A 57,671-nucleotide genomic window follows, 5' to 3' on the forward strand; every position below is an offset into this window, starting at 1 on the left:
CAGCCATTAGCGCGCCCGCATGATGCGCTGCGCTGCATTACCGCCATGCTGTTTCTCGATAGCCAGCGGCTGGTGCTGTGCATTGGATCACGGCGGCTGCCAGCCAGCGAGTGGTCGCGCGATCTACTGCTAAAACACCGGGAAGGCGCGGTGTGGTTGTGGGATCTCACCAGCCAGCAAGCGCGTTGTCTGGCCGACGGGCTGGGCTATCCGCAAGGGGTTACTCATGGTCGTCAAGCGGATACGCTGCTGGTGACGGAAAGTTGGCGTCATCGGGTGATTGAGCTGTCTCTGGCCCTGCCTGGCATCCGCGTGGTACTGGATAGTTTGCCTGCTTATCCGTCACGCATCGTCGCCAACCACGACGGCAATGGCTATTGGCTGAGCTGCTTTGCCCCACGCAACCGGCTGGTGGAGTTTATCTTACAGGAGAAAGCCTACCGGCTGGCGATGCTGGCTGAAGTGCTGCCGGAATTCTGGATTGCACCCGCTTATGCCTCTGGTCACAGTTTTCTCGAGCCGCTACAGTGCGGAGGGGTCAAAACCATGGGGGTGCATAAGCCTTGGTCGCCCAGCCGCTCGTGGGGGCTGGTGGTGCGACTGGATAAACAGGGGCAACCCATTGGCAGCTATCACAGCCGGGCAGATGGGCAACGGCACGGTGTGAACAGCGTATTGGATACCGGTCACGCGCTGTGGGTCGCGTCACGCGGCGGCGATGTACTGATTAATGTGCGCCAGGAGACACAGCATGCATGAGCTGCTGACCTTAGAAAATATCAGTAAACATTATCACGGTGCGCAGGCGCTGGATGAGGTGAGTTTCAGCCTACGTGCCGGTGAAGTCCATGCGCTACTCGGTGAGAACGGCGCGGGGAAATCGACGCTCAGCAAAATTATAGCGGGGGTGGTCACACCGGAGCACGGTGAACTGCGCTGGGAAGGCCGTCCTGTTAGTTTTACGTCCCCCGGCGAGGCGCGCAAACAGGGTATTGCCATGGTTTTTCAGGAAACCAGCCTGATCCCATCAATGACCGTAGCGCAGAATATCTGGCTGGGTGATGAGAAGACCTTTAACCGCCTGCGCGACGTCTATATTGCCGCACAACAGTTTCTGCAAACCCTTAGTTTCCCGGTTGATCCCACCGTGCAAGTCTTGACGCTGGGCGCGGCAAAACGACAAATGGTGGAGATTGCCCGCGCAGTGCGCCTAAAGGCCAAAGTGATCATTTTCGATGAACCGACCGCCACCTTAACACCCGAAGAAAAACGGCACTTTTTCGCCTTGGTGCGCCGCTTACAGAAACAGGGGATCACCCTGGTATTTATTAGTCACGCCATAGAAGAAGCACTGCAACTGGCCGATCGCATCACTATTCTGCGCGACGGCAAACATATTATTACCGACGAGGTGCAGGCTTTTAACCGTGAAAGCATTATTGCCCATATGGTGGGTCGAACAACAGATAGCGTCCCGGCGGCGGCAACGCGCACGCCGCGCCCTGCGGGAGTGAAAATCCTCAGTGTGCAGGATCTCTCGCGCGGCAATGTGGTACGCAATAACGCGTTTTCCCTTTACCGTGGCCAAATTACCGGCATTTTTGGTCTGGTGGGGTCGGGACGCACCGAGACCGCACGTATTATTGCTGGCATCGACAAGCGGGATTTTTCGCGTGGGGGCACTATTGAGCTTAACGGCCAGCCGGTGCGTTATCGTGTGCCGCGTCAGGCAATAAAAGAGGGCATCGTCTATGTGACCGAAGACCGTAAATTAGACGGTTTTTTCGAGATGGCAACCATTGCCGAGAATCTCTATGCCGGGTTGCTTGCCTCCCGCCAGCATCGTTCACCGTTGGTCAGCCGGCGGGCACAAGCGGCACTGGAGGAACAATGGCGGCGGCGGCTCAACATCCGCGCGCTCAATCGGCAAGAGCCAGTTGTGGCGCTGTCGGGCGGCAACCAGCAAAAGGTAGTGATCGGCAAAAGTCTGGTACAGCAGCCGCAACTGATCATCTTTGATGAACCGACACGCGGCGTGGATGTCGGTGCGATCGGCGAAATTCATCAATTGATTAACCAATTGGCGGATGACGGTCTGTCGGTGGTGGTGATCTCCTCCTATCTGCCGGAGATTCTGGCGCTGTCCGATCGTATTCTGGTGTCGCGGCAGGGGCGAATTGTTGAAGAGTTTACCGCCGGTCAGGCCGATGAAAAAAGAATCATGTACGCCGCAGTACATTAAGCGGCCAATTTCAGGAGAGCCAACATGGCCTTAGTGAACTATATCGATGAAGCACAGGCAGAACCGCGCGTTAAAGCGGTGTTTGACGACATTAAACAGACGCGGCAGGTGGAGACGATTAACAATTTCTGGCAGGCGCTGGCTAACGATCCCGCCGCGCTGGAGCGCACATGGTCGAGCCTGAAAGCGATTATGTCGCCTAATGGTGAGTTGGATCCGCTGACCAAAGAGCTGATTTACGTTGCAGTCTCAATCACCAACGGCTGTGATTACTGCACGGTGTCGCATCTGGCGGCGGCACGCAAGGCCGGACTCACTGTGGGTCAGCGCAACGAGCTGCTGGCGATTGTTGGCATGGCCAATGAAACCAACCGACTGGTGAAAGGATATCAGGTGGATATCGATCCGGCACTGCACAGCTACGCTGCAGGATTATAATCTCAAGTGCGGATTTTAGTTACGGCCTACCTGCAAGCCCAAGATCTTTGACGATAGCCTCATTACTATACGAACAGGTTAACTGTTATGACAGGCTGGATATCCATCCAGCCTTTTTTATGCTATAAACAGCCATTATGTTTATATCCTAATGTGGGTAAACGAGGAGAAAGTCAAGGTGATAGGGCGTCTCAGAGGTATCATTCTGGAAAAACAGCCACCGCTGGTGCTGTTGGAAACAAACGGTGTTGGCTATGAAGTCCAACTGCCAATGACCTGTTTTTATGAGCTACCCGACGTGGGGCAGGAAGCCATTATCTTTACCCAGTTTGTGGTGCGCGAAGATGCCCAGCTTTTGTACGGCTTTAATGATAAGCAGGAGCGGGCATTGTTCCGTGAACTGATTAAAGTTAATGGCGTCGGGCCGAAACTGGCGTTGGCCATTCTCTCCGGTATGTCTGCACAGCAATTTGTGGCGGCAGTTGAACGTGAAGAGATCACCACACTGGTAAAATTACCGGGTGTTGGCAAAAAAACGGCTGAGCGGCTGGTAGTCGAAATGAAAGATCGCTTTAAAGGTCTTAATGGTGATCTGTTCAATAATACCGGTGATATCCCGTTACCTACCAATTCGTCGCAACCATCGGATGCCGATACTGAAGCCGAAGCCGCTTCTGCACTGGTGGCCTTAGGTTATAAACCGCAGGAAGCCAGTCGTTTGGTGAGTAAAGTTGCCAAACCGGGCGCTGATTGTGAAACCCTGATCCGCGACGCTCTGCGTTCCGCATTATAGAGTGAGTCATAAAGGATGATTGAAGCAGACCGCCTGATCTCCGCAGGTGTTATCAATGAGGAAGAGAGCATTGATCGGGCTATCCGCCCTAAACTGTTGACTGAATATGTCGGGCAGCCCCATGTCCGTGAGCAAATGGAAATTTTCATTCAGGCGGCCAAACAGCGTGGCGATGCACTAGACCATGTGCTGATATTCGGCCCTCCAGGTTTGGGTAAAACCACATTGGCGAATATTATTGCCAATGAAATGGGGGTGAATCTGCGCACCACCTCCGGCCCGGTGTTAGAGAAAGCGGGTGATTTGGCGGCAATGCTGACCAATCTTGAACCACATGATGTGTTGTTCATTGATGAAATCCACCGCTTATCACCGGTAGTCGAAGAGATCCTTTACCCAGCAATGGAAGACTATCAACTGGATATCATGATTGGCGAAGGCCCTGCAGCACGTTCAATCAAACTTGATTTACCGCCCTTTACCCTCATTGGTGCCACTACTCGTGCGGGTTCGTTGACTTCCCCATTACGTGATAGGTTTGGTATTGTGCAGCGGCTGGAGTTTTATCAGGTAGCCGACTTAGAACACATTGTCGCGCGCAGTGCCAAATGCCTGGGGCTGGAGCTTACGGCTGAAGGGGCACATCAACTGGCGCGTCGTTCAAGAGGGACGCCACGTATCACCAACCGGTTACTGCGCCGTGTGCGGGACTTTGCCGAGGTTAGGGCTGATGGGGCTATTAACGGTGATGTGGCGATGAAAGCACTGGATATGCTTAATGTTGATGCCGAAGGATTTGACTTTATGGATCGTAAACTCTTACTGGCTGTTATCGATAAGTTTATGGGCGGTCCGGTGGGGCTGGATAATCTGGCGGCAGCGATTGGTGAAGAACGGGAAACGATTGAGGATGTTCTGGAGCCTTATCTAATCCAACAAGGCTTTATTCAGCGTACTCCCCGTGGGCGTATCGCCACCAATCATGCCTATAAACATTTTGGTATTACCCGCGAAGAGTAAACTGAGTTAATCAGAGCCGGTGCCAGCGGTGATTTTTATGGGGTTCATCAGGATACACTCCATTTAAAACCATTCGCCGGTTTAAGGCCATCCACTGGTTTAAGCTATCAGCCAGTTTAAAACTATCCACCAGTTTAAAACTATTCACCAGTTTAAAACTATCCGCGTGCTTTTTGTGACAGGCTTAGAATAAACATCGCAGCGGCACAAAGGACCACTGAAGGCCCGGCTGGGGTGTCATAGCAAGCAGAGAACATTAAACCGCCAGTGACGGCAATAATACCTATGCCGATAGCAATTCCGGCCATCTGTTCTGGTGTGCGGGCAAAACGGCGTGCAGCGGCAGCAGGAATTATTAGCAGTGAGGTGATAATCAGTGCACCAACAAACTTCATCGATAGCCCGATAGTCAGGGCAGTCACCAGCATTAACAACATCCGCACCCGCTCCAGATTAACCCCATCCACATGAGCCAATTCCGGGCTGACAGTCATTGACAGCAGCGCTCGCCATTGCCAGCACAACACGCCTAGAACCACAATCACGCCAGCCGCAATCAACCAAATATCACTCAGTGTCACGGAAAGCAGGTCACCAAACAGGTAGGCCATTAAATCGACCCGGACATTATGCATCAGGCTGACCACCACCAAACCCAATGATAATGCGCTATGAGCCATAATCCCCAGCAGGGTATCGACGGCTAACTGTGGGCGGCGTTCCAACCATACCAGAATCAAGGCTAACACCATGGTCATCACAATCACGGCATAAAACGGACTCACATTCAGCAGTAAACCGAATGCCACACCCAGTAAAGAGGCATGGGCAAGGGTATCGCCAAAATAGGACATCCGACGCCAGACGACAAAAGACCCCAGTGGGCCAGCCGCAGTTGCCAGCAATACACCGGCTAACCAGCCTGGCAGCAATAATTCAATCATGCGTCACGACTCCCACTGTTCTTCAAAATAATCTTTCCGTGCAAATCATGACGATGATTATGGTGATGACGATAAACCGCTAACTGCTCGGCTCCGCGAGGACCAAACATAGCAATAAATTCAGGATGAGTTGAAACAACTTCCGGTGCACCTGAGCAGCAGATATGTTGGTTAAGACATAATACTTCATCGGTTTTGGCCATCACTAAATGCAAGTCATGGGAAACCATCAGAACGGCACAGCCTAACTCTTTACGTAATTGCTCAATTAAGTCGTAAAGTGCCAGTTGCCCGTTAACGTCAACACCTTGCGTTGGTTCATCCAGCACTAGCAACTGTGGTTGATTCAGCAATGCTCGGGCCAGTAGCACACGTTGATTTTCACCGCCGGACAGTTTTTGCATGGGCATTTCTAATAAATGAGCGGCATGTACTCGCTTGAGTGCTGGCAGAATATCAGCCTTTTTGACCCCCGGTTTCAGCCGCATGAAACGGCTGACAGTGAGTGGCAAGGTGGCATCCAGATGGAGCTTTTGCGGAACATAACCAATACGCAAACCCGGCTCACGGACAAGCGTGCCTCCGGTGGGAGGGATCAGCCCCAACACCACACGGACCAATGTTGATTTACCTGCGCCATTTGGGCCAAGCAGGGTGAGAATTCTCCCCGGATGCAGAGATAGGGAAATATCATTCAGTACCCGCCGACTACCAAAAGTGACAGATATCTTATTTAAAGTTACCAATGTAGACATTATGATTACGTTTGCAGAACCGATTGAATGTTATAATATTACGCTTTATCCAACAAAACGTCGAGAATTCGTATTATGTTACATAAAAATAAATGGCTGAAGCGCGCAATGTTAGCCAGCGCAATTTTAGTCGCGAACCCATTTAATATTGCCTCTGCGGCGGTCGTTACATCAGTACGCCCGCTAGGTTTTATCGCTTCTGCTATTGCCGATGGTGTGTTGCCAACCGAAGTATTATTGCCCGATGGCGCATCACCACACGATTATGCGCTTCGTCCCTCGGATGTCCAGCGGTTACGCAGTGCTGAGTTGGTTATTTGGGTCGGGCCGGAAATGGAAGCATTCCTGTCAAAACCATTGGCGCAACTTTCTGATAATAAAAAGATTTCTCTGGCACAATTACCTTCAGTCATTCCTTTATTGATGAAGGGCGATGAACATGATGAGCAGGAAGGTGAAGAGGAAGGGCATGGCCATGATCATGCTAAAGATAATCACAGTGATGAGCACCAGCATGGTGAATACAATATGCATATTTGGTTGTCGCCAACCATAGCAAAACAATCAGCAATTGCTATTCACGACAGATTATTGGAACTTATGCCACAAAATAAGGACAAACTAGATGCAAACCTGCGCCGGTTCGAGGATCAACTCGCGCAAAATGAAAAAAATATTGCTACTATGCTACAGCCTGCCCAAGGTAAGGGATACTTCGTTTTTCATGATGCCTATGGCTATTTTGAAAAACACTTTGGCTTGAGCCCGTTAGGGTATTTTACAGTCAATCCCGAAATACAACCTGGTGCGCAGCGTTTACATCAAATTCGAACACAGTTGGTTGAGCACAAAGCGGTATGCGTTTTTGCTGAACCACAATTCAGGCCGGCCATCATTAATGCCGTTGCCAAAGGAACAAACGTGCGTTCAGGCACTTTGGATCCATTGGGTAGCGGCATAGTATTAGGCAAGGACAGCTATGTGAACTTTTTGTCTCAGCTGTCCAACCAATACGTGAGCTGCCTGAAGTAAGATTAAAAGGATACTCATAAGTGCAGCAGATAGTTCGAACTATCACCTTGGCGTATAACAATCTTCCTCGACCTCATCGCATCATGCTGGGGTCGTTGACTGTAATGACACTGGCCGTCGCTGTTTGGCGGCCTTTTGTTTATCACCCAGAGCATGATCCTGTTGCTAAAAGTGTGGTATTAGATACCAGCCAGACGCGTATTTTATTGCCGGAAGCCAGTGAACCCATCGATCAGCCAACCCCTGATGATGAAATTCCCCAAGACGAATTAGATGCCAAAGATGTCAGTGAAGCTGGCGTCCATGAATATGTTGTTTCAACCGGGGATACCCTTAGTACCATTCTGACTCAGTATGGTATCGACATCTCTGATGTTTCCTTGCTGGCGACGCAGAATCGCGACTTGCGTAATTTGAAGATCGGGCAGCAAATTTCCTGGACAGTCAATGAAACCGGTGATTTGCAACGTCTGACTTGGGAAGTTTCTCGTCGTGAAACACGCACTTATGACCGCGTTGGCAATAATTTTAAAGAAACTAAAGAGCTACAGAAGGGCGAGTGGAGCAACAAGGTTCTGACTGGCCGTCTTGATGGTAGCTTTGTTGCCAGCGCCAAGAAGGCCGGTTTGACCAATGCTGAGATTCGTGCGGTAACTAAAGCATTACAATGGCAGTTAGACTTTGGCAAACTGCGCAAAGGTGATCAGTTCTCGGTCTTGATGTCACGTGAAATTCTTGATGGTCGCAGTGAGCAAAGCCAGCTAATCGGGGTTCGTATGCGCTCCGCAGGTAAGGATTATTACGCCATTCGTGCCGATGACGGTAAGTTTTATGATCGTCAAGGTTCGGGTTTGGCCCGTGGTTTTATGCGTTTTCCTACCATGAAACAATTCCGTATATCGTCTAACTTTAACCCTCGCCGTCTTAACCCTGTGACCGGCCGTATTGCGCCGCACAAAGGTGTGGATTTCTCTATGCCAGTTGGGACACCCGTTCTGGCGGTGGGTGATGGTGAAGTGGTTATTGCAAAACGCAGTGGGGCTGCCGGTAACTATGTTGCCATCCGTCATGGTCGCCAATACACCACACGTTATATGCATTTGAAAAAGTTGCTGGTTAAGCCGGGGCAAAAAGTGAAGCGGGGTGATCGTATTGCCTTATCAGGTAACACGGGCCGTTCCACTGGCCCACATTTGCACTATGAATTCTGGATGAACCAGCAAGCTGTTAATCCATTGACCGCTAAGTTACCGCGTTCAGAAGGATTAAGTGGCAAAGATCGCAGTGAATATCTGGCTATTGCCAAGCAGGTTATTCCACAGTTACAACTGGATTAACCGCTATCCAGTTGCCGCTCTCTACTTGAGTGTTTATAGCCAAAGAAATTGAAGAGTTCTTCCATGCATAAAGAGAAAAACGACGCCGCTGGTTTCATTCCGGTATTTAAGACGTCCTTCCTACATCCGCGTTTTTGGGGAGTATGGCTAGGGACTGGGGTAATGGCGGCTATGGCTTATGTTCCACCAAAATTCCGTGATCCATTGCTGGCTGGAATAGGTCGCCTTGCCGGGAAATTTGCCAAAAGTGCCCGTCGTCGCGCCCGTATTAACCTTCTTTATTGCATGCCAGAACTGCCAGAAGCAGAACGTGAACATATTATCGATCAGATGTTCGCCACTGCGGCACAGCCGTTGATGATGATGGCCGAACTGTGCTTTCGTGATCCGAAGAAGGTGTTATCCCGTGTTCATTGGCATGGGTTGGATATCCTGGATGAGCTGCAACAGCAGGAGCGTAATGTCATTCTGTTGGTGCCTCACGCCTGGTCGATCGATATTCCGGCCATGCTGTTAGCCGAACAGGGCAAGCCGGTTGCAGGCATGTTCCATCATCAGCGTAATCCTTTAGTGGATTATTTATGGAATAGTGCACGTTTGCGGTTTGGTGGGCGTATCCATGCGCGTGACAGCGGTATCAAGCCCTTTATCAGTTCAGTTCGTCAGGGGTTCTGGGGCTACTATCTGCCCGATGAGGACTATGGTCCTGAGCAAAGTGAGTTTGTTGATTTCTTTGCTACCTATAAGGCGACATTACCGGCGGTGGGGCGCTTGATGAAGGTGTGCCGTGCGGCGATAGTGCCGATGTTCCCAGTTTATAATTATCGTGAACATCGCCTTGATATCTATATTCGTCCACCGATGGATGATCTGGCTGATGCGGATGACGCTTATATTGCCCGGCGTATGAACGAAGAGGTTGAGCTGTTGGTGAAACCTAATCCGGAACAATACACATGGATCCTTAAACTATTGAAAACCCGTAAAGAAGGTGAGATAGAGCCTTATGTTCGTAAGGATCTTTAATCGTAGCTATTACGATTGAATATAAAAAGCCCGCTATCAGCGGGCTTTTTGCGTTCAGCGACTTAAAAAAGATTATTCAACGCGAAGGATGCGGCTGGTATTGGTGGTGCCAATCGTCCCCATCACGTCGCCCTGAGTGACAATAACCAGATCGCCAGAAACCAGGAAGCCTTTATCTTTCAGTCGGTTGACCGCTTCGGTCGCCGCCAAAACACCATCTGTATGGAGATCGCAATAAACCGGGGTGACACCACGGTAGATAGCCGTCAGGTTTAAAGTATGGTCATGGCGAGACATCGCAAATATAGGTAAACCAGAGCTGATACGGGACATCATCAGTGCGGTGTTGCCTGATTCGGTCATCGCGATAATCGCGGTGATGCCTGTCAGATGGTTCGCCGCATACATGGTCGACATCGCGATAGCTTCTTCGATATTGTCGAATTGTACGTCAAGGCGGTGTTTAGACACATTGATGCTTGGGATCTTTTCCGCACCGAGGCAAACCCGCGCCATAGCGGCGACAGTTTCTGCCGGATACTGACCGGCGGCCGTTTCGGCTGACAGCATTACCGCATCAGTACCATCGAGTACGGCGTTGGCCACGTCCATCACTTCCGCGCGGGTTGGCATCGGATTGGTTATCATCGATTCCATCATCTGAGTCGCGGTGATCACGGCACGGTTAAGCTGACGGGCACGGCGAATCAGTTTTTTCTGAATCCCCACTAGCTCAGGATCACCAATTTCAACGCCCAGGTCACCACGAGCGACCATCACAACATCAGAGGCCAGAATGATATCATCCATGGCTTCATCTGTTGCTACCGCCTCAGCACGCTCAACTTTTGCTACAATTTGTGCATTACAGCCAGCATCACGCGCCAAACGACGGGCATAATTTAAATCTTCGCCAGTCCGCGGGAAAGAAACTGCCAGGAAATCCACACCAATTTTAGCGGCGGTAATAATATCAGCTTTGTCTTTTTCAGTTAGCGCTTCTGCGGAGAGGCCACCACCTAATTTGTTGATACCTTTGTTATTAGAGAGTGGGCCACCGACAGTCACTTCGGTGAAGACTTTCATGCCCTGAACTTCAATAACTTTTAACTGTACTCGACCGTCATCCAGCAACAAGATATCACCGGGAACCACATCAGCGGGCAAGCCTTTATAATCGATACCAACTTTGTCTTTATCGCCTTCGCCTTTTGCCATATTGGCATCCAGCAGGAATTTATCCTGTACGTTAAGGAATACTTTGCCTTCCTTAAAAGTCGATACCCGGATTTTAGGACCTTGTAAATCGCCAAGAATAGCCACATGACGCCCCAGTCTGGCGGCGATTTCACGGACTTTATTGGCCCGTAACTCATGATCTTCGGCGCTACCATGGGAAAAATTCAGGCGGACTACGTTCGCACCAGCAGCAATAATCTTTTCCAGATTATTGTCGCGGTCGGTAGCCGGCCCCAGTGTAGTAACAATCTTGGTCCTTCTGAGCCGTCTGGACATCTCTTACTCCGTTGACTGATGAAGCATGGTGTTGTTAAAACAGCGGATAATGAATCCGATGGTTAAATGTAAAAGCGACAAATTTTACGACGATATATTCACGACAATTCTGTCTTTGACGCTATTTTTCCTTGAGTATCCTTTATCTTGAGCCATCATTCACCGCTGTTGATGCGCGACGAACCTTTTTCAAAGCGGGACTCTTTCAGTGCGTCTTTGACTCGTTTCAGGTTATCCCTAAACTTTGTCCCTCGGCGTAAGGTGAAACCGGTTGCCAATACATCAATCAGTGTCAACTGGGCAATGCGGGATACCATTGGCATATAAACATCGGTATCTTCCGGCACATCCAGCAGCAGTGATAAGGTTGCTTCATTGGCCAGTGGCGTATCACGTGAGGTGATGGCAATCACCGTGGCATCGTTCTCACGCGCCAATTGCGCCAGCTCTACCAGGTTTTTTGTCCGGCCAGTATGGGATATCAATACCACCACATCACCTTCACTGGAATTCATACAACTCATCCGTTGCATCACGATATCATCGAAATAAATTACCGGAATATTGAAACGGAAGAATTTATTCATTGCATCATGGGCCACCGCGGCAGATGCGCCAAGGCCAAAGAACGAAATTTTTTTCGCTTGAGTCAATAAATCTACCGCCCGATTAATGGCAGCAATATCTAAATTGTTTTTCGCCATATCCAAACTGGCCATGGTCGATTCGAATATTTTACCTGTGTAAGCGGCTACACTATCATCTTCTTCTACATTGCGGTTCACATAAGGTGTGCCGTTAGCCAGACTTTGTGCTAAATGCAGTTTAAAATCAGGGAAACCCTTGGTATCCAGTCGCCGGCAAAAACGGTTCACCGTAGGTTCGCTGACGTTCGCCATTTTGGCGAGTGTCGCAATACTTGAATGGATGGCTGTTTGTGGGGAGGCGAGGATAACCTCGGCTACTTTCCTTTCTGATTTGCTCAGGAGTTCCAGATTATTTTGGATATTTTCCAGCGTATTCATATAACGAGAGCACCCATGGGTTTTGCCGATTTCATTTAAAGGAGAAATCTATGTCGGTTTAATGGAAATATACTACGAGCGGTAACCCGTTGGCAGTGGCATCTGGTTGGAAGTCGGCATTTTTCACCAGAATATGACCTGTGTCTAATTTTCATAATGGTAAATGGTTGTCAAAAACGTCATAAAATTACATTTTAAAGCGGCCCGGCCTGATTTGACGTGGTCTGGCACCCTGAAGGATGTTTTTTAACCTTTTTTGACTCGCTTTTATCCGGGTTTACTGGTGATAGTCAAAGAGAGTACATTAGTAATGTAAGAAAATTACAAATATCCTGCAACGAGGAGAATAATATGGCGGTAACTAATACAGCCCAGGTAGCCCAGGCGTGTGATCTGGTGATTTTCGGCGCTAAAGGCGACTTGGCTCGCCGCAAACTGCTGCCTTCACTTTACCAATTAGAGAAAGCGGGTCACATCCACCCAGATACTCGGATTATCGGCGTAGGCCGTGCCGATTGGGATAAAGACGCGTATATAGCCGTGGTAAAGGAAGCCCTCGATACCTTTATGAAAGAAAAACTGGATGATGAATTGTGGCAAAAGCTCAGTTCTCGTCTCGATTTCTGTTATTTGGATGTTAATGACAGCAAACACTTTGCCAAATTGGGCAAAATGCTGGATCAAAAGGCTCGCACCACCATTAACTATTTCGCCATGCCACCCAATACCTTTGGTGCAGTTTGTAAAGGATTGGGCGAAGCGGGGCTAAATAAAGAGCCGGCCCGTGTGGTGATGGAAAAACCATTGGGGACCAATTTAGCCTCTTCACGGGTAATTAATGATCAGGTCGCTGAATACTTTAACGAGTGTCAGGTTTACCGCATTGACCATTATTTAGGTAAAGAGACAGTACTGAATCTGTTAGCGCTGCGCTTTGCTAACTCACTGTTTGCATCCAACTGGGATAATCGCACCATTGACCATGTGCAGATTACCGTTGCTGAAGAAGTCGGCATCGAAGGGCGCTGGGGCTATTTTGATCAGGCCGGTCAGATGCGCGACATGGTTCAAAACCACTTGCTGCAAATCCTGACCATGATCGCCATGTCACCTCCGGCAGACTTGAGTACTGACCGTATCCGTGATGAGAAAGTGAAAGTGCTGCGTTCGCTGCGCCGTATTGATCATACCAATGTGCGCGAAACTACGGTGCGGGGTCAGTATACGGCTGGGTTTGTGCAGGGCAATAAAGTGCCAGGTTACCTGGAAGAGGAAGGGGCGAATAAGAGCAGCAACACTGAGACGTTTGTTTCTATCCGTGTCGATATCGATGACTGGCGCTGGGCCGGTGTGCCGTTTTATTTGAGAACCGGTAAACGCCTGCCAAGTAAATGCTCTGAAGTTGTCGTTTACTTTAAAAACCCTGCGCTGAATCTGTTCCGTGAGTCTTATCAGCAATTGCCACAAAACAAGCTGACTATTCGCCTGCAACCAGATGAAGGTATTGAAATTGAAGTGTTAAATAAGGTGCCGGGTCTGGAGCACAAACACCGCCTGCAAACGACCAAGCTTGATTTAAGCTTCTCTAAAACCTTTAACGAGCAGCATCTGGCTGATGCCTACGAGCGTCTGTTATTGGAAACCATGCGTGGTATTCAGGCTCTGTTTGTTCGCCGGGATGAGGTTGAGGAAGCCTGGAAATGGGTTGACTCCATTATGGACGCATGGGCGGCGGATAATGAAGCACCGAAGCCTTATCAATCAGGGACATGGGGCCCAGTAGCCTCCGTTGCCATGATCACCCGCGACGGTCGTTCATGGAACGAGTTCGAATAAATATCCGTCATACTTCAAGCTGCATGGGTGGTGGCTGCCTTCGCTCACCCCAGTGACTTACTTGTGTAAGCTCCTGGGGATTTGCTTAGTTGCCTCCTTCATGCAACTCGAATTATTTAGGATATAAACTGTTCAATTGCCCGATAACAGCGCCCACCCAGGCGTAATAATAAAGAGCTGTAAGCTAGCTCGCATTCTGATTCTTTATGGTAGGTGCAAAGCAGTGATGAATGTTCTGCATGCCATATTTCAACTGACACCTTCGGGTGAGTACATGCCAATCGGCATAAGTGGAGATAACAACTGATGAAAAGCTGGAAAACGAGCGCAGAGCAGATCATGACCGCAGGCCCGGTTGTCCCGGTGATTGTGATTAACAAGCTTGAGCAGGCAGTCCCGCTGGCAAAAGCTCTGGTGGCAGGCGGCGTTCGGGTGTTGGAAGTGACGTTACGTACCCCTTGTGCTGTCGACGCTATCCGTGCCATTGCAAAAGAAGTCCCTGAGGCGATTGTGGGCGCGGGTACCGTGCTTAATCCGCAGCAGTTGCTCGCCGTGGTTGAGGCGGGTGCTCAGTTTGCTATTAGCCCAGGGCTGACTGATGAGTTGCTCAAGGCCGCGACTGAAGGCTCTATTCCGTTGATCCCAGGGATCAGCACGGTTTCAGAACTTATGTTAGGCATGAGCTATGGCCTGCGTGAGTTTAAATTCTTCCCAGCGGAAGCGAATGGCGGCGTTAAAGCATTGCAAGCCATTGCTGGCCCGTTCTCACAAGTCCGTTTCTGCCCAACCGGCGGTATTACACCTAACAACTACCGCGATTATCTGGCGTTGAAAAGCGTATTGTGTATCGGTGGTTCATGGTTGGTTCCCGCGGATGCACTGGAAAATGGTGACTACGCTCGCATTACAGAATTAGCAAAACAAGCGGTAGCGGGTGCAACGGCATAAGCTGTTCTAACTCCCTGAACTGACGAGAGAATCAAGAATGTTCTCGTTGAATACTGAACCTCTGCCATGCAGGGGTTTTGTTTTTTATAATCACTAACTTATTATTTTTTAATCTCTTTTTTTAAACTATTTATCAAATTGATGGTTTGCTTTATAAAATTGACTGTGGTAAAAATAGGCTAGTTAATTATTCCATTTTGATGAGGGTTTTAGGCGTTTCACACTAGGTTTGGCAAATAAGTCGGTGGCTAAGGCGGGTGTGGCTAAAAAAAGAGAGATATTATGATTAAAATGAATGGAATTACTTTCAAACCTTCTACCTGCCAACTCTTCCTGTCAGCCATTCTGGCCAGTGAGCATCACTGGTGCAGCGAGCTATAGCGTCTTTCTTCTTCCATCTTAAATAAAAGTTTATACGCCAAGTGAGTTTCTATTTCTTACGGCCTACGGACGTCTGTTCTTTGTGAATAGGGCATCGAATTAGGATAACCGTAACAAATAGACCTTAGCGTGCGTTTATGCGTGTTAGGAGAAGAATGATGATTTATTGGATATTTTTAGCTTTAGCCATCGTAGCCGAAATTATAGGCACCTTATCAATGAAATACGCCAGCGTTAGTGGTGAGATGACCGGGCATGTCGTGATGTATTTTATGATAACCGGGTCTTATATCTTACTTGCATTAGCGGTCAAAAAAGTCGCATTGGGCGTGGCGTATGCGTTGTGGGAAGGGATTGGCATCCTGATTATTACCCTGTTTAGCGTAATGTGGTTTGATGAAAGCTTATCACCACTGAAAATAGCGGGTTTAGTAACATTGATCGGCGGTATTTTGTTCGTCAAATCAGGCACCCGTAAGCCGAAAAAACCGAATAGTGGTGATCAAGGCAATTCTACCCATGCATTGAAAAAACTGACAACTGGCCGTGCTGACGTTATGACTAAGTCAGGTGAGCATCATGCAACAGCTTGAGTTTTATCATATTGCGTTTCTAATTTTGGCCGTCATCCTTGAGATTATCGCCAATATACTGCTGAAAATGTCAGACGGTTTTCGTCGGGTATGGCTGGGTCTGCTGTCATTACTGTCAGTATTAGGTGCATTCAGCGCTTTGGCTCAAGCCGTAAAAGGGATTGAGTTATCGGTGGCTTATGCTTTATGGGGCGGTTTTGGTATTGCGGCAACCGTCGCTGCGGGTTGGATCTTATTTAATCAGCGTCTGAACTATAAAGGCTGGATTGGTCTGCTTTTACTGTTAGCCGGAATGGTGATGATTAAGCTGTCTTAATATCGCCTTCGTACTTGAAGTTGCAGGGGTGTTAGCTGCGCGCGCAAACCCGAATCACTTACCCGTGTAAGCTCATCGGGATTACTGAGCCTCATCCTTGAGGCTCACCCTACGGGCTAGCATAAATGCTGTTCAAATCGGTTACCGATCGATTTGTTGTTTGCTGGCTGCCTACCAGCAACGCCAATTACTTTGGCTATAGTTGTTATAGAAGCCTGCTAACAAGGAGCCGAAAACTAGATAGCCGCGATGATTTTGATTTCAACTTTATACTTCGGATTCATCAGCTTGGCTTCTACCGTACAGCGCACTGGCGCATTGCCATCAACCACCCAGGCATCCCAGGCTGCATTCATCGCCGCGAAGTCAGCACTGTCTGCCAAAAAGATGGTAGCGTCCAGAACACGGCTTTTATCTGAACCGAGTTGATGCAGCATTATATCAATCGCCGCCAGGGTATTTGCCGTCTGCGCTGTGGCATCGGCATCCAGATTTTCGGGTACGCTGGTGTAATAAATGGTGTCGTTATACACCACCGCATCTGACCAACGTTTTTCCGGATTAATTCGCTTAATACTCATTTTCACTCCAGTGTGTGAATGCCAATGTCAGTTGTTAGTATCAGGGTAGCATAGCTTGTGGCGAGAATGTGTAGTCGTGGGGCGATAGCCTTGGCATAATCACCGCTGATTTCGCCCGGAAGAGAAAGCGTGACAGACGATTTTGCAACAGACGGCGCTTTAGCGCAGGCCATTACCGGTTTTAACCCCCGTGAGTCTCAGCGCCAGATGGCTGCGGCAATCAGTGAATCTATTGATGCCAAGCAACAACTGGTCGTCGAGGCCGGTACCGGTACCGGTAAAACTTTTGCTTATTTAGCCCCGGCGTTGCGGGCGGATTGCAAAGTGATTATCTCCACCGGCTCCAAAGCCTTGCAGGATCAGCTCTATTCCCGTGATCTGCCCACGGTAGCTACCGCCCTAAAATATAAAGGGAAATTGGCGCTATTAAAAGGGCGTTCAAACTACCTTTGTCTGGAGCGTCTTGAGCAGCAATCACTGGCAGGTGGCGAGCTGGCCGGTGAGACACTGGTCGATTTAGTTCGCTTGCGCGGTTGGTCAACTGAAACAGTTGACGGCGATATCAGCACTTGTGGCCAGGTGGCAGAAGACAGCTTTGTCTGGCCGTTGGTCACCAGTACCAATGATAACTGTTTGGGCAGTGATTGCCCGTTGTATAAAGATTGTTTTGTGGTAAAAGCCCGCCGTAAGGCGATGGATGCCGATATCGTGGTGGTCAACCACCATCTGTTCCTGGCGGATATGGTGGTAAAAGAGAGCGGTTTTGCTGAATTGATCCCCACTGCCGATGTGATGATTTTCGATGAGGCCCATCAGATCCCGGATATTGCCAGCCAATACTTCGGCCAACAGCTAACCAGCAGGCAACTGTTGGATCTGGCAAAAGACATTATTATTGCTTATCGCACTGAAGTGTGTGATTCCGCACAATTGCAAAAAAGTGCCGACCGTCTGACACAAAGTACCCAAGATTTTCGTTTGGTGCTTGGCGACCCAGGCTATCGCGGCAATTTACGTGATGTTATGGAGCAACCGGCGATCCAACGGGCGCTATTATTGCTCGATGATGCGCTGGAGCTGTGCTATGACGTGATGAAACTTTCACTTGGCCGTTCTGCCATGCTGGATGCTGCTTTTGAACGTGCAACGGTGTATCGCAACCGCCTTAAGCGCTTAAAAGAGGTGACTACGCCCGGCTACAGTTATTGGTATGAGTGTAACTCACGTCATTTTGTACTGGCGCTAACGCCGCTTTCTGTTTCCGATCGTTTTCGCGAATTAATAGAAGAAAAGCCGGGGACCTGGATTTTCACCTCAGCTACGCTGTCGGTTAATGATCAATTGTCGCATTTCACTTCACGGCTGGGGCTGACCAACGCCAAAACGTTGCTGTTGCCCAGCCCGTTTGATTATGCCAATCAGGCATTGCTTTGTGTGCCGCGTAATCTACCGGCGGCTAATGAACCGGGTGCGGCACGCAAATTGGCGGTGATGCTAAAACCACTGATTGATGCCAATAAAGGGCGTTGTTTCTTCCTGTGCACTTCACATCAGATGATGCGAGGGCTGGCAGAGGAGTTTCGCGCTAGCATGACATTGCCGGTTTTGGTACAGGGCGAAACCAGTAAAGGGCAGCTTTTATCGCAGTTTGTGGCGGCGGGTAATGCGCTGTTAGTGGCCACCAGCAGTTTCTGGGAAGGGGTGGATGTGCGCGGTGATGCGTTATCTTGTGTCATCATCGACAAACTCCCCTTTACCTCACCGGACGACCCCTTACTGAAAGCGCGTATTGAGGATTGCCGTCTGCGTGGTGGTGACCCGTTTAATGATGTGCAATTACCCGATGCCGTTATCACCTTGAAACAAGGTGTGGGGCGTTTGATTCGTGATATTGATGATCGCGGTGTGCTGATTATCTGTGATAACCGGCTGGTGATGCGCCCCTATGGCGCGATGTTCCTCAATAGCCTGCCACCGGCACCGCGAACCAGAGATTTGGCGAAAGCCATCGCTTTTCTCAAGCAGCGCGATTAAGGGAAAAGCGAGGAGGGGTGTGCTATCATGCGCGCCCTATGTTGAATTCATACTCTTTTCCTGCCGAGGTTGGCATGTCCACGCGAATTTTAGCGATCGATACCGCAACAGAGGCTTGTTCTGTCGCACTCTGGAATAACGGCGAAGTTCAGGCGTTGTTTGAACTTTGCCCAAGGGAACACACCCAACGAATTTTACCGATGGTGCAACAGGTATTGGCTGAGTCAGGGTTATCACTTCAGCAACTCGATGCATTAGCCTTTGGCCGTGGCCCTGGTAGCTTTACCGGTGTCCGTATTGGTATCGGTATTGGTCAGGGGTTGGCATTGGGCGCTGACTTACCAATGATCGGTGTTTCCACTTTACAGACCATGGCTCAAGGGGCTTTTCGTCTCACTGGCGCGGGGCGCGTATTAGCCGCGATTGATGCCCGTATGGGGGAGGTCTATTGGGGGGCGTTTGAGCGTAACGCCGAAGGGCATTGGCTGGGTGAGATGACCGAGGCGGTGATGACACCGGAACAAGCGCTGGCAGGTGCTCAATCGTTGGGTTGTCATTGGGCCACAGTAGGTACCGGCTGGCAGACTTATCCTGATCTGATTAGCGCTAGTAATGTGGCACTGACTGACGGGCAAATAGTATTGCCACACGCAGAAGATATGTTGCCTCTGGCGTTGTCAGCATGGGCGAACGGGCAGGTTGTCTGTGTGGAAAATGCTGAGCCAGTGTATCTGCGCAATGAAGTGACTTGGAAAAAATTGCCGGGACGCTAGAACTTAGCAACTTATTATTGTAATTAGCGTCTAAAATATCAAGACAGCTATCTAATTTATAAGGAGTAGCAAGCGATGGCGATCAAGACGTCAAAAACTCAATCTATAAAATGTAGAAGCCGTAAATGGATGTCGGGTTGGCTGGGTTTAGGGGCTTTGTTACTTTCTGGTTGTGTGACGATCCCCCCCGCGATTCAAGGTACAACGGCGACACCACAGCAAAATCTTAATTTGGTCAGGACCTCACCGCAGGTATTTATCGGTCAGGAGGCGCGTTTCGGCGGCACGGTGATTAATGTGACCAACGAGCCGCATCGCACCCGGTTGGAGATTGCCAGCGTACCTTTGGATTCCGGTGCCCGGCCTATTTTAGGCGAACCCTCACAGGGGCGGCTGATTGCCTATATCAATGGTTTCCTTGAACCGGTTGATTTTCGTGGTCATTTGGTCACTGTTGTCGGGCCAATTGTCGGTGTGGAAGCGGGTAAAATTGGCATGACACCTTATAATTTTGTGGTGATCAACGCCACGGGTTACAAACGTTGGAATCTTGAACAACAAGTCATTATGCCACCTACCATGGGCCCTTGGGGGTATCATAACCCTGCAATGTGGGGGCCGGGATGGGGAGGGTGGTATAACCCAGGGCCAGCGCAGATACAAACTATTGTCACGGAATAGTGAGTTTGTGTCATAGCTTGTAGGCAATAAAGGGGATGGGATTAATCGAAAAGGGCGCTGATTTCAGCGCCTTTTTTTACCGCTATTTTACGCAGAGTTAGATATAAAAAGAATTTATAATCAAATGGTTACATTATTTTTATTGTGAAATTAAAATAAAGCTTTGATTTTATTGGTTTTTATTGGGTGAAGTTGGTCGGCCCGATTATTTTGGCAATCTCAGCACCAGAAAATAGTGACGCATATCTCAACCTCAACATTGTTTAAAAGCAAACTGGTAAGCTGAGTTAAAATTTTGTTAAAGTTCTGGTATGAATTCGCGACTTACTCTGGCGTTCAATAATAATTTAAGGAGTCCTACCTTGGAAAAAGTATGGCTAAAGCGTTATCCGGCGGATGTCCCAGCAGAGATTGACCCGGATCGCTATTCTTCTTTGGTGGAAATGTTTGAGAACGCCGCATTGCGCTATGCGGACCAACCTGCGTTCATCAATATGGGGGAGGTGCTCACCTTCCGTAAGTTGGAAGAGCGTAGCCGCGCGTTTGCCGCCTATTTGCAACAAGGTTTGGGGTTACAAAAAGGTGACCGTGTCGCATTGATGATGCCTAATCTGTTGCAATACCCTATCGCTTTGTTTGGTATTCTGCGCGCCGGTATGGTGGTGGTGAATGTTAACCCACTGTATACCCCGCGAGAGTTGGAGCATCAGCTCAATGATAGCGGCGCTGCGGCTATCATCATAGTTTCAAATTTTGCCCATACATTGGAAAAAATTGTCTTTAAAACCCAAGTCAAACATGTGATTTTAACCCGTATGGGTGATCAACTGTCGCCGGCAAAAGGGACACTGGTTAATTTTGTGGTGAAATACATCAAGCGACTGGTGCCGAAATACTATTTACCTGATGCTATTTCGTTCCGTTCCGTGCTGCAAAAAGGCCGTCGCCTGCAATATGTTAAGCCGGATGTCATCAATACTGACATGGCTTTTTTGCAATATACTGGCGGTACCACCGGTGTGGCGAAAGGAGCGATGTTGACACATCGAAATATGCAGTCGAACCTGGAGCAGGCGAAAGCGGCTTATGCGCCATTGCTGCAACCGGGTCGCGAGTTGGTGGTGACGGCGCTGCCCCTCTATCACATCTTTGCTTTAACCATGAACTGTTTGTTGTTTATCGAGTTGGGCGGGCGCAGTTTGTTGATAACCAATCCTCGTGATATTCCGGGAATGGTAAAAGAGCTAAGCCACTATCCATTTACCGCAATGACAGGCGTGAATACCTTATTTAATGCCCTGTTAAACAATGAAGAATTTACCAAGTTGGATTTTTCTTCCCTACGTCTTTCCGTTGGGGGCGGCATGCCGGTGCAGAAAGCCGTTGCTGAACGATGGGAAAAACTGACGGGTAAGCACTTGCTGGAAGGCTATGGTCTGACTGAGTGCTCACCGTTAGTCACTGGCAATCCTTATGATTTGAAACACTACAGTGGCAGTATTGGCCTGCCAGTGCCTTCTACGGATGTACGGCTGGTTGATGATGAGGGCAAAGATGTAGCATTAGGAGAACCGGGCGAACTATGGGTGCGTGGCCCGCAAGTTATGTTAGGCTATTGGCAGCGGCCAGAAGCTACCGATGAAGTTCTTAAAGATGGCTGGTTGGCAACGGGTGATATCGCGACACTTGATGAACAAGGCTTTCTGCGGATCGTTGATCGTAAAAAAGACATGATTCTGGTTTCTGGTTTTAACGTCTACCCCAATGAGGTTGAAGATGTGGTTGCGTTACACCCTAAAGTCCTGGAGTCTGCTGCGGTTGGGGTGCCTAACGAGGTCTCCGGTGAGACAGTAAAACTGTTTGTCGTGAAAAAAGATGCGTCACTGACACCTGAAGAGTTGCTAACCCATTGCCGACGCTACCTTACAGGGTATAAAGTACCAAGAATAATAGAGTTCCGTGACGAATTACCTAAATCGAATGTCGGTAAAATTCTGCGCAGGGAACTACGTGACGAACAAGTTAAGGCTAAGGGTTGCGATCAAGACGCGGCCTAACTTAACGGCGTCACCCCATCATCATCAACAACGCCGGTCATCACCGGCGTTGTTGTGTTTGTCATAGACTAACGACTATATAGAGAATGACGTTTTGAATTATCAGTTGATCATGACTAACAGTGCGTTGCAGCAGGTCTGCGAACAAGCCCGGGCACATACTCATGTTGCGCTGGATACCGAGTTTGTCAGAACACGCACCTACTACCCTCAGTTGGGCCTGATTCAACTGTATGACGGTGAACAACTTTCACTGATTGACCCATTGCCTATCACTGAATGGCAACCCTTTAGTGAGTTGTTGCAAGATTTGAATGTAGTGAAGTATCTGCATGCCGGTAGTGAAGATCTTGAGGTGTTTTTGAATGCCTTTGACAGAATGCCAACACCGATGATTGATACTCAGGTATTGGCGGCATTTTCTGGTCGCACGTTATCATGCGGTTTTGCCATGTTGGTTAATGAGTTTGAAGGGGTCGAGCTAGATAAAAGTGAATCGCGCACCGACTGGATTGCCCGCCCATTGAGTGAAAAGCAGTGCGATTATGCGGCAGCCGACGTGTTCTATCTATTACCTTTGGCGGCTAAATTAGTTGACGCTACCGACGCTGCAGGGCATATGGATGCGGCTATTGATGAATGCCAGCTACTGTGCCGCCGCCGTAGTGAGACACTTGACCCGCAACTGGCATACCGCGAAATTACCAATGCCTGGCAACTCCGTGGGTATCAACTGGCTTGTTTGCAGAAACTGGCTGAGTGGCGGCTGCGTCAGGCGCGTGAGCGTGATCTGGCGGTTAACTTCGTGGTGCGGGAAGAGAACCTCTGGCAAGTGGCCCGTTATCAGCCAACTTCATTGGGTGAACTGGATTCTCTGGGCCTGAGTGGGCAGGAGATTCGCTATCATGGGCGTACCTTGTTGGCGCTGGTGGCTGAGGGGAATGCTGTACCTGAGGATCAACTCCCACCACCGGTCATAAACTTGATTGACCAGCCCGGTTACAAGAAAGTCTTTAAAGATATTAAAGCGTTGATTCTGTCGGTCAGTGAGCGCAGCGGGCTTAGCAGCGAGTTACTGGCATCACGTCGACAAATAAACCAATTACTCAGTTGGCATTGGAAATTGAAGTTAACTGATAGTCAGCCTGAATTATTAAGCGGTTGGCGTGGTGATTTATTGTCCAGGGAATTGACCGAAATTTTACAGCAGTATTAATCAATATTCAGAGTGAGGGAACAAACTTCACTCTGAATGTTTCAGTTTTAATTCATCAGTACGTTATGGATAACTGAAATAGGGATTAAAACTTTTTTGTTTGAGCCTATTACTTGGGTGTAAATGGTTAACTGTTTCAATAAGACTGGATATATACACAGCCAACTGAAAGGAATTCCCCCCTGTAAATAAATACAGAGGGGAATTATTGCGAAGAAATCATTTAGGTGTTTCTTCCGTTTCCGGTAATGTCACGTTAAGTTCAAGTACCGAAATATCATCTCCTTTCTGCTCAAATTGTACATGCAGCATTTCAGGATCGATCTGGATATATTTACAAATAACCGCCAAAATATCGCGTTTCAAGTCAGGCAAATAATGGGGCTCACTGTCCCCACGACGACGCTCAGCGACGATAATTTGCAGCCGTTCCTTGGCTATATTGGCTGTCGGTTTTTTGCGGGACAGAAAAAAGTCTAACAAAGCCATGGTTTATCCCCCAAAAAGGCGTTTTAGGAAGCCCTTCTTCTCTTCTTCAATGAAGCGGAAGGGGCGTTCTTCTCCTAGCAAACGGTCAACGGTATCGTCATAAGCTTTACCGGCATCTGACTCTTTATCCAGAATCACAGGTTCGCCTTGGTTCGAGGCGCGCAGTACCGATTGATCTTCTGGAATAACGCCAACCAGTGGGATCCTCAGGATATCGAGGACATCTTCCATGCTAAGCATATCGCCGCGATTAACACGCCCTGGATTGTAACGGGTCAACAGCAGATGTTCTTTAATTGGTTCCTGGCCTCGTTCAGCCCGGCGTGACTTAGATGACAATATCCCAAGAATACGGTCTGAGTCACGAACTGAGGAAACTTCAGGGTTAGTGGTGATAACCGCTTCGTCAGCAAAATACAGGGCCATCAAGGCTCCGCTTTCGATACCGGCAGGGGAGTCACAGACCACAAACTCGAAATTCATTTCGCCAAGATCGTTTAAAATCTTTTCAACCCCTTCTTTGGTCAGGGCGTCTTTGTCTCGGGTCTGAGAGGCGGGCAAAATATACAAATTATCGGTACGCTTATCTTTTATTAATGCCTGGTTCAACGTGGCATCACCTTGAATAACATTAACAAAATCATAAACGACTCGGCGCTCACATCCCATAATCAAGTCTAGGTTACGCAGACCGATATCGAAATCGATCACGACGGTTTTTTTACCTTTTTGGGCCAAACCGGTGGCGATAGCCGCGCTTGATGTGGTCTTGCCGACGCCCCCTTTACCCGATGTAACAACAATAATGCGTGCCATGAAATGGATTCCTTGTCAAAAGGGCTTAATTTAAAGGTTGTATAGTTAATGCGTTATCCAGCAGATGCAGACGCGCGGCCTGACCAAAATAGCCGCTCGGGATCTGATCACTTAACCAGTATTGCCCTGCGATAGAGACTAGTTCAGCACCCAGATGCGTGCAAAAAATTTGGCATTGGGCGTCACCTGATGCACCTGCTAGCGCACGGCCTCGCATCATTCCATAGATATGAATATTGCCATCGGCAATTAATTCAGCGCCGGCACTGACACTGCTAATAACAATCAAATCGCAATTACGGGCATAAATCTGTTGGCCGGAACGGACAGGCGTGTTGATGATGCGTGTTTGGGTAGGAACGTTTTCCGGCGGGCTGGTAACTGGCTCGGGTGCCATTTTCTGGCCTTTGCCTTCACTCAGTAACGGTAACCCTGCTCGTGCTATCGCCCGTTTTTGACGCTCATCCTGACAACCACTGATGCCAACAATACGCAGACCCGCTGAAGTGACAGCCTGTTGGATATCTTTCCAGTTTGCACCGTTAGGTAACGTTGCAACGTTAATCACAACCGGGGCGTTTTTCAGGAAAGCGGGGGCTTGGTCCACCTTTTCCTGCAATGCCTGACGGATTACCTCCGGTCTTGAATCATGTAAATGAATGACCGACAGGGTAAAACTACTGCCTTTTAACTCGATTGGCGATTGTGACATCTATCCTGACTCAGTTTCAGCTACGTTTAATCCCCAGAATATCATTCGGGGGTACAATATTCTGATGTTCCCAAGCATGTTATAGGTAATATAAAAATAAATCTATCCGTATCAATATATTGAAATCTTAAGGTCACAATGACTCCAGTCTGACAAGAAATTACAGCATAACTTCCGCTTATTCGCTAGCCCCAGAGCCTCTATATTGGCTTGTTATCACTGCTGTTCTTGAGTTGTGTATTTTTTCAACAATTTGATTTGCTTCATCTCGGGTTACGTTCACCCATAAAAGACATTGTTTTTTATCGAATGTGGTGATTTTTTTATCACGCAGAGTGGTTTTTTATAAAATAGAGTAATAGCTCTCCCGTATTATCACTTTTAAGGTGATGAAATAGAGTGGTTGAAGGCTGTTATTATCGGATATTCGAAATACCTTGGCGTATTATTTCAGAAAATTCTCACTCAGTTGTTGGCAAATCCTGAGATCCCGTAAGTGTCGTATAGCCTGGCGTGTTATAATACCCAACTAATTATGCAGTCTTATTATTGAATTCATCAAATAGAGTCCAGAACATGCTTTGTGCTATCTATAGAAGCCCGAAACGGGATCAGACTTACCTTTATATTGAAAAGAAAGATGATTTTTCTAGCGTCCCGGCTGAGTTACTCGCCAGCTTTGGCAAGCCGCAATTTGCCATGCTACTTTCATTAAATGAACGTAAGACCTTAGCGACTGCCGATATTGAGAAGGTGAAACACGCGCTGGTTGATCAGGGTTTTTATCTGCAAGTCCCGCCGCCGCCTGAAAGTTTGTTGAAAATGCATTTGGGCGAAAGCAAAGCATCAGTTTGATTTTTAATTAAAACTGCCTGCCTTTGTGGCATCCATTGTGATAATAAATAGGATGTTACGGTATCAAACTCAACTTATTTTAAATTTCCAGCTCCTCCCCGGCTGTGGTTTTATCAAGGAACGCGTCGATGAAATTGTCAATGATTGCAGTTGCTCTGGCGACGCTGATCTCAGTGGGATGTGCCAATGAAAATTCGGCAGCCCCAATGCCAGCGGATACAAAGGCAACCGCAGCAGCACAATCTATGCTAAGACCGCCAACTGCCGCCAATAAAAACACTACCACCACCTTATCTCAACAGGGGCGGGATCCGGCACAGTTTCCTGCTTATGTTGAACAGTTGAAAGCACAAGCCCACGCACAAGGGATCAGTAAAGCAACTATTGATAAAGCCTTTGCAAATATTCATTTTGTGGATCGGGTGATCCAATCTGATCGCAATCAGTTAGAGAAGAAAGTGACACTGGATGATTACCTTGCCAGAGTTCTGACCGCCAGAAAGATAGCGCAAGGTAAAGAGATCTATCAGCGCTATCAGCCTCAGTTATCACCCGTGGCAGCGCGTTATGGCGTGCCTGAGCGCTATATTGTGGCACTCTGGGGCATGGAAAGTGGTTTTGGTAAGATCCAGGGTAAAGAGGATGTGATTTCTGCTTTATCAACATTGGCCTTTGAAGGCCGACGAGAAGCGTTCTTCACCAAAGAATTGATAGCTGCGCTGGACATTATTCAACAAGGTAAGGTTGACGATCCACAATTGAAAGGATCGTGGGCCGGTGCGATGGGGCAAAGCCAGTTTATGCCGAGTTCTTTCCTTACCTATGGTGCTGACGGTGATGGTGATGGAAAAATCGATATTTGGAATAATATCGATGATGTATTTGCTTCTACTGCTAACTATTTGTCTACTGAAGGTTGGAAACCCGGCATCGGTTGGGGCCAGGAAGCAAAATTGCCGGAAGGATTCAATATTGAGCTGGCGGGGTTGAAAGATAACCAGGCTAAGACGGTTGCTCAGTGGCAGCAACTTGGGGTGACGCCGATATCGGGGGGCAACAAGGCTGATTCAAACTTACAGGCTTGGGTGATCGTTCCCGATGATGTGCAAGGGCGGGCGTTTCTGGTTTATGATAATTTTCGCACCATTATGCACTGGAACCGTTCTTATTATTTCGCCATCAGTATTGGTATGATGGCGGATGGCATAAGCCAATAAGGGTTATGGTCAAAGAATAGTGATATGCATGGTGGTGTCACTGCGGCAAGTGTTCATCGTGATGGAAATTCAGCAGGGTGTAAATTCAAGGGAGGCGATATGTATCAACATAGAGACTGGCAAGGGGCTTTGCTGGATTTTCCAGTGAGTAAAGTGGTTTGCGTAGGCAGTAACTATGCCGAACATATTAAAGAAATGGGGAGTACAGCGTCAGTTGAGCCGGTGCTGTTTATCAAGCCTGAAACGGCATTATGTGATATTCGTCAGCCGGTCTCTATCCCAAAAGATTTCGGGGCGGTACACCATGAAGTCGAATTGGCCGTCTTGATCGGTACGCCGTTAAAACAAGCCAGTGAAGATAGGGTGGCCCGTGCGATTGTCGGGTATGGCGTGGCGTTGGATTTAACCCTGCGTGAGTTGCAATCCGGCTTGAAAAAGGCCGGCCAGCCGTGGGAAAAGTCCAAAGCATTTGATGGCTCTTGCCCGATTTCCGGCTTTATACCGGTGGCAGAATTTGGCGATGCGCAACAGGTTGATTTATCGCTGATAATTAACGATGAAATCCGCCAGCAGGGCAATACTCGCGACATGATAACCCCGATCATTCCGCTGATCAGTTATATTAGCCGCTTCTTTACCTTACGCGCTGGCGATATTATTCTCACCGGTACCCCACAGGGCGTAGGGCCAATGACGTCGGGTGATATGCTTAAAGTTATGTTGAATGGCAAGACGTTGAGTACCCGCATAATCTAAAGAAAACTCTGCTGCTTGTGCCATAAGGCCGGGCGGCAAGGCTTGCATCTGACCGCCAAAGCGTCTATAACCACCGGTTCATTTATTCTTACTGGATACCGACATGTCACAACTTCCTTTTTGGCAACAAAAAACACTCGCTGAAATGTCAGATAGTGAATGGGAATCACTGTGTGACGGATGCGGGCAATGTTGTTTGAATAAATTGATCGATGAGGACACGGATGAAATATATTTCACCAATGTGGCCTGCGATCAGCTCAATATTAAAACCTGTCAATGCCGCAACTATGAGCACCGATTTGAATTAGAAGAGGATTGCATCAAGTTAACCCGCGAAAATCTGGTTACTTTTGATTGGTTGCCGCCTACATGCGCTTACCGTTTAATCGGGGAAGGCCGTGGTTTACCTAATTGGCATCCACTATTAACCGGTTCAAAATCGGCGATGCACGGTGAACGGATCTCGGTACGCCATATTGCAGTACGTGAAAGCGACGTTATCGACTGGCAAGACCACATTTTGAATAAACCGCAGTGGGCCAAGTAGCACGTACCTGTTAACCAGCCCGATATGGCATACTGACGCCGAAATTTAACCAAGAAACTTAATAAAATGAAATATTCAACATTAGCCGCTGTTATCGTCGGCATCTCCGCGACTTTAGGTAGTCTTTCGCACCCGGTGCAGGCTGCTGGAGCCTCACTCATTAACCTTGATTGCAAATTGAAAGAGGGGGGCGGTCTTTCAGCGGTATTGGATGGCCCGAATCAACAACTGACTATCGATAACTCAGTGTTTCAGTTTGTAAAAGTTAATCCGGAAGGTCAGGGTGAGGCGTTAATCTTCCAGAAAGAAAATAGCCAGGAGCACGTTATTGCTTCTCTCAACATCTCCGTAATGCCCATTCGTCTGGCGATTGTTGATGGTGAGCAGGCCAATCAGTATATTTGTACGCACACCAAAGCTTAACTGGTTTATAATCGGATCAAAATGAGGCTGCCTTATGGCGGCCTTTTTTTGTTGTAGCTCTTTTTTGTTTGTAAATCCGATTAAACCAACGGAGGGTTTAATCCTTAGTCGACCCTGAAGTTACCCACAACGTAGTAACGTGAGTCCTCTATCTGGAGAGTTAAATAGTTTGATTGATAACACCGCGATAATTTCTGCTTCTGCAATTATTGAGAAGGGTGCGGTGATTGGTGCGAATGTACAGATTGGTCACTTTTGTCACATTGGTTCTCAAGTCACTATTGGTTCTGGTACGGTGCTCAAATCGCATATTGTAATTAATGGTCTCACCGAACTTGGATGTGACAATAATATTGGACAGTTTTGCTCCATCGGAGAGGTCAATCAGGACCTGAAGTACAAAGGTGAGCAAACGCGAGTTGTTATTGGTAATGGTAATTTGATTCAGCAAAATGTCACTATTCATCGCGGCACAATACAAGGAAGCGGTGTAACGTACATCGGTGATAACAATAATCTAATGAGTCATGTGCATATTGGTCATGACTGTGTGATCGGTAACCACTGTTTATTGGCTTCGAATGTGGGGTTGGCCGGGCATGTAGAAGTTGATGATTTTGCAGTTATTTGCGCGGCAAGTGCGGTACATCAGTTTTGTGTGATTGGCACCCATGCGATGATCAAAATAGGGGCCTGTGTGGTACAGGACATTCCTCCTTATGTTATTGCGGAAGGTAATCGCGCAGTACCCGTGGGTATCAGAGATTCGGGAATGGGGGCTGATTGGCTTGATAGTAACGATTGGCTCGCGGTTCAAAATGCTTATCAACTGATTTATCATACCGGCAAGTTGGTGGCCGCTGTTGATCTTGAAATTGAAATTTTGGCCAGAGAATGGCAAATACTACAGTCTTATAAGCCTTTTTTCTCCCGTTCAGCACGGGGCATTATTCGTTAAATTTATCGTGATGACAGTATACCCAAAATCAATGGCGCCGAGTGGCGCCATTGATAGATAAAGATATGTTTGAAAATTATCGGCCAAACAGATCGCGTCTTTTCGGTTTAACAAATTGGCTGATCAGTACGAGTACACCAACCAGTAAATATGCCGCGAAAATCCCCACCAACCATTGCGGCATTTCTAATGACAGGAATTCCCATTGTTTCACTGAACAATCGCCACTGGCGACAAATACCGCCGGTAGCCATTTATCCAAGGGTAACCAGGAAGGGAAGCTGACAAAGAAATCACAGGTCGTGAAAGGTGAAGGATGCAGTTGTAACATCGTATGCACCCAAGCTAGCTGAACCCCTCGCCATGCACTGTAGATCCAGATAAAAATAGCCAGATAGCGCAGCGGTGATTTAGGTGCAATTGCACCCAATAACGACGCACCAAGAATGCCGAATAAAGCGGCCCGTTCGTAAATACACATTACGCAAGGCTGTAGCAACATCACGTGTTGAAAATAGAGCGCAACCAATTCTAGTGCAAGTGCAGTCAGGGCCATTAATAGCCAAGCACCGCGCCCTTTGGAGCAGCGGTTAAAAAATTGCAACATATCTTTATTTTCCATGCAGTAAGCAATTGTACCGGCAGTGTAAACCAATTCATCTATGCTGCCAGCTACCCAAGGGTAAAATTAGGCAAAAATCAGCTATTTCTCGCGCATGATAGTTTATCACGAGCATGAGTTTTACTTTGGATGAGATATTGGTTTGTTTTACCAGCCCATCATCCCTCAAAGCCAATAACCGCCCTCGCGGTAAATGACCTGGCAGAGACTATAATGCAAGCGATCAGTGTGTGATGCTAGTCACGACAGCGAGATGAGGCAAACTTATCCAGCCACTTTGCATCATCCATTCCGTCATGGGGACTAATAAGTACTCGACACCCAACAGGCCGACGGCTGTCATCACGATAGTATATGGCAGAGCCATATATACCATGCGCCCATACGAAAGACGAATTAATGGTGCCAGCGCAGACGTTAACAGAAACAGGAAGGCTGCCTGACCATTCGGTGTGGCGACCGAGGGAAGGTTGGTCCCGGTATTGATGGCAACCGCCAATAACTCAAACTGCTGAAGCGAAATAATGCCGTGTTCGAATGCGGTACGGGCTTCGTTGATATACACCGTGCCGACAAAAACATTGTCTGAGACAGAAGACAGTAAGCCGTTAAACAGATAAAACAGCGATAACTGTGCGGATGGTGAGGATTGCAACACAAATTGAATAATGGGTGAGAAGAGGCTTTGTTCAATGATGACAGCAACCACGGCGAAAAATACCGTTAGCAGGGCGGTGAAAGGCAATGCTTCCTGAAAAGCTTTACCCAAGGCGTGTTCATTAGTGATACCACACAGGGAGGTGGCAAGAATAATCACCGACAACCCCACTAAGCCTACCTCGGCTAAATGCAGTGCCAACGCCAGCACCAGCCACACACCAATCAATGCCTGGATCAGAAGTTTCATTTTCTCTTGCTGGCTTCTTTTTGCACTGGCTTGTTTATCGTACTCAGTCAGAACCTGGCGAACGCGCTCAGGCAGTTCAGTGCCATAACCAAACAGTTTGAAACGCTCTACCAACAGGCAAACCAATAAGCCGCAACAGAGTACCGGTAGGGTAACGGGCAACATGCGAATAAAGAAGTCGGCAAAATTCCAGCCTGCACTTTTAGCGATAATCAGATTTTGAGGCTCGCCAACCATGGTCATAACGCCGCCCAGTGCCGTACCCACACCGGCATGCATCATCAGGCTGCGTAAAAATGCCCGAAATTGTTCCAGGGTTTTGCGGTTTTCCTGATTGTCGATCCAACTGTCATCAGTAATGTCTTTATCAGCATGGTTTGATGCAACATGATGATAAATAGTATAAAAACCAACGGATACGCTGATGACCACTGCAATCACAGTTAAGGCATCAAGAAACGCCGACAGGAATGCAGAAGCGACACAGAAGGCTAATGAAAGCACTATTTTTGAGCGGATGGTGAGCAACAGTTTAGTAAATACAAACAGTAACAACTGCTTCATGAAATAGATGCCTGCTACCATAAACACCAATAACAACAGGACTTCCAGATTATTAGCGATTTCTTCTGCAACCTGGTGCGGGCGGGTCATACCGATGGCTACGGCTTGAATAGCTAATAACCCGCCGGGTTGCAGTGGGTAACATTTCAGCGCCATCGCCAGCGTGAAGATGAATTCGACTACCAGCATCCAACCCGCGACAAATGGGCTGACAAAAAAGAATACCAGTGGGTTGATGATGAGAAACCCTATAATTGCCAGTTTGTACCAGTCAGGTGAGTGACCAAGAAAATTCCTGAGTACAGCTTGTCTAATGGTCATATCCATTGTGAGTTATGGTCTCCTTAATAAAATTATTATGGGGCGATTACCCTTCAAAGTTACATTTTACTTTACGTTATTTATCTAAAAGCAATAGGTATAATCTGTTCATCATTACATCTGCGCAATTTTTGCAACTTTATGACTACTTTCGCCATTTGTTAGGCTCTGACGCTATATCACAATACAGTCGTCTGGTATGATGAGCGCACTAAATTGCTGATATTTATCGCTACGGAACGTCAAAAATATGGTTATAAAGGCGCAAAGTCCTGCCGGTTTCGCGGAAGAGTATATTATTGAAAGTATTTGGAATAATCGCTTCCCTCCAGGCACTATTTTGCCCGCGGAGCGTGAACTTTCAGAGCTGATTGGAGTGACCCGCACAACATTGCGTGAAGTCTTGCAACGCTTAGCCCGCGATGGCTGGCTCACTATTCAGCATGGTAAACCGACGAAAGTAAACAATTTTTGGGAGACATCCGGCCTCAATATTTTGGAAACACTGGCGCGGTTGGATCATGATAGCGTTCCACAATTGATAGACAACTTACTGGCAGTTAGAACAAATATCGCCACTATTTATGTGCGGACGGCAATTCGTAATCACCCGGAAAAGGCGCAGGAAATTCTGGCGCAAGCCCAAACGGTCGCGAACAACTCAGAGGCTTTCACTGCACTGGATTATGGCATTTTCCGTGGTTTGGCTTTTGCTTCAGGCAACCCGATTTATGGTTTGATCCTGAATGGCATGAAAGGGCTTTACACTCGGGTTGGGCGTTACTATTTCTCAAATCCAGAGGCGCGTGAATTGGCACTGCAGTTCTATAGCAAGCTGTCAACACTTTGTGATGAGAAAGCCGCTGATCAGGTGCTGGATTGCCTGCGAACTTACGGTAAAGAGAGTGGCGCTATCTGGCACAGCATGCAGGGCACTATGCCGAGTGATTTAGCCGAAGCGCGCCGTTAGCCGAGGCTGCCGTAACACAGCAAAGCAAAAGGGGCATTCGGTGCCCCTTTTGCCGGTTTTAGAGCTTATTGGCTCTGGCCGGTACGCTGTCCAGTAACTCAATACTGCCGTCATCATTCAATTGTTCCATATGAATATCAAACCCCCAGAGCCGATGAATATGTTTCATCACTTGCTGACGGCTTTTATCCAGTGGTGCGCGATCATGAGGAATGTAACGCAGGGTCAGAGAGCGATCACCGCGCAGATCGACATTCCAGACCTGAATATTCGGTTCGTGATTACTCAAGTTATATTGAGCAGATAATTCATTACGAATGGCACGATAACCCTCTTCGTTATGAATAGCCGAGATCTCCAGATAGTGACTCTTATCATCATCCAGTACCGTGAAGAGACGGAAGTCACGCATCACTTTTGGTGATAAAAACTGGCTAATGAAGCTTTCATCCTTAAAGTCGCGCATCGCAAAATGCAGCGTATCCAGCCAATCTTTACCGGCAATATCCGGGAACCAGTAATAATCTTCCTCAGTCGGTGACAAGCAGATACGTTTGATATCCTGGAACATGGCAAAGCCAAGAGCGTAAGGATTAATGCCGTTGTAATAAGGGCTGTTATACGGCGGTTGGTACACCACGTTGGTGTGGCTGTGCAAAAACTCCATCATAAACCTATCAGTGACCAGACCTTCATCGTACAGATGGTTAAGAATGGTGTAGTGCCAAAATGTCGCCCAGCCTTCATTCATTACCTGAGTTTGTTTTTGTGGATAAAAATACTGACTGACCTTGCGAACGATTCGCAACACTTCTCGTTGCCATGACTCCAACAGTGGTGCATTTTTCTCCATGAAATAGAGCAGATTTTCCTGCGGTTCACTAGGATAGCGTTGAGCCTGCACCAATACTTCTTCCCGGCCCTTGCGCGGCAGTGTTTTCCACAACGAATTGACCTGGCTTTGCAGATACTCCTCGCGGCTTTTCTGACGTGCAGTTTCCTCGATCAGTGAGATTTTTTGCGGGCGTTTATAGCGATCCACCCCATAATTCATCAGCGCATGGCAAGAGTCGAGCAGCCGCTCAACCTCTTCTACACCGTAGCGTTCCTCGCATTCGCTGATGTAATGGCGGGCAAATAACAGATAATCGACGATGGAACTGGCATCGGTCCAGGCCCGGAATAAGTAGTTATTCTTAAAAAAAGAATTATGTCCATAGCACGCATGAGCCATCACTAAGGCTTGCATGGTAATGGTATTTTCTTCCATTAAATAAGCGATACAAGGATTGGAGTTAATCACAATCTCGTAAGCTAACCCTTGCTGACCGTGCTTATATTTTTGCTCGGTTTCGATAAATTTCTTACCGAAAGACCAATGGGTATAGTTGATGGGCATGCCAATACTGGAATAGGCATCCATCATTTGCTCTGAGGTGATCACCTCTATCTGGTGGGGATAAGTATCAAGTCGGTAATGTTTTGCCACCCGATCTATTTGATCGAGATAGACCTGCAACAATTCAAATGTCCAGTCCGGGCCGTCAGTTAGGCGCTTATCTTGCGCGGTTTGTTTCGATGTTGAAGTTATCATTAGCGCATCCTCACGGTTTTATAACCCTGCAAAATACCGGTCACTTCAATAATCCTAGCTCAATATGAACAAACTGAGGCATGGCAAGACGTTATGTCAATATAGATTATTTTTTAGCGGCAGAAGGGCTAATCTTGAAGGGGGTTTTTTAAGCGTTTTATTCTGAAAAACAACCTAAATATTGAAATATAAAACCAACAAAATCAGTTTGTGCAATATGCCAATTATTCATGCTGTTAATCGAGGTAATTATGGCGTTTTCTCACTTTCCTGTCGTATTACCGGTCCAAAAGAGGATTTTATCGCTATTTCCCTCACGCTATTGAACTCAAAAGTAATTATATTGTAAATTAATTGTGAATCAAATCACGGTATATAATTAATGTGCTCGCTAGTTTTTTCCGCTGGGTTAATTCTTTGTTAATGGAATATTGTGCTTTATGGTCTGTTTTGGCGTGGGGATGATATGCGTATTGTCATTTTAGGAAGTGGTGTAGTGGGGGTAGCCAGTGCCTGGTACCTAGCCAAAGATGGTCACGATGTCACTGTGATTGACCGTCAGGAGGGGCCAGCACAGGAAACCAGTGCTGCTAACGCAGGTCAGATATCTCCCGGATATGCAGCGCCTTGGGCGGCACCGGGGGTACCTCTTAAGGCAATTAAATGGATGTTTCAGCGCCATGCTCCTCTGGCGATCCACCTTGATGGCAGTCGTTTCCAATTGCGTTGGATGTGGCAGATGCTGAGAAACTGCGACACTTCCCACTATCTCCTCAATAAAAGTCGCATGGTGCGCCTGGCAGAATACAGCCGAGATTGTTTAAAAGAGCTGCGTGAACAGACCGGTATTCAGTATGAAGGGCGTCAAGGCGGAACGCTGCAATTATTCCGTACCGAGCAGCAATTTGATAATGCCGCCAAGGATATTGCGGTTTTGGATGATGCCGGAGTGCCATATTCGCTATTAACCGCTGACCAACTGACCACGGTTGAACCGGCATTGGCGAAAGTTGCGCATAAACTTACCGGCGGTTTACGTTTACCCAATGACGAAACCGGCGACTGTAAGCTATTTACTGAACGGTTAGCTAAAATGGCCGAACAGGCTGGCGTTAAGTTTATTTTTAATCGTTCAGTAGATAAACTGCTGGTGGACGGTGACCAAATCGCGGGCGTGTTATGTGGCGATGATATTATTAAAGCAGAGGCTTATGTGGTGGCTTTTGGCGCTTACTCTACCGCGTTGCTGGCGGGGTTGGTGTCTATTCCGGTTTACCCACTAAAAGGTTACTCACTGACCATTCCTATTACTGATCCTGCCTCGGCACCCTTTTCTACGGTGCTGGATGAGACTTATAAGATTGCAATTACGCGTTTTGATGACCGTATTCGGGTTGGTGGTATGGCCGAAATCTTTGGATTTAATATGCAACTGGCAGCAGCGCGGCGTGAAACCCTGGAAATGGTGGTAGGTGATTTATATCCCCATGGCGGCAATATCAGTCAGGCCACATTTTGGACGGGTTTGCGCCCGATGACACCGGACGGCACACCAATTATTGGGCGAACCTCGCTTAAAAATCTCTATTTGAATACGGGTCATGGCACCTTGGGTTGGACCATGGCATGTGGTTCTGGTCAATTATTGGCTGATATTATATATGGCCGCCGACCAGCCATCTTGTCTGATGATTTGTCGGTCGCGCGTTATAGCGCCGGTTTTCGGCCACTGAATATCACGCCTTTACACGATATTCATCCGGTTGGTTAAAGTACTGCGATTAATAATCACCGCGAGTGGCGCAGCGATCATAGTGGATGGCATCTTGACCCATACGGTAGGGTCGATTTCGATGGATATGCTGACGGTGGATTTAACGCCATGCCCGCAGGCGCGGGTGGGCAGTAAAGTCGACAGATGGGGGAATGCCTGCCTATTGATAATGTGGCAGTAGCGGCCGGTACAGTAGGGTATGAGTTGATGTGTGCGCTAGCAGCCCGAGTTAATGTAACTGCTGAGCGCACATAATGGCCTTTTAGTTTATTTCTTCCAGCTTGCCGCGAACATGTCTGCTGGCGCGGCGTGCCAGCCAAGCCAATAAACACCCTGCCAGCATCACGATTGCGAGTGATAACTTAGGCTCAATCGGTAACGCCATTGCCAACAGGCCTAATCCGGCACCGCCCGCCATCTGCACAAACCCGACTAACGCAGAGGCCACACCAGCCTCATTAGCATAGGGTTCCAGTGCATAGCTGGTGGCCGGCCCCATCATAAAGGCTAAACCGGCGCAGGCACTGGCAACAGGTAACATATACACCAGCCAGTGATGTTGTGTTTCCGCTGATAACTGAGTCAGGCCAAATAACAGCCCCAGGCAACCCAATGCCATCAGTAGGCTACCGGTCATCAGGCAAGTCGGACGGCCAACCTTTTGAATAACTCGATTGGCAAAAAAACTCACTGCCATGATCCAAAAACCATTAGCCCCAAAAACCAATGAGAATTGCAGCGGGCTTAATCCGGCACCGACCATCAGCACATTGGGGGCAAGAGAGACATAAGTTAATGCCATACCCATAGCACCGGCGTTAACCAGTGCGAAGATAAGGAAACGATCATCGCGCAATATGCGCAGATAGTTTTTTATCGGCAAGCCATTTACCGGTTGTGTATGCGCTGGACGTGTTTCCGGCAGGAAAACGATGATCAGGATTAACACCAGTAATCCGTATAACGCCAGGAACCAGAAGGGTGCTCGCCAACCGAAGGCTTCCGCCAACAAACCGCCCAGCAACGGGGCCAATGCCGGTACGATATTTAAGGTACCATTTAGGAATCCATAAGCGCGTGCCGCCTCATTGCCGCTAAGGCGGTCGCGTACGCCACTGAATGCCACCACCGCAGTACAGCAAACAGCCACACCTTGTAACAGGCGGGAACTGACAAACATGAATGGACTGACTGCCAGTGCGGCCATGGCCGCACCCAGCATGTAAAGAATGATGCCAATGATAGCAATCGGTTTGCGACCATATTTATCAACCAGTGGCCCGGCAATGAGCTGGCCAATGCCCAGCACCAGAATAAATAAGGCAATAGTGGATTGAATCAATGACTCACTACTATTTAGCCCCTTGGCAATCGCAGGGATCGTCGGTAAATAGAGGTCTATGCCCAACGGACCCAGTAGAATCAGACTTAACAGCAGGAAAAGAAATTTTTGCATAACAATAAAACAATATCCAAATTACAAAGGCGACAAGGATAAAGAATTTGTCGACAAATGAAAAGGTTGGGCTGGGCCTAACCTAATGATAGTGACAATGTCACTTATTAGCGTGATAACTCTGTTCTTATAACGACATTGTTATAACTCGGTTTATAGGGTAGTACAATTAATCGTTTATCTCTTGTTCTTCATGAGTTAACGAGTCGTGCGATGCTCTAACCATTGTTCCAGTTTGATGGCAGGTAGTGCCTCCGAGAACAGCAACCCTTGACCAATCTGATAGCCTTGACGGCTTAGTAACGTCCGCTGAGCTTCATTTTCTACTCCTTCGACAATCACCGTCAGTTGTAAACTCTCGCCAATACGGATCACGGCCTCACTCAAGGTTCGGCTGGTTTCATCATATTCAAGGTCATGCACAAAACTTTTATCCAGTTTGATTTCATCAAGATCCAAGCGACGCAGATAGCTCAGGCTGGAGTAACCAGTACCAAAATCATCCATAGATAGACGTACCCCCAAGCGATGGATCTTTTCTATGGCGACGAAAATGACCGGATTATTTTCAATCAAGATATCTTCGGTAATTTCCAACGTGAGATCCTGAGGCGGTAAATGATAGTACTGCAAGGTATGCAGGATCATGTCAGGTAAACCCGGATTATGGAAGTTAGTCGGGGATAAATTGACTGAAACCGAGGGAATATCAATCTCGCGTAAGCGCCAGTCGGCTAATTGTCGGCAAGCGGTTTCAATCGCCCACAGGGCCAGCTCATTAATCAGGCCACACTCTTCGGCGATAGGAATAAAACGTTGTGGTGGGATATTCCCCAATATTGGATGCCTCCAGCGACTGAGTGCTTCCACGCCATACAGATGCCCATCTTTCAGCATCACTTGTGGCTGATAAAATAATTCAAGCGAGCCGGTATGAAATGCATGACGTAAGGCATCCTCCATATCTTGGCGCTGTCGATTGAGATGGTTCATTTCCAGGCTGAAGAAATTGAAATGCCCGTGTCCCATATGCTTCGCTTTATGCATCGCAATATCGGCGTGGTTCATCAATGTATCCATTTCTAAACCATTTTCCGGGTACAAACTGATCCCGACACTGGCAGAAGGAATGATCGTGGTATTGGCTATCTGACAGGGTTGAGACAGCAGGCTCAGCATCTTCTCAACTTTCACGGTGGCCTGCTGTAGGGTGCAAGGTGTCAGAATAATAATAAACTCATCGCCTGAGAGGCGGCCGATAATGTCATTTTTTGGCATCTCGTCCCGCAGGCGTTGGGCGATCAAGGCGAGGAGTTCATCACCAGCGGCATGACCGAACGAGTCATTAACTTGTTTGAAACGATCCAGATTGATCACTAATACTGCCAGCATGTGGCCCACTTCAGCGGCCAGGGTGATAGCTTGTTTGGCATAAACCAGAAACTGGGTGCGGTTAGGCAGGCCGGTTAGGGAATCATAGAATGCCAAATGCTGAATTTGCTGGCGTGATTGTTCCCGCTCCATCGCCAGAGCGCACAAGTTTGCGATCAACGTGACTAACTGAAGGTGAAACTCACTGGGGCCACGGACTTCTTTGTAGTAAAAAGCAAATGTCCCCAGGATCCCCCCCTGACTGGATAGGATAGGTGTCGACCAACAGGCCAGCAGACCATGAGGCAGAATCAAGTGGCGATAGTTATCCCACAGCATGTCGGTGGCGATATCCCGTACTTCGACCGGCTCTTTACGAAATGCAGCAGTGCCACAAGAACCGGCAAATGGGCCAATAGGTATGCAAGAGAGTGCGGCAGTATAGATCAGCGGTAAGTTGGGACCGGCAAGATGGTGGAGATAGTGGCCCCCACTGGCCTGTAAAATACTGGCGGTCACCTCTGGGGCAATACGTTCAACTTCATGGCATAGCAAAGACATCACCTCTTCCAGTGGGCGTTCTTTAACCAGAGCTTCCAACACTTTATATTGCAATACTTCATACATTTTGGTCAGGGTGATATCGGTTAATACGCCGATGCTATAACTGGGCTTATCGTGTCCATCAACCAGCGAGTTAATCATGGCGGAGCACCAGTGGGGTTGCCGGTCTTTACTGTAGAATAACTCTTTAGGTAACAGTTGCTGGCGCGACTCTGGTGAGGTTGTATCCATTAACGCGAGTTGTTCAGGATGGTCACTCTGTAGCAAATCAACCATATTTTGTCCCAGAGCCTGTTCTGGGGTATAACCGAATAACTTGGTAAACCCTTGATTAATATAAACTGCTTGCTGCCCATGCTCACCATGAGCGGCGATAAACATTGCACTGTCGCTACGATCAGTTAATTGAGTCAACAGTTGCACCCACTCTTGAGTGGCTTTTTGTTGCTCAATTAAAAAAGTAATGTCTTTGGCGATTTTCACCATGTGGGTTACGGCCCCATCAGGGCCAGGGACCGGTTGATAGATGGCCGCCAGCCAGACAGTTGAGCCGTCTTTATGTAACCGCTCAAAACGGCCCTCGACTGATCCCCCAGCCAGTAAACATTGCTTAAGTGTCAGATACTCTTCGCTGGTGGAATATCCTGGCCGGCAAAACATTAAATGATGCTGACCAATGACTTCATCACGCTGATAACCAAAATAATCCAGATAGTTTTGATTAACCGCGATAATATGGCTGGAAAGATCAAACTCAATAATGGCTAATGAACTGTCTAATGCTTTTAATAATGCATTGTTTTCGGTGTATTCAAATTGCGAGGCTTCTTTACATTCTGATATTATTTTTGGCTTCATGGTGAATTCCTATGCGAAAGAATCGCTTGGCAGCCGTACTACTTCAATAAAATCACCGTTGCATCCATTTGGTTAGCACTGTTTCTTAATAAAGAAGATAGGATAAATGAGAAATATTCAAACGAAAGTTAATAGCACTAATGTTAAAAAAACACGACAGTGTTATTTATTTTATCAATATTTAAACACACTGATTATAGGCGAAAATAACAAACTGAAAAACAGCAGATGACAAATAACACCATAAGGGAAAACATTTTGGCAGCGCCTTGTCTAAGTGCAGAGAATAAGCGCTATATAATATTAAGTTTAGTCGATAACCGGGTAGTAAATGCGCTATTTATGGCGGGTTCGTGACAGCAAACCATCTCTTGCTTGTAATGTCATATTTTAGCTAAGGGGTGTTTTTTTGCTGGGAGGATCAATACCATTACCGGACAAATTGCTGTCAGGTAATGGTCGATACCGTAACAATTATGAGTGGGTATTCATTGAACCAAAACGACCGCCGTTAAAATCAGCAATAGCTTCGGTTATCTGTTGTTGTGTGTTCATCACAAATGGCCCGTAGCCGATAATGGGCTCATCAATGGGCTCACCACTCAGTAGCAAGAGCACCGCATCATTATTGGCCTCTATCGTTACATGACTGCCAGCAGAGTCCAGTAATACCATTTCTGCATCACGGGCAAGGGCATCACCATTGACCAGCACGGATCCTCGCAACACGATCAATGCGCTGTTCCAACCGACAGGCAATGAAAACTCAGCACTCTTATCCTGATTCAGTCGAATATCCCAAACGTTCAATGGAGAGAAGGTATGGGCAGGGCCGCTTGCATCCGCATAACTGCCAGCGATGACCCGCAGACTACCGGCACCTTCAGGTAATGCAACCTGAGGAATGCGTTCACTACCAATGGCCTGATAGCCAGGAGCCGCCATTTTGTCTTTTGCGGGCAGGTTGACCCACAGTTGCACCATTTCAAAAGCGCCACCCTGTTGTGCAAAGGTATCTGAATGAAACTCTTCATGTAAAATACCGCTACCGGCGGTCATCCATTGCACATCACCGGGGCCAATAACACCGCCTTTACCGGTTGAATCACGATGTTCAACTTCACCATGATAAACAATAGTGACAGTTTCAAAGCCACGGTGTGGATGTTGCCCGACACCCCGACGAAGTTTGGTCGCGGTAAACTCCATCGGCCCGGCATAGTCGAGCAGCAGGAAAGGGCTAAGTTGTTTGCCATGGCTTTGGTATGAAAATAGTGAACGTACCGGGAAGCCATCTCCCACCCAATGTTGGTGTGGTGCGCGGTAGATACCTTTGACTTTTTTCATCTTAATCTCCTTACATATTACGATGAGGTATAGCAGCCTTGCTCTACAGCTCGGCAGACTGCAAGTAGATAAAGTATATATTCAGGATAATGTAAGCAGTAGATGGCAAAATTAACTATAACTGTTCTATTATTAGGACAGTAATAAAGCCGCTGGCGGCAAGTAACTGATAGGTAAGATATGCAAGATCTTAATGATCTCTATTATTACGCTGAGGTGGTGGAACATGGCGGGTTCAGCGCGGCTGCGCGAGCTTTAGGACTACCAAAATCAAAGTTGAGTCGTCGGGTAGCCTTGTTGGAAGAACGATTGGGTGTGCGGCTAATCCAACGTTCAACCCGTCGTTTTGCGGTGACTGATGTTGGACTCACCTATTATGAGCATTGTAAGGCAATGCTGGAAGAAGCCAAAGCGGCGCAGGAGTCGATTGATTTAACCCAGGCAGAACCACGGGGTGTGGTGCGTATCACTTGTCCTGTGGCGTTATTGCAGACCACTGTGAGTGCTATATTGGCAGATTTTATGGCCAGTTGTCCCTTAGTGACGATTCATCTTGAATCGACCAATCGCCAGGTAGATCCGGTGGCCGAAGCTATCGACATTGCTATTCGTGTCCGCCCACCGCCATTGCAAGACAGCGACCTGGTGCTGAAGGTTTTGGGTAATCGCTGTCAGTGTCTGGTTGCCAGCCCGGAATTAATCGCGCGACAAGGGGAGGTCAATGTACCGGCTGATCTGACCGGTTGGCCGAGTCTCGGATTAGGGCAACCTCAACAGACGTTTATTTGGCGTCTGGATGGGCCAGAAGGGGCTAATGCCGCTATCTATCATCAGCCGAGACTGGTGACGGCAGACATGACAACCTTACGCAGTGCTGCGCTAAGTGGCGTAGGGGCGGTGCAACTTCCGGTCATGATGGTGGAACAACAGATAGCTGAGGGGGAATTAATACGCCTGTTACCGGATTGGTCGCTACGTCATGAGATTATCCACGCGGTATTTCCATCACGGCGGGGGTTACTGCCCTCAGTGCGCAGTATATTGGATTATCTGGAATTACGTTTTAGCCAATTGGCGTCCCGATAAGCCTACATTGAAGAGGAGTTTACCGGCTCAATGTTTGTGGCGGTGGTGTGAGTCTGGAAAATGTGGATGAGCGTGTGTTATTGGCCGGTGGTGGTGGCGATGTTTGTGCGGCGTTCCTGCAACCAGAGGGAAATCATGTGAGTGCTGGTGATGCTCATCATGCAGATGTTGGTGCTCATGTAACAATTCATCATGATTATGTTGATGATCATGTTGTTCCGTGAGATGCAACCAGATACCGATAGCCATCAGTAAGCCTGCAACTATCAATGGTAACGTGACAGCGTCACCCATCGCGACTGCCAATACGGCACCGAGGAATGGGGCGATAGAAAAATAAGCGCCGGTGCGTGCGGTACCAAGATGACGTAAACCAATAACAAACAGCGCCAGGCTAACGCCATAGGCAAAAAATCCTACCAGCAGGGCAGCCGCCAAATTGGTCAGTGGTGGCAATGTTGCGCCGAGAGTAAAAGCCAGGCTGAGATTAACGGCACCGGCAACCAAGCCTTTGACGGATGCAATCCAGGTGGCATCCGTCAGCGAGACTTTACGGGTCAGGTTGTTATCAATCCCCCAGGCGAAACACGCCCCCAGGATGGCCCAGGTTGGCCACCATCCGGCAAAACGTGCTTCTCCCGGCCAGCTTAAAATAGCGGCACCGGCAACAATGGCCACCATACCTAGCGCAATGCGACGGTCAAAGTTCTCTTTAAAAGCGAACCAGGCTAACAGCGCGGTAAATACCCCCTCAGCATTGAGTAGTAGTGAGGCACCGGATGCTGGCATGCCGGTAAGACCGATCATCAGTAATACCGGCGCAATAACGCCACCTGCGGCAATAGCACCGATAAACCACCGCAATTCGTTCCAGGGCAGTTTGACAGCAGACGAGTGGGTTATCAGACGATAAATCAATAATCCTGTACCTGACCCCAAATACAGCAAACCGGCCAGTAACCACGGGCTGACGGTATTGAGTAACTGTTTTGCCAGCGGGGTTCCTGCGCCAAAAAGTACCGCAGCGGCCAATGCTGCCAATACACCCGGTTGTCGTAGTCCATTATGCCATTTCATTGGTTAAGCTCGAAGGTTGCAAGTCTGTGGTAATTTTAGCTCATGAAAAAGCCGGAAAACCCTTTCTGTAGTAGAAATTCTCTATCAGAAAAGATTAACCGGCTAATTTGAATGTTAATTATCAACCGTCTGTTTGTGGAACAACGCACGAAATACTGGGTAGATATCCTCAGGATCACGAATATGTTGCATGGCAAAATTGTCAAATTTTGCCTGTAAGTCTTCATATTCCCGCCACAATGTCTGATGGGCGCGGCGGGTTATCTCTATATAGCTATAGTAACGCACCGTTGGCAGAATTTTCTTTGCCAGTAATTCATGACACAGGGGTGAATCATCAGCCCAGTTATCGCCATCAGAGGCTTGAGCGGCATAGATATTCCACTGCGCCGGGTTATAGCGTTCCTGAACCACTTCATCCATTAGCTTCAATGCGCTGGAGACAATAGTCCCGCCAGTTTCTTGCGAATAGAAAAACTCCTGCTCATCCACTTCTTTGGCTTGTGTGTGGTGGCGGATATATACCACATCAACATTTTTATAGGTCCGGCTCAGGAATAGATACAGCAAGATATAAAACCGCTTTGCCATGTCCTTGGTGGCCTGATCCATCGAGCCTGACACATCCATCAGGCAGAACATCACCGCCTGACTGGATGGTTCAGGTCGCCGTTCGTAATTTTTATAACGCAAATCGAAGGTATCAATAAAGGGTACCCTGGCGATTTTTTGTTTTAATTCGGCAATGGCTTTGCGTATCCGTTCTTCTTCCAGCAATTGCGCGGGTTCAGAGTTTTCCAGCACCTGAAGCGTTTCTTCCAGCTCGCGCAGCTCACGCCGTTTACTGGCTGTCATCGCAGTACGACGGGCCAGTGAGTTTTGCAGTGAGCGCACCACGCTGATATTGGCCGGCACCCCATTAGAGGTGTATCCCGCGCGATGTGTTTTGAATTCTGTTAACTGTTTATACTGATTTTTCTTCAAGTTAGGCAGCGCAAGGTCTTCAAACAGTAAGTCAAGGTATTCATCTTTGGAAATCTGAAAGACAAATTCGTCTTCACCTTCACCGTCCTGGCCTGCGTTACCCTGACCACTGCCACTGCCTCCTTGAGGGCGATCTATTCGGTCATTGGTAACAAAATGGTCATTACCGGGATGTACCCGGTGGCGTATCCCTCCACGGCCCTGATGGAACATCGGCTCATTGATATCATCGATAGGTATTGATACTGACTCGCCACTCTCAATATCTGTAACCGACCGTTTATTGATGGCATCGGAAATCGACTGTTTAATTTGTGACTTATAGCGGCGCAAAAAGCGCTGGCGATTGACCATGCTTTTATTCTTGCCGTTAAGTCGTCGGTCAATAAAGTAGCCCATAACTCCCCCAAACGACTTTGCCTCTATTCCTTCATCTTTCACGTTATTGCTGTGTTGGCTGCCTTCACTCACCCCAGTCACTTAGTGGGCTAAGCTCCTGGGGCTTCGTTTAGTTGCCACCTTGCTACAACGCGATCTATACCTGTTATGCCGTAATGAATCGGTAAACGGGTTATGAAGATTTTCTTACCCGCAGATACCATTCACACAACAAGCGAACCTGTTTGCGGGTATAACCTTTCTCCATCATCCGATCGACAAAGTCATCATGTTTTTTCTGCTCATCCGTTGAGGTCTTGGCATTAAAGGAGATGACTGGCAGTAACTCCTCGGTATTTGAGAACATTTTCTTCTCAATAACCGTACGTAACTTCTCGTAACTGGTCCAGTTTGGGTTACGGCCACTGTTATTGGCTCTGGCGCGCAACACAAAGTTGACTATCTCATTACGGAAATCTTTTGGGTTGCTGATACCCGCGGGTTTTTCAATTTTCTCCAGTTCAGCATTCAGTGATTCACGATCGAACAGTTGCCCGGTATCCGGATCACGATATTCCTGATCCTGAATCCAGAAATCGGCATAAATAACATAGCGGTCAAAAATATTCTGACCGTACTCAGAATAAGATTCCAGATAGGCGGTTTGAATCTCTTTACCGATAAACTCGGCATATTTCGGGATCAGATAGCCTTTCAGGTGTTCCAGATATTTCTCAGCGATATCTTGCTGGAATTGTTCCCGCTCTATCTGCTGTTCCAGAACATAGAAGAGATGTACTGGGTTAGCGGCAACCTCAGCATGGTCAAAGTTAAACACTCTGGAGAGGATTTTAAAGGCAAAACGGGTAGAAAGACCGTTCATACCCTCATCAACTCCGGCGTAGTCCCGATATTCTTGATAAGACTTGGCTTTCGGGTCGGTATCTTTCAGGCTTTCACCGTCATACACCCGCATCTTGGAGTAAATACTGGAGTTTTCCGGTTCTTTCATTCTGGAGAGAATAGAGAAGCGGGCCAGTGTTTCCAAGGTGCCAGGGGCACAAGGAGCATGGGTTAACTCACTGTGATTCAACAGTTTGTCGTAGATCTTGATCTCTTCTGATACCCGCAGGCAATAAGGGACTTTGACAATATAAACACGGTCAAGGAAGGCTTCATTATTCTTGTTATTACGGAATGCGACCCACTCTGATTCGTTAGAGTGGGCGAGAATAATACCGCTGAATGGTAGAGCGGATATCCCCTCTGTACCGTTATAGTTCCCCTCTTGGGTGGCGGTCAGTAGTGGATGTAGCACCTTAATCGGGGCTTTGAACATCTCGACGAATTCCATGATCCCTTGGTTCGCACGGCACAATGCACCGGAATAACCATAAGCATCTGGGTCGTTTTGAGCATGATTTTCCAGTTTACGGATATCAACTTTACCGACCAGTGCCGAGATATCCTGGTTGTTTTCATCGCCCGGTTCAGTTTTCGCTATCGCAACCTGTTCAAGGATAGAAGGCCAGACTTTGATAACCTTGAACTTAGTAATATCGCCGCCAAACTCATGCAGGCGTTTTGCCGCCCATGGCGACATAATCGTACCGAGATAACGGCTTGGAATCGTGTATTCTTTTGCCAAAATAGCCGCATCTTCCTGCGGATTGAATAAACACAATGGGTGGTCATTCACCGGGCTACGCTCGTCATTGGCACTTAAGATATAGATGGGCACACGTTGCATCAGTGCTTTCAACCGTTCAGCCAGAGATGACTTACCACCACCCACTGGGCCGAGCAAATACAGGATCTGTTTCTTTTCTTCCAGCCCTTGAGCGGCATGTTTGAGATAGGAAACAATCTGCTCTATGGCTTCTTCCATTCCATAGAACTCTTCAAAGGCAGGGTAGCGCGCGATAACCCGGTTAGAGAAGAGTCGAGACATGCGGGACTCAAGTGCGGTATCGACCATGACTGGCTCACCAATAGCCATTAACAGACGCTCAGCTGCATTGGCATATGCGCTGCGATCGTGCTGGCAGATAGTGAGGAATTCCTGCAGAGTGAACTCTTCGTCCTTGGCCGCCTCATAGCGTTGGCGATAGTGATCAAATATGTTCATAGCGATGCCCGTCCTGTTTGAATGGTTGGGAACATAAAATAGTAGTAGCGCTTTATTGGGTTAAAATTTTGAAACTACTACCTTATTGTTATGGTCGCGTCTCCGCCAAAGGTCAAGTTAGCCCCGACCAGAGATTGGCCACTTCTAGAACAATAAATAACCATTATTCGGTAACTAAATCTATTTTTTATTTCATTGTCAGTGTTTTATATATAATTAATTGAGCTTATCTATTTGAATATCTCGTTATTTTATTGTAATCAAAGCCAGGTAAATTTTTAGGTTGTCAGCCCACCGGTTGTCGGTGATACGTTGTACAGGCCGGATGGGCATTCCGCTAACATGTGTAAAGATTTCGCCACGGGCAAGCAATTGATTTACACTAAGTTAACTAATGAATTCGTTACCAATGGGATTTAATCCGTGAAAAAACATGACATAAAACTGAAGCAAATAAAAACGTTGGCAGCATTGGCTGTAGCTACCGCGGTTTGTATGCCAACTGCGATGGCAGGAACATGGTCGCTGGGGGCATCAGCATTAGTGAGCCCGGACCCTTACCGTGGCAAGAATGACCGGGTTTATCCGGTGCCTATTATTTCTTATGAAAGTGATAATTTTTACTTCCGCACGTTGGCCGCCGGTTATTACCTGTGGAAGGATGACAGCAATCGCTTGTCAATTGATGCTTATTATTTACCATTGCACTTTACCCCAGGTGACAGTGATGATCAGCAGATGAAGCAGTTGGATAAACGCCGCAGCACTATGATGGCCGGGATGTCATATTCCCATATTGAGGATTGGGGAACGATCCGGGCGGCGTTCTCTGGCGACGTGCTGGATAATAGTGGTGGTTTTATCGGCGACCTGGCCTACCTCTATCGCTTTAATATCGATAGCTGGACACTGACCCCTGGTGCGGGTGTTAGCTGGAACAGTGGCGATCAGAACAACTATTACTATGGTGTAAGCGGAAGGGAGTCTGCACGTAGTGGTTTGGCGCAATATAGCCCAAGTGACAGCTGGTCGCCATATCTGGAGTTGTCAGCAAACTACAACATCAATCCAAATTGGAATGCCTTCTTTACTGGCCGTTATATCCGTTTGGCAAATGAAGTAAAAAATAGCCCAATGGTCGATGCGTCATTCAGTAGCGTATTGTGGACCGGAGTGACCTATACTTTCCGCTAACATTTATGCTCAGTGAGTGAAGGGTTGACCGCTTCTCGGGGCGCTCCGGTGGCTTACGCCACGCCAACGACACGATCCCCTTCATTTGACTCTGTTAGCAATCTGAAATGGGGCATAACGCCCCATTTTTGTGTCTGGTGGTTTATAGCCGTTATCAGGAATTTTTACGGCTGCGAATAGTCATGGCGAGGCGCGCTGGCGCATCAGTGGTGGCGACTAAAGGCTTATTGACTCGGGCTGTTTCCACGCAAACCATGGTTTTATAACCCTCATTTGGCATGTCAACCATGCTACTGGACAGCTCAGCACCTGGATTCCAGGCAACCACATCACTTTGGTGATGATGGTGTACTTCAATGGTACGTTTCAGCACGGCATCTTTTATCAGGCTGTAGGCTTCTGGTTGTGTGTAGATCCTGTCAGTCTGGCCGTTAAATACTAAATCCCCTTGTTGGCTGGCATCGGCAACTTTCAGTACCTTATCAAAGTATTTTTCACCTAACCCACTGATTTTAACCTGGTCAATATCGCCAATTTGGAAATAGGAGTGTAATGCGGCAACGGATTGATAATCGCCGTGTGATTCCAGCTCCATTTCGCATTCATCACCCAACTTAAAGCGGGCAATCAACGTGAATGCGTGTGGCCAAAGTTTGCGTGAAGCATCACTGTCTTCCAAGGTAAAGGTCAGGATAACCCCGTTTTCATTCTCATCATGGGCGCTGAGTGCCCATGGCAGTAAACGAGCAAAACCATGAGACGGTTGTGCAGATGGGCCAAACCAAGGCCAACAAATAGGCACACCACCACGGATGGCGACACCTTCTTTAAATGGAGTGTTATTACTCAGCCAAATAACAGGCTGTTCACCACTGGGTTGGTAGGCCAGCAAATGAGCACCTTGTAGGCATACTGCTGCACGCACCTTCGGATGAGAAACCACCACCACCGGCAATTCATCCAGTTGACGTTGGCTGATGTAAGGCGACATTTGTTCAACAACAGGTAGGGTGAATACTTTCTCGTTCATTCGTTTGGCCTTATGGGAAAGGGGGCTTGAGATCCATTGAACTTCAGACTTTCGATAATATCACAGCCTTTGAATCTTGCAGTAAACGTAGAGTACTGCAGTGGTGAATCATTGATATTGCGCAATTTATTATCGCCACTACGGCCATTATGTTACTTCAGACGTATGGGTTTTATCAGGCTTTCTGCTGGGATGCCATACATGTTGTGCAGCTTCCAAATCATTGGCAGGGTGAGGCTACGTTTACGATTGAGTATTTCATAAACGCGATTACTTCTGCCGATAGCGGGCACCAGATCTTTTACTGTCAGACCCGATTGTTCCATCCGAAATTTAATGGCTTCAACCGGATCAGGTAAATCTACCGGAAAGTGTTTTTTCTCGTAGTCTTCAATTAAAATAATCATCACTTCTAAAAAATCACCTTCTGGGGTATTCAGTTCTGGCGGGTTATCAAACAGGGGGGATACTGCTTTCAGCGCTGCGCGATAATCGTCTTCATTGCGAATTGGTCGTATATTCATCAACTACTCCATCTCTATATTGTTCGCATCGACAGCATCGTATTGCTTATGCGAACCAATAAATTTTATGTATACAGCGCCAAAGCGATAAGCAATGGCGGTAATCATCCGATAATCATTCCCTTTGATGTTAAACACCACCCGGCGGCTTTTAAGAATACTCGCGCTACCGAACTGGGCTTTTATATCATTGGGTGTAACCCATTGAGCATGCTTAACTTCATCAATCCAGGCTGTTAGTGGCTGTTCTGTATCTCGATGTTTAGCCCAAAAGGTGGTTAACGTACTGATGGCGATGATTTTCATAATAGTGAGGATAGTCCCTTGCTGGGACTGACGCAAGTTAAATGTCCCATAGTGGGACTTTGACGCGCATCCGTCCGTAGATATTAGTGTCTTTAGTGGTGTGTTCCAGAGGGTAACGATACTTGCGGGTACACTGCCAACCGAAAGTGCGCAAATGCGAAGCGTCTCGACATTTAATGGCAGCAGTAGGGGAGGTGATACCACACAGTTGATGAGCAATAAAAAATGATGAGCAATAAAAAAGCCACCCGGAGGTGGCTTTTGGTAGAAATCTACATCAATCCATTATTTGGAGATGTGAGAGATCAGATCCAGAACTTTGTTTGAGTAGCCAGTTTCGTTATCGTACCAAGAAACCAGTTTCACAAAGTTGTCATTCAGCGCGATACCCGCTTTAGCATCGAATACTGAAGTCAGTTTTTCGCCGTTGAAATCGGTAGAAACAACGTCGTCTTCGGTGTAGCCCAGAACGCCTTTCAGCTCGCCTTCTGAAGCCGCTTTGATAGCAGCACAAATTTCTTTGTAAGAAGCTGGTTTTTCCAGACGTGCAGTCAGGTCAACAACAGAAACGTTAGGGGTAGGAACGCGGAACGCCATACCGGTCAGTTTACCGTTCAGTTCTGGGATGACTTTACCCACTGCTTTAGCAGCACCGGTAGAAGAAGGGATGATGTTCTGGGATGCGCCGCGGCCGCCGCGCCAGTCTTTATGAGACGGGCCATCAACAGTTTTCTGAGTGGCAGTAGTTGCATGCACCGTGGTCATCAACGCTTCAACGATACCGAACTTGTCGTTGATAACTTTAGCCAGTGGAGCCAGGCAGTTAGTGGTGCAAGAAGCGTTAGAAACGATTTCCTGGCCAGCGTATGACTTGTGGTTAACGCCCATAACAAACATCGGGGTGTCGTCTTTAGAAGGACCTGTCAGAACCACTTTTTTCGCGCCAGCAGCGATGTGCTTACGTGCCGTTTCGTCGGTCAGGAACAGGCCAGTTGCTTCAGCAACAACGTCAACGTTAACGTCGTTCCACTTCAGGTTAGCTGGATCTCTCTCTGCGGTAACACGGATGGTTTTACCGTTAACAACCAGATGGCCGTCTTTTACTTCTACAGTACCGTCGAAACGACCGTGGGTTGAGTCGTATTTCAGCATGTACGCCATGTAGTCAGCGTCCAACAGATCGTTGATTGCAACGATTTCGATGTCAGAACGTTCCTGAGCAGCACGGAAAACAATGCGACCGATACGGCCAAAACCGTTGATACCTACTTTGATAGTCATATATTCCACCAGCTATTTGTTAGTGAATAAAAGGTTGGTTGTAAAATTACAAAAACCTTACCGAGCGTCAAGCGGAATCGTGTCAATTATTGCTAAAAATCAAATCGAGGGCAGTCGATTGAGCATTAATTACGCGTTTCCAAATACGATTAGCCTAATCTTTATATTTGGGCTAATTATTAAGTTTAAAGTGAAAATCAGTAATATTTGCGATTTTTATTACATTTATACTGTTGCCACTTCGATGGCATACAGTTTAGGACAATTTTAACTGCTTTGTTGTTAATTTTTTGTTATTATTAGACGTTGTTTTCGTTGACTTTATCCCCTGCCAGAGAACCGCACAAATGGCTAAAGAACTGAACCCTACAGAAAATATTGAGAAACTGTCCGATATTCAGCGGCATGTCACCCAACAACGGGGGACGGAAGCGCCTTTTACCGGTAAATTACTGCATAATAAACGCGATGGTGTATACCAATGTGTGTGTTGCCATCAGCCGCTTTTCATCTCAGAATCAAAGTTTGACTCTGGCTGTGGTTGGCCCAGTTTCTACCAGCCGATTGATGCTGAGTCTGTGCGCTATCTTGATGATTATGCTCATAATATGCATCGGGTTGAAATCCGTTGTGGTCATTGTGATGCCCATTTGGGCCATGTTTTTCCCGACGGCCCTCAACCTACCGGGGAGCGTTATTGTGTGAATTCGGCGTCACTGAATTTTGTCGATGACCAAAATGGTGAGCAGACTGCGGGCTGAGTGCCGACTAATATCAGGGGGGTTGTTAACACCGTGGTTTGTGGCGGCATAACTGGGTTGACGAAGGTGTAGTTTGTGAGGCGCAGCTTGGTATATGAAAAATCGATTCAGCTTATTATTCGTTTATTTAAGGATGCTCTGATGGAGCTTGAAGACCTGATTTCAGTAATGACACCCGAAATTTACCAACGTTTGGTACACGCGGTAGAGCTGGGTAAATGGCCGGATGGTGTGGCACTGACACCCGCGCAGAAAGAAAACAGCCTGCAAATGGTCATGCTGTGGCAAGCCCGTCATAACGAGAATGCTCAGCATATGAGCATTGGTACTGATGGTCAGATTGTGATGAAAACCAAGCAAGAGCTGAAGCAGCAATTTAGCCAACCGATACTGGCAACATTGAAGCCTGAGTAAGCTTTTTTTAACGATATTATCGGCGTAAAAGGGGCAACTCACTGCGCCAATATGAGCGCAGTGGTATTTGTTTAATGATCAAACCACTCCACTGCTGAATTTTTCTGACAAGATTGGATTACAGCAAGAAATTGTTCCAGCGTCAGCATATGTGCTCCCGCATCACTCATTGCATTAAAGGCTTGTTGACTATCTTGTGGTTGCCGGTTTACCCCCCGGCAACCGTCACAGATCACGGTCGTTTCATAACCCAAGGCCAATGCATCCAATACGCTATATTTCACGCAGTAATCAGTGGCTAACCCCATAATGTACAAACGTTCTATCTCTCGCTGCTTAAGCCACGCATCCAGTGGGGTTTTAGTTCGTTTGCCGTTATCAAAAAAAGCACTGTAGCTGTCAATGTCAGGGTCTTGCCCCTTACGAAAAACCTGCGCAATAGCATCTTGTTGTAACTGAGGATGAAAAGCCGCTCCAGACTTACCCTGCACGCAATGTACTGGCCACCATACTTGTGTCAGCCCATCTAACTCACCCACAGTACCCGCTTGCGCATTTGAATTGATGGCGAAACTACGGTGTTCAGCAGGGTGCCAATCCTGACTGGCAATAACCGGTATCTGTTGGATAAGGCAGGCATTGATGGCCTGATTAGCAATGACAATAACCTGCTCACCTTCAGCAACTGCCAACGCGCCACCTGGACAGAAGTCATTTTGTAAATCAATTAAGAGCAGTGCTGTATTCATTAGTATACCACAGGATCAGTTAGTATCAGTTAATTCACCACGCAGGTTTTGTTGCATTAACCGACGAATATCTTCAGGGAATAGTGCTTGACTTAACAAATAATGCAGCTTTGTCAGTGCAGCTTCAACCGTCATATCAAAGCCACTGATAACGCCAGCGTTAGCCAACGCATTACCGGTTGCGTAACCTTCCATATTGACTCTGCCGGAAATACATTGGGTCAGATTCACCACCACAATACCGCGATCGCTGGCATTTTTTAATTCGTCCAGTAACTCGGCTTTTTGTGGGGCGTTGCCCACACCATAAGATCGTAAAATAAGCGCCTTAACCGGTTGCAACAAGAAGTTACGCACCACCGCACCCGATATCCCAGGATAAATGGTGACCACTCCAATCGGTTGAGGTGTAATGCGATGAACCATCAGCGGCCCGTTATTAACCGGCGACTCAACTGATGCCATGCGACGAATATGGATACCAGCTTCGAGTAATACAGACAGATTCGGTGAGGCAAAAGCATCAAAACCATCCGCATGAGCTTTAGTGGTTCGATTGCCACGGAACAGTTTATTGTTAAAGAACAGACTGACTTCATTTACCGGGTGATTAGCCGCCAGATAGAGGGCATTTAGCAAGTTGGTTTGCCCGTCAGAACGCAACTCAGCCAAGGGGATTTGGGAGCCGGTGACAATCACGGGTTTAGCCAAATTCTCTAACATAAAGGAGAGGGCTGAGGCAGTAAAGGCCATGGTGTCAGTGCCATGCAAAATCACAAAACCATCGTATAAATCGTAGTTCTGCTGGATATCATTGGCGATATGCTGCCAGTCCTCAGGTGTCATATCTGAGGAATCAATCAATGGAGCATATTCATGGATAGTAAAATCTGGCATTTCGGGCCGATGGAACTCAGGCATTAGAGCAAGTTGGCGTTGCAGGTGGCCGGACACGGGGATGTATCCATGATCTGATCGTTGCATACCAATAGTCCCGCCCGTATAGGCGACATAAATAGATTTCTTCTGCATGAGCATTAGGGCCTGAAAAGTGGTAATGAATAAGATGGATCAATTATAGGGAGACTGGCGGGGAAAAAAAGCCCGACAGATGCCGGGCTGAGTTTATTAGCGTACATCACCACAAGTTAGGCATAACGCATAACGATTCTGCGGGTCATTCAGCGTATTAAGTAAACCTGGCTGATCTTTAACGGCCTGTGCTATGGCCGAGATGGGTGCCGGTAACCATGCCTGAATGGCGGTGGGTAATATTGCCTGCACAGACACACTCATTTGGCCGAAAATTAAATCGCTGAGACTTGGATCATCAACAAACCAGTTCAACTGCCAGGTCTTCAGTTGTGCCAGTTCAGCGACTTTCTTAACGGCATCATCAAAGTCACCTAACTGATCCACCAGACCATTATTTTTGGCATCAAGACCAATCCACACATGGCCTTGAGCGATTTGATCCACTTGCTCTGGGGTCTTGTGACGAGAGGTTGCGACCAGATCAATAAAGGTCTTGTAGCCATTTTCGATATTTATTTGCATCATCTGAGAGAATTCAGGTGGCAAATTTTTGGTAACCGAAATATCAGCCAGTGGTGAAGTGGCGACACCGTCAGTATGCACACCAATGCTTTCCAGTGAATTCTGGAAGGTATTAATCACGCCGAAAATACCAATCGAACCGGTTAGGGTGCTCGGGCTGGCAACGATATAGTTAGCCGGTGTTGATATCCAGTATCCACCGGATGCTGCCATACCCCCCATTGATACTACCAATGGTTTCTTTGCCGCACGTAATGCAGCCAATTCGGAGCGAATCAACTCAGAGGCACTCACGCTGCCCCCTGGGCTGTTTACCCGCAAGATAACGGCCTTAATCTTCGGATCCAAACGAGCCTGCCGAATTTGGGCCGCCAACGTATCACCCCCGACGTTACCTGGGGTCTGCGGGCCATCAATGATAGCGCCGTTAGCAAAGATAACGGCTATCTGCCCACCTTGCTGTGGTGCTGGCGTTGGTTGGTAGTCATAAATGCTGACGTAATTGAAGTCGTTATTCTTTTTATCCCAGCCGAATTTGTTGATCAACTCGGTTTCTACCTCTGGGCGTGAGGCCAATTGATCAACCAGTTTACTGTCCAGAGCATATTGCGCCGGAGAACCGCCTGCGGCCTGTAAGCCACTGATAACCCCCGCCGCGCCAGGGAACAGTTGTTCTGGCGTTAACTGTCGGTTCGCGGAAACAGCAGTAAGATAATTTTGCCATAACCCTCCAATCCAACGGCTGTCAGCCTCACGGGCGGCAGGTGACATATCATCACGGATCATCGGTTCAACCGCAGACTTATAGGTACCGACGCGGAAGATATTGGTGGTGACTTTGAGTTTTTCCAGTAACGATTTGTAATAAAGGTTATTGCTAGCGAAACCGTGCAGATCGACGGCCCCTTGTGGCGACAGATAAATTTTATTAGCAAAGCTGGCTAAATAGTACTGACTTTGATTATAGCTATCACCAATAGCATAAATCGGTTTACCGCTGTCACGAAATTCCCGCAGCGCTTTGCCGATATATTGCAATGAGGGTTGGTCTGCCCCGGTAAAATCACTCAATGACAGCACCAAACCGTTAATATTGTCATCGGTTTTTGCCAGACGAATAGTCTCTACAATATCAAATAAGGAGTTTTCTTGTAGGCGATTACTGGATGTGCCTATTAACATGCGCGCCCATTGACGCAGTTTATTATTCACTGCGGGCTGATCGACTACCACGCCACTTAAATTAACGAGCAATGCGCTTTTAACCGGTTCAGCCGGTTTACTTTGGAACTGAAGGTAAAGACCGACACCTACCAAAATCAGCAGTATCAGGAAAAGATTAAGAATAAACTCTCTGACAAAATTCAGCAGACGCCAGGTCCACTTGAAAAAGCCAGCAATGATTCGCCACAAAGTGCGCATGTTATCTCCAACAAAACCGAGCAAGTCTGTTTATCCTAATGACCTGACGAACAAAAGTCAGCTTTAAATCACTGTTAAGCCTAGCCGAAAGGTCAACACTGGCAACAAAATGA

General features: G+C 47.6%; 53 protein-coding genes and 1 pseudogene. 30 read left to right on the forward strand and 24 right to left on the reverse strand.

Going from position 1 to position 57,671, the window contains the following annotated elements:
- The 5 genes from AEP37_RS01010 to ruvB form a co-directional block, all read left to right on the forward strand.
- On the forward strand, positions 1 to 759 hold a 759-nt coding region (locus AEP37_RS01010; RefSeq protein WP_049609002.1), incomplete at its 5' end, for a hypothetical protein.
- A complete protein-coding gene (locus AEP37_RS01015) occupies positions 752 to 2,242 on the forward strand; it encodes a sugar ABC transporter ATP-binding protein (RefSeq protein ID WP_049608516.1) in 1,491 nt (496 codons plus the stop codon). The genes AEP37_RS01010 and AEP37_RS01015, both read left to right, overlap by 8 nt.
- A gap of 24 nt (positions 2,243 to 2,266) precedes the next feature.
- Positions 2,267 to 2,680 carry a carboxymuconolactone decarboxylase family protein gene (locus AEP37_RS01020; RefSeq protein WP_049608518.1) on the forward strand — a complete coding sequence of 138 codons (414 nt, stop codon included), beginning with the start codon at positions 2,267 to 2,269 and terminating at the stop codon, positions 2,678 to 2,680.
- A gap of 178 nt (positions 2,681 to 2,858) precedes the next feature.
- Positions 2,859 to 3,473: a Holliday junction branch migration protein RuvA gene (gene ruvA, locus AEP37_RS01025; RefSeq protein ID WP_049608522.1), complete on the forward strand. Its 615-nt coding sequence runs from the start codon at positions 2,859 to 2,861 to the stop codon at positions 3,471 to 3,473.
- A 15-nt stretch (positions 3,474 to 3,488) separates the two neighbouring features.
- On the forward strand, positions 3,489 to 4,493 hold the full coding sequence (gene ruvB / locus AEP37_RS01030) for a Holliday junction branch migration DNA helicase RuvB (RefSeq protein WP_049608523.1): 1,005 nt from the start codon (positions 3,489 to 3,491) through the stop codon (positions 4,491 to 4,493).
- 158 nt (positions 4,494 to 4,651) lie between these two features.
- Here ruvB and znuB read toward each other — a convergent pair whose 3' ends face one another.
- Together znuB and znuC are read right to left on the reverse strand one after the other, a co-directional pair.
- Positions 4,652 to 5,437, reverse strand: a complete 786-nt coding sequence (gene znuB, locus AEP37_RS01035; RefSeq protein WP_049608526.1) for a zinc ABC transporter permease subunit ZnuB — start codon at positions 5,435 to 5,437, stop codon at positions 4,652 to 4,654.
- Positions 5,434 to 6,192 (reverse strand): zinc ABC transporter ATP-binding protein ZnuC, encoded by a 759-nt coding sequence (gene znuC / locus AEP37_RS01040; protein ID WP_049608529.1) that lies wholly within the window; start codon positions 6,190 to 6,192, stop codon positions 5,434 to 5,436. Before znuC ends, znuB begins: the two co-directional genes overlap by 4 nt.
- A 75-nt stretch (positions 6,193 to 6,267) precedes the next feature.
- Between znuC and znuA the strand changes: the two genes are divergently transcribed.
- The 3 genes from znuA to lpxM all read left to right on the forward strand — a co-directional run bounded on the left by znuA (position 6,268) and on the right by lpxM (position 9,587).
- A complete protein-coding gene (znuA, locus tag AEP37_RS01045) occupies positions 6,268 to 7,224 on the forward strand; it encodes a zinc ABC transporter substrate-binding protein ZnuA (RefSeq protein ID WP_049608532.1) in 957 nt (318 codons plus the stop codon).
- Positions 7,225 to 7,244: 20 nt separating this feature from the next.
- Positions 7,245 to 8,561, forward strand: a complete 1,317-nt coding sequence (mepM, locus tag AEP37_RS01050; RefSeq protein ID WP_049608535.1) for a murein DD-endopeptidase MepM — start codon at positions 7,245 to 7,247, stop codon at positions 8,559 to 8,561.
- 63 nt (positions 8,562 to 8,624) lie between these two features.
- Positions 8,625 to 9,587, forward strand: coding sequence for a lauroyl-Kdo(2)-lipid IV(A) myristoyltransferase (gene lpxM / locus AEP37_RS01055; RefSeq protein ID WP_049608538.1), 963 nt, complete (start codon positions 8,625 to 8,627; stop codon positions 9,585 to 9,587).
- Positions 9,588 to 9,659: 72 nt separating this feature from the next.
- Here lpxM and pyk read toward each other — a convergent pair whose 3' ends face one another.
- Entirely contained in the window at positions 9,660 to 11,102 is a 1,443-nt protein-coding gene (pyk, locus tag AEP37_RS01060; protein ID WP_049608541.1) for a pyruvate kinase, read from the reverse strand.
- A 155-nt stretch (positions 11,103 to 11,257) separates the two neighbouring features.
- The gene (locus AEP37_RS01065) at positions 11,258 to 12,127 is read right to left on the reverse strand and encodes a MurR/RpiR family transcriptional regulator (RefSeq protein ID WP_049608545.1); all 870 of its coding nucleotides are present in this window, start codon (positions 12,125 to 12,127) and stop codon (positions 11,258 to 11,260) included.
- A gap of 351 nt (positions 12,128 to 12,478) precedes the next feature.
- Here AEP37_RS01065 and zwf point away from each other — a divergent pair, with 351 nt between their 5' ends.
- The 4 genes from zwf to mdtI all read left to right on the forward strand — a co-directional run bounded on the left by zwf (position 12,479) and on the right by mdtI (position 16,201).
- Positions 12,479 to 13,963 carry a glucose-6-phosphate dehydrogenase gene (gene zwf, locus AEP37_RS01070; RefSeq protein WP_049608547.1) on the forward strand — a complete coding sequence of 495 codons (1,485 nt, stop codon included), beginning with the start codon at positions 12,479 to 12,481 and terminating at the stop codon, positions 13,961 to 13,963.
- A 306-nt stretch (positions 13,964 to 14,269) separates the two neighbouring features.
- Positions 14,270 to 14,911 (forward strand): bifunctional 4-hydroxy-2-oxoglutarate aldolase/2-dehydro-3-deoxy-phosphogluconate aldolase, encoded by a 642-nt coding sequence (locus AEP37_RS01075; protein ID WP_049608550.1) that lies wholly within the window; start codon positions 14,270 to 14,272, stop codon positions 14,909 to 14,911.
- A gap of 539 nt (positions 14,912 to 15,450) precedes the next feature.
- Positions 15,451 to 15,885, forward strand: coding sequence for a multidrug/spermidine efflux SMR transporter subunit MdtJ (mdtJ, locus tag AEP37_RS01080; protein ID WP_049608553.1), 435 nt, complete (start codon positions 15,451 to 15,453; stop codon positions 15,883 to 15,885).
- On the forward strand, positions 15,872 to 16,201 hold the full coding sequence (gene mdtI, locus AEP37_RS01085; protein WP_049608556.1) for a multidrug/spermidine efflux SMR transporter subunit MdtI: 330 nt from the start codon (positions 15,872 to 15,874) through the stop codon (positions 16,199 to 16,201). Before mdtJ ends, mdtI begins: the two co-directional genes overlap by 14 nt.
- 236 nt (positions 16,202 to 16,437) lie before the next feature.
- Here mdtI and AEP37_RS01090 read toward each other — a convergent pair whose 3' ends face one another.
- The gene (locus tag AEP37_RS01090; RefSeq protein WP_049608559.1) at positions 16,438 to 16,782 is read right to left on the reverse strand and encodes a RidA family protein; all 345 of its coding nucleotides are present in this window, start codon (positions 16,780 to 16,782) and stop codon (positions 16,438 to 16,440) included.
- 129 nt (positions 16,783 to 16,911) lie between these two features.
- Between AEP37_RS01090 and AEP37_RS01095 the strand changes: the two genes are divergently transcribed.
- The 5 genes from AEP37_RS01095 (at position 16,912) to rnd (ending at position 23,543) form a co-directional block, all read left to right on the forward strand.
- On the forward strand, positions 16,912 to 18,816 hold the full coding sequence (locus AEP37_RS01095; RefSeq protein WP_049608561.1) for an ATP-dependent DNA helicase: 1,905 nt from the start codon (positions 16,912 to 16,914) through the stop codon (positions 18,814 to 18,816).
- Positions 18,817 to 18,890: 74 nt separating this feature from the next.
- The gene (gene tsaB / locus AEP37_RS01100) at positions 18,891 to 19,589 is read left to right on the forward strand and encodes a tRNA (adenosine(37)-N6)-threonylcarbamoyltransferase complex dimerization subunit type 1 TsaB (protein WP_049608959.1); all 699 of its coding nucleotides are present in this window, start codon (positions 18,891 to 18,893) and stop codon (positions 19,587 to 19,589) included.
- A 75-nt stretch (positions 19,590 to 19,664) separates the two neighbouring features.
- On the forward strand, positions 19,665 to 20,270 hold the full coding sequence (locus AEP37_RS01105) for a Slp family lipoprotein (protein ID WP_049608563.1): 606 nt from the start codon (positions 19,665 to 19,667) through the stop codon (positions 20,268 to 20,270).
- A gap of 362 nt (positions 20,271 to 20,632) precedes the next feature.
- The gene (gene fadD / locus AEP37_RS01110) at positions 20,633 to 22,327 is read left to right on the forward strand and encodes a long-chain-fatty-acid--CoA ligase FadD (RefSeq protein WP_049608566.1); all 1,695 of its coding nucleotides are present in this window, start codon (positions 20,633 to 20,635) and stop codon (positions 22,325 to 22,327) included.
- A 94-nt stretch (positions 22,328 to 22,421) separates the two neighbouring features.
- Complete coding sequence (gene rnd, locus AEP37_RS01115) at positions 22,422 to 23,543, forward strand: ribonuclease D (RefSeq protein ID WP_049608568.1); 1,122 nt, start codon at positions 22,422 to 22,424, stop codon at positions 23,541 to 23,543.
- A gap of 219 nt (positions 23,544 to 23,762) precedes the next feature.
- Here the strand turns inward: rnd and minE are convergent, their stop codons facing one another.
- From minE to minC, 3 genes are read right to left on the reverse strand one after another with little or no spacing between them, the layout of a single operon-like run.
- Positions 23,763 to 24,032, reverse strand: coding sequence for a cell division topological specificity factor MinE (gene minE / locus AEP37_RS01120; RefSeq protein ID WP_002211180.1), 270 nt, complete (start codon positions 24,030 to 24,032; stop codon positions 23,763 to 23,765).
- A 3-nt stretch (positions 24,033 to 24,035) separates the two neighbouring features.
- Positions 24,036 to 24,848, reverse strand: coding sequence for a septum site-determining protein MinD (gene minD / locus AEP37_RS01125; RefSeq protein WP_004390679.1), 813 nt, complete (start codon positions 24,846 to 24,848; stop codon positions 24,036 to 24,038).
- A gap of 25 nt (positions 24,849 to 24,873) precedes the next feature.
- A complete protein-coding gene (minC, locus tag AEP37_RS01130) occupies positions 24,874 to 25,560 on the reverse strand; it encodes a septum site-determining protein MinC (RefSeq protein WP_049608573.1) in 687 nt (228 codons plus the stop codon).
- Between the two features lie 576 nt (positions 25,561 to 26,136).
- On the opposite strand from minC, the gene AEP37_RS01135 reads away from it, so the two are divergent.
- From AEP37_RS01135 to lpxA, 6 genes are all read left to right on the forward strand, one after another.
- Positions 26,137 to 26,415 carry a YcgL domain-containing protein gene (locus tag AEP37_RS01135; RefSeq protein ID WP_049608576.1) on the forward strand — a complete coding sequence of 93 codons (279 nt, stop codon included), beginning with the start codon at positions 26,137 to 26,139 and terminating at the stop codon, positions 26,413 to 26,415.
- A gap of 128 nt (positions 26,416 to 26,543) precedes the next feature.
- Entirely contained in the window at positions 26,544 to 27,632 is a 1,089-nt protein-coding gene (locus AEP37_RS01140; RefSeq protein WP_049608580.1) for a lytic murein transglycosylase, read from the forward strand.
- Positions 27,633 to 27,731: 99 nt separating this feature from the next.
- Positions 27,732 to 28,388 (forward strand): fumarylacetoacetate hydrolase family protein, encoded by a 657-nt coding sequence (locus AEP37_RS01145; RefSeq protein ID WP_049608963.1) that lies wholly within the window; start codon positions 27,732 to 27,734, stop codon positions 28,386 to 28,388.
- Positions 28,389 to 28,491: 103 nt separating this feature from the next.
- Entirely contained in the window at positions 28,492 to 28,938 is a 447-nt protein-coding gene (locus AEP37_RS01150) for a YcgN family cysteine cluster protein (RefSeq protein WP_049608582.1), read from the forward strand.
- A gap of 66 nt (positions 28,939 to 29,004) precedes the next feature.
- Entirely contained in the window at positions 29,005 to 29,361 is a 357-nt protein-coding gene (locus AEP37_RS01155; RefSeq protein ID WP_049608585.1) for a hypothetical protein, read from the forward strand.
- 169 nt (positions 29,362 to 29,530) lie between these two features.
- Positions 29,531 to 30,319, forward strand: coding sequence for an acyl-ACP--UDP-N-acetylglucosamine O-acyltransferase (lpxA, locus tag AEP37_RS01160; RefSeq protein WP_049608588.1), 789 nt, complete (start codon positions 29,531 to 29,533; stop codon positions 30,317 to 30,319).
- A gap of 76 nt (positions 30,320 to 30,395) precedes the next feature.
- Here the strand turns inward: lpxA and dsbB are convergent, their stop codons facing one another.
- On the reverse strand, positions 30,396 to 30,926 hold the full coding sequence (gene dsbB / locus AEP37_RS01165; RefSeq protein ID WP_049608590.1) for a disulfide bond formation protein DsbB: 531 nt from the start codon (positions 30,924 to 30,926) through the stop codon (positions 30,396 to 30,398).
- A 238-nt stretch (positions 30,927 to 31,164) separates the two neighbouring features.
- Positions 31,165 to 32,739, reverse strand: a complete 1,575-nt coding sequence (gene nhaB / locus AEP37_RS01170) for a sodium/proton antiporter NhaB (RefSeq protein WP_049608593.1) — start codon at positions 32,737 to 32,739, stop codon at positions 31,165 to 31,167.
- Positions 32,740 to 32,983: 244 nt separating this feature from the next.
- Between nhaB and fadR the strand changes: the two genes are divergently transcribed.
- Positions 32,984 to 33,703 (forward strand): fatty acid metabolism transcriptional regulator FadR, encoded by a 720-nt coding sequence (gene fadR / locus AEP37_RS01175; protein WP_049608596.1) that lies wholly within the window; start codon positions 32,984 to 32,986, stop codon positions 33,701 to 33,703.
- A 58-nt stretch (positions 33,704 to 33,761) separates the two neighbouring features.
- Here fadR and AEP37_RS01180 read toward each other — a convergent pair whose 3' ends face one another.
- Complete coding sequence (locus tag AEP37_RS01180) at positions 33,762 to 35,297, reverse strand: SpoVR family protein (RefSeq protein WP_049608599.1); 1,536 nt, start codon at positions 35,295 to 35,297, stop codon at positions 33,762 to 33,764.
- A gap of 466 nt (positions 35,298 to 35,763) precedes the next feature.
- On the opposite strand from AEP37_RS01180, the gene AEP37_RS01185 reads away from it, so the two are divergent.
- Both AEP37_RS01185 and AEP37_RS24500 read left to right on the forward strand, forming a co-directional pair.
- Entirely contained in the window at positions 35,764 to 37,068 is a 1,305-nt protein-coding gene (locus tag AEP37_RS01185) for a D-amino acid dehydrogenase (RefSeq protein WP_049608966.1), read from the forward strand.
- Between the two features lie 34 nt (positions 37,069 to 37,102).
- Positions 37,103 to 37,326, forward strand: a pseudogene (locus tag AEP37_RS24500) (alanine racemase C-terminal domain-containing protein); the annotation flags it as partial.
- A gap of 7 nt (positions 37,327 to 37,333) precedes the next feature.
- Here the strand turns inward: AEP37_RS24500 and AEP37_RS01190 are convergent.
- The 3 genes from AEP37_RS01190 to AEP37_RS01200 form a co-directional block, all read right to left on the reverse strand.
- A complete protein-coding gene (locus AEP37_RS01190; RefSeq protein WP_049608602.1) occupies positions 37,334 to 38,527 on the reverse strand; it encodes a multidrug effflux MFS transporter in 1,194 nt (397 codons plus the stop codon).
- Positions 38,528 to 38,725: 198 nt separating this feature from the next.
- A complete protein-coding gene (locus AEP37_RS01195; RefSeq protein WP_049608605.1) occupies positions 38,726 to 41,320 on the reverse strand; it encodes a sensor domain-containing protein in 2,595 nt (864 codons plus the stop codon).
- Positions 41,321 to 41,794: 474 nt separating this feature from the next.
- On the reverse strand, positions 41,795 to 42,667 hold the full coding sequence (locus tag AEP37_RS01200) for a pirin family protein (RefSeq protein WP_049608606.1): 873 nt from the start codon (positions 42,665 to 42,667) through the stop codon (positions 41,795 to 41,797).
- A gap of 180 nt (positions 42,668 to 42,847) precedes the next feature.
- Here AEP37_RS01200 and AEP37_RS01205 point away from each other — a divergent pair, with 180 nt between their 5' ends.
- Positions 42,848 to 43,753, forward strand: coding sequence for a LysR family transcriptional regulator (locus AEP37_RS01205; protein ID WP_049608609.1), 906 nt, complete (start codon positions 42,848 to 42,850; stop codon positions 43,751 to 43,753).
- A gap of 27 nt (positions 43,754 to 43,780) precedes the next feature.
- On the opposite strand, the gene AEP37_RS01210 is transcribed toward AEP37_RS01205, so the two are convergent.
- The 3 genes from AEP37_RS01210 to yeaG form a co-directional block, all read right to left on the reverse strand.
- Positions 43,781 to 44,830 (reverse strand): DMT family transporter, encoded by a 1,050-nt coding sequence (locus AEP37_RS01210; RefSeq protein WP_049608612.1) that lies wholly within the window; start codon positions 44,828 to 44,830, stop codon positions 43,781 to 43,783.
- Between the two features lie 114 nt (positions 44,831 to 44,944).
- Positions 44,945 to 46,213 (reverse strand): YeaH/YhbH family protein, encoded by a 1,269-nt coding sequence (locus AEP37_RS01215; protein ID WP_049608969.1) that lies wholly within the window; start codon positions 46,211 to 46,213, stop codon positions 44,945 to 44,947.
- Between the two features lie 172 nt (positions 46,214 to 46,385).
- Positions 46,386 to 48,320 (reverse strand): protein kinase YeaG, encoded by a 1,935-nt coding sequence (gene yeaG, locus AEP37_RS01220; protein WP_049608615.1) that lies wholly within the window; start codon positions 48,318 to 48,320, stop codon positions 46,386 to 46,388.
- Between the two features lie 423 nt (positions 48,321 to 48,743).
- Between yeaG and AEP37_RS01225 the strand changes: the two genes are divergently transcribed.
- Entirely contained in the window at positions 48,744 to 49,514 is a 771-nt protein-coding gene (locus AEP37_RS01225) for a MipA/OmpV family protein (RefSeq protein ID WP_049608618.1), read from the forward strand.
- 154 nt (positions 49,515 to 49,668) lie between these two features.
- On the opposite strand, the gene AEP37_RS01230 is transcribed toward AEP37_RS01225, so the two are convergent.
- The 4 genes from AEP37_RS01230 to gapA all read right to left on the reverse strand — a co-directional run bounded on the left by AEP37_RS01230 (position 49,669) and on the right by gapA (position 52,655).
- Positions 49,669 to 50,544: a D-hexose-6-phosphate mutarotase gene (locus tag AEP37_RS01230; protein ID WP_049608620.1), complete on the reverse strand. Its 876-nt coding sequence runs from the start codon at positions 50,542 to 50,544 to the stop codon at positions 49,669 to 49,671.
- Positions 50,545 to 50,696: 152 nt separating this feature from the next.
- Entirely contained in the window at positions 50,697 to 51,068 is a 372-nt protein-coding gene (locus AEP37_RS01235; protein ID WP_049608624.1) for a helix-turn-helix domain-containing protein, read from the reverse strand.
- Positions 51,069 to 51,071: 3 nt separating this feature from the next.
- Positions 51,072 to 51,374: a type II toxin-antitoxin system HigB family toxin gene (locus tag AEP37_RS01240; RefSeq protein ID WP_049608627.1), complete on the reverse strand. Its 303-nt coding sequence runs from the start codon at positions 51,372 to 51,374 to the stop codon at positions 51,072 to 51,074.
- A gap of 285 nt (positions 51,375 to 51,659) precedes the next feature.
- Positions 51,660 to 52,655, reverse strand: a complete 996-nt coding sequence (gene gapA, locus AEP37_RS01245; RefSeq protein ID WP_049608630.1) for a glyceraldehyde-3-phosphate dehydrogenase — start codon at positions 52,653 to 52,655, stop codon at positions 51,660 to 51,662.
- Between the two features lie 347 nt (positions 52,656 to 53,002).
- Here gapA and msrB point away from each other — a divergent pair, with 347 nt between their 5' ends.
- Positions 53,003 to 53,416: a peptide-methionine (R)-S-oxide reductase MsrB gene (gene msrB / locus AEP37_RS01250; RefSeq protein WP_049608633.1), complete on the forward strand. Its 414-nt coding sequence runs from the start codon at positions 53,003 to 53,005 to the stop codon at positions 53,414 to 53,416.
- 141 nt (positions 53,417 to 53,557) lie between these two features.
- On the forward strand, positions 53,558 to 53,830 hold the full coding sequence (locus AEP37_RS01255) for a YeaC family protein (RefSeq protein ID WP_049608972.1): 273 nt from the start codon (positions 53,558 to 53,560) through the stop codon (positions 53,828 to 53,830).
- A gap of 71 nt (positions 53,831 to 53,901) precedes the next feature.
- Here AEP37_RS01255 and pncA read toward each other — a convergent pair whose 3' ends face one another.
- The 3 genes from pncA to sppA form a co-directional block, all read right to left on the reverse strand.
- Positions 53,902 to 54,579 (reverse strand): bifunctional nicotinamidase/pyrazinamidase, encoded by a 678-nt coding sequence (gene pncA / locus AEP37_RS01260; RefSeq protein ID WP_049608636.1) that lies wholly within the window; start codon positions 54,577 to 54,579, stop codon positions 53,902 to 53,904.
- A 15-nt stretch (positions 54,580 to 54,594) separates the two neighbouring features.
- Positions 54,595 to 55,611 carry an asparaginase gene (gene ansA / locus AEP37_RS01265; protein ID WP_049608639.1) on the reverse strand — a complete coding sequence of 339 codons (1,017 nt, stop codon included), beginning with the start codon at positions 55,609 to 55,611 and terminating at the stop codon, positions 54,595 to 54,597.
- Between the two features lie 96 nt (positions 55,612 to 55,707).
- Entirely contained in the window at positions 55,708 to 57,558 is a 1,851-nt protein-coding gene (gene sppA / locus AEP37_RS01270; RefSeq protein ID WP_049608642.1) for a signal peptide peptidase SppA, read from the reverse strand.
- Positions 57,559 to 57,671 lie beyond the last annotated feature (113 nt).

The sequence above is a fragment of the Yersinia pekkanenii genome (assembly GCF_001152565.1).
Taxonomy (GTDB): domain Bacteria; phylum Pseudomonadota; class Gammaproteobacteria; order Enterobacterales; family Enterobacteriaceae; genus Yersinia; species Yersinia pekkanenii.

What these genes read in the sequence shown, in the direction of transcription:
- AEP37_RS01015 (WP_049608516.1), top strand. Translation starts at nt 752, where the DNA reads ATGCATGAGCTGCTGACCTTAGAAAATATCAGTAAACATTATCACGGT.
- mdtI (WP_049608556.1), top strand. Translation starts at nt 15,872, where the DNA reads ATGCAACAGCTTGAGTTTTATCATATTGCGTTTCTAATTTTGGCCGTC.
- fadR (WP_049608596.1), top strand. Translation starts at nt 32,984, where the DNA reads ATGGTTATAAAGGCGCAAAGTCCTGCCGGTTTCGCGGAAGAGTATATT.
- AEP37_RS01240 (WP_049608627.1), bottom strand. Translation starts at nt 51,374, where the DNA reads ATGAAAATCATCGCCATCAGTACGTTAACCACCTTTTGGGCTAAACAT.
- AEP37_RS01215 (WP_049608969.1), bottom strand. Translation starts at nt 46,213, where the DNA reads ATGGGCTACTTTATTGACCGACGACTTAACGGCAAGAATAAAAGCATG.
- nhaB (WP_049608593.1), bottom strand. Translation starts at nt 32,739, where the DNA reads ATGGATATGACCATTAGACAAGCTGTACTCAGGAATTTTCTTGGTCAC.
- AEP37_RS01090 (WP_049608559.1), bottom strand. Translation starts at nt 16,782, where the DNA reads ATGAGTATTAAGCGAATTAATCCGGAAAAACGTTGGTCAGATGCGGTG.
- minC (WP_049608573.1), bottom strand. Translation starts at nt 25,560, where the DNA reads ATGTCACAATCGCCAATCGAGTTAAAAGGCAGTAGTTTTACCCTGTCG.
- gapA (WP_049608630.1), bottom strand. Translation starts at nt 52,655, where the DNA reads ATGACTATCAAAGTAGGTATCAACGGTTTTGGCCGTATCGGTCGCATT.
- AEP37_RS01140 (WP_049608580.1), top strand. Translation starts at nt 26,544, where the DNA reads ATGAAATTGTCAATGATTGCAGTTGCTCTGGCGACGCTGATCTCAGTG.
- AEP37_RS01210 (WP_049608612.1), bottom strand. Translation starts at nt 44,830, where the DNA reads ATGAAATGGCATAATGGACTACGACAACCGGGTGTATTGGCAGCATTG.
- minE (WP_002211180.1), bottom strand. Translation starts at nt 24,032, where the DNA reads ATGGCTTTGTTAGACTTTTTTCTGTCCCGCAAAAAACCGACAGCCAAT.
- pncA (WP_049608636.1), bottom strand. Translation starts at nt 54,579, where the DNA reads ATGAATACAGCACTGCTCTTAATTGATTTACAAAATGACTTCTGTCCA.
- znuB (WP_049608526.1), bottom strand. Translation starts at nt 5,437, where the DNA reads ATGATTGAATTATTGCTGCCAGGCTGGTTAGCCGGTGTATTGCTGGCA.
- yeaG (WP_049608615.1), bottom strand. Translation starts at nt 48,320, where the DNA reads ATGAACATATTTGATCACTATCGCCAACGCTATGAGGCGGCCAAGGAC.
- AEP37_RS01180 (WP_049608599.1), bottom strand. Translation starts at nt 35,297, where the DNA reads ATGATAACTTCAACATCGAAACAAACCGCGCAAGATAAGCGCCTAACT.
- AEP37_RS01200 (WP_049608606.1), bottom strand. Translation starts at nt 42,667, where the DNA reads ATGAAAAAAGTCAAAGGTATCTACCGCGCACCACACCAACATTGGGTG.
- AEP37_RS01235 (WP_049608624.1), bottom strand. Translation starts at nt 51,068, where the DNA reads ATGAATATACGACCAATTCGCAATGAAGACGATTATCGCGCAGCGCTG.
- mdtJ (WP_049608553.1), top strand. Translation starts at nt 15,451, where the DNA reads ATGATTTATTGGATATTTTTAGCTTTAGCCATCGTAGCCGAAATTATA.
- sppA (WP_049608642.1), bottom strand. Translation starts at nt 57,558, where the DNA reads ATGCGCACTTTGTGGCGAATCATTGCTGGCTTTTTCAAGTGGACCTGG.
- msrB (WP_049608633.1), top strand. Translation starts at nt 53,003, where the DNA reads ATGGCTAAAGAACTGAACCCTACAGAAAATATTGAGAAACTGTCCGAT.
- znuC (WP_049608529.1), bottom strand. Translation starts at nt 6,192, where the DNA reads ATGTCTACATTGGTAACTTTAAATAAGATATCTGTCACTTTTGGTAGT.
- AEP37_RS01155 (WP_049608585.1), top strand. Translation starts at nt 29,005, where the DNA reads ATGAAATATTCAACATTAGCCGCTGTTATCGTCGGCATCTCCGCGACT.
- zwf (WP_049608547.1), top strand. Translation starts at nt 12,479, where the DNA reads ATGGCGGTAACTAATACAGCCCAGGTAGCCCAGGCGTGTGATCTGGTG.
- pyk (WP_049608541.1), bottom strand. Translation starts at nt 11,102, where the DNA reads ATGTCCAGACGGCTCAGAAGGACCAAGATTGTTACTACACTGGGGCCG.
- AEP37_RS01230 (WP_049608620.1), bottom strand. Translation starts at nt 50,544, where the DNA reads ATGAACGAGAAAGTATTCACCCTACCTGTTGTTGAACAAATGTCGCCT.
- AEP37_RS01185 (WP_049608966.1), top strand. Translation starts at nt 35,764, where the DNA reads ATGCGTATTGTCATTTTAGGAAGTGGTGTAGTGGGGGTAGCCAGTGCC.
- AEP37_RS01105 (WP_049608563.1), top strand. Translation starts at nt 19,665, where the DNA reads ATGGCGATCAAGACGTCAAAAACTCAATCTATAAAATGTAGAAGCCGT.
- AEP37_RS01020 (WP_049608518.1), top strand. Translation starts at nt 2,267, where the DNA reads ATGGCCTTAGTGAACTATATCGATGAAGCACAGGCAGAACCGCGCGTT.
- AEP37_RS01135 (WP_049608576.1), top strand. Translation starts at nt 26,137, where the DNA reads ATGCTTTGTGCTATCTATAGAAGCCCGAAACGGGATCAGACTTACCTT.
- lpxM (WP_049608538.1), top strand. Translation starts at nt 8,625, where the DNA reads ATGCATAAAGAGAAAAACGACGCCGCTGGTTTCATTCCGGTATTTAAG.
- AEP37_RS01190 (WP_049608602.1), bottom strand. Translation starts at nt 38,527, where the DNA reads ATGCAAAAATTTCTTTTCCTGCTGTTAAGTCTGATTCTACTGGGTCCG.
- AEP37_RS01205 (WP_049608609.1), top strand. Translation starts at nt 42,848, where the DNA reads ATGCAAGATCTTAATGATCTCTATTATTACGCTGAGGTGGTGGAACAT.
- dsbB (WP_049608590.1), bottom strand. Translation starts at nt 30,926, where the DNA reads ATGTTGCAATTTTTTAACCGCTGCTCCAAAGGGCGCGGTGCTTGGCTA.
- znuA (WP_049608532.1), top strand. Translation starts at nt 6,268, where the DNA reads ATGTTACATAAAAATAAATGGCTGAAGCGCGCAATGTTAGCCAGCGCA.
- AEP37_RS01065 (WP_049608545.1), bottom strand. Translation starts at nt 12,127, where the DNA reads ATGAATACGCTGGAAAATATCCAAAATAATCTGGAACTCCTGAGCAAA.
- AEP37_RS01255 (WP_049608972.1), top strand. Translation starts at nt 53,558, where the DNA reads ATGGAGCTTGAAGACCTGATTTCAGTAATGACACCCGAAATTTACCAA.
- AEP37_RS01075 (WP_049608550.1), top strand. Translation starts at nt 14,270, where the DNA reads ATGAAAAGCTGGAAAACGAGCGCAGAGCAGATCATGACCGCAGGCCCG.
- AEP37_RS01145 (WP_049608963.1), top strand. Translation starts at nt 27,732, where the DNA reads ATGTATCAACATAGAGACTGGCAAGGGGCTTTGCTGGATTTTCCAGTG.
- minD (WP_004390679.1), bottom strand. Translation starts at nt 24,848, where the DNA reads ATGGCACGCATTATTGTTGTTACATCGGGTAAAGGGGGCGTCGGCAAG.
- AEP37_RS01195 (WP_049608605.1), bottom strand. Translation starts at nt 41,320, where the DNA reads ATGAAGCCAAAAATAATATCAGAATGTAAAGAAGCCTCGCAATTTGAA.
- ruvB (WP_049608523.1), top strand. Translation starts at nt 3,489, where the DNA reads ATGATTGAAGCAGACCGCCTGATCTCCGCAGGTGTTATCAATGAGGAA.
- tsaB (WP_049608959.1), top strand. Translation starts at nt 18,891, where the DNA reads ATGTCCACGCGAATTTTAGCGATCGATACCGCAACAGAGGCTTGTTCT.
- ansA (WP_049608639.1), bottom strand. Translation starts at nt 55,611, where the DNA reads ATGCAGAAGAAATCTATTTATGTCGCCTATACGGGCGGGACTATTGGT.
- AEP37_RS01150 (WP_049608582.1), top strand. Translation starts at nt 28,492, where the DNA reads ATGTCACAACTTCCTTTTTGGCAACAAAAAACACTCGCTGAAATGTCA.